This is a genomic window from Knoellia pratensis (assembly GCF_042666395.1).
Lineage (GTDB): Bacteria > Actinomycetota > Actinomycetes > Actinomycetales > Dermatophilaceae > Knoellia > Knoellia pratensis.
On sequence record NZ_JBHTDJ010000002.1, the window covers coordinates 1 to 56163 of the forward strand.

55 protein-coding genes (1 of these 55 only partly in view) are annotated in these 56163 nt (G+C 66.7%); 20 read left to right on the forward strand and 35 right to left on the reverse strand.

Annotated features, from left to right (window positions below; translation table 11 throughout):
* Positions 1–131: 131 nt before the first annotated feature.
* From ACFQRE_RS07115 to ACFQRE_RS07145, 7 genes are all read right to left on the reverse strand, one after another.
* Complete coding sequence (locus ACFQRE_RS07115; protein ID WP_380120496.1) at positions 132–1064, reverse strand: carbon-nitrogen hydrolase family protein; 933 nt, start codon at positions 1062–1064, stop codon at positions 132–134.
* Positions 1064–1708: an SRPBCC family protein gene (locus ACFQRE_RS07120; RefSeq protein WP_380120498.1), complete on the reverse strand. Its 645-nt coding sequence runs from the start codon at positions 1706–1708 to the stop codon at positions 1064–1066. The genes ACFQRE_RS07115 and ACFQRE_RS07120 overlap by 1 nt, the downstream gene beginning before the upstream one ends.
* The gene (gene cutA, locus ACFQRE_RS07125) at positions 1705–4122 is read right to left on the reverse strand and encodes an aerobic carbon-monoxide dehydrogenase large subunit (RefSeq protein WP_380120500.1); all 2418 of its coding nucleotides are present in this window, start codon (positions 4120–4122) and stop codon (positions 1705–1707) included. Before cutA ends, ACFQRE_RS07120 begins: the two co-directional genes overlap by 4 nt.
* Positions 4119–4670, reverse strand: coding sequence for a (2Fe-2S)-binding protein (locus ACFQRE_RS07130; RefSeq protein WP_380120502.1), 552 nt, complete (start codon positions 4668–4670; stop codon positions 4119–4121). The genes cutA and ACFQRE_RS07130 overlap by 4 nt, the downstream gene beginning before the upstream one ends.
* Positions 4667–5539 (reverse strand): FAD binding domain-containing protein, encoded by an 873-nt coding sequence (locus ACFQRE_RS07135; protein ID WP_380120504.1) that lies wholly within the window; start codon positions 5537–5539, stop codon positions 4667–4669. Before ACFQRE_RS07135 ends, ACFQRE_RS07130 begins: the two co-directional genes overlap by 4 nt.
* Before the next feature lie 17 nt (positions 5540–5556).
* The gene (locus ACFQRE_RS07140) at positions 5557–7023 is read right to left on the reverse strand and encodes a uracil-xanthine permease family protein (protein ID WP_380120506.1); all 1467 of its coding nucleotides are present in this window, start codon (positions 7021–7023) and stop codon (positions 5557–5559) included.
* A gap of 267 nt (positions 7024–7290) precedes the next feature.
* The gene (locus ACFQRE_RS07145) at positions 7291–8595 is read right to left on the reverse strand and encodes a PucR family transcriptional regulator (protein WP_380120508.1); all 1305 of its coding nucleotides are present in this window, start codon (positions 8593–8595) and stop codon (positions 7291–7293) included.
* Positions 8596–8673: 78 nt separating this feature from the next.
* Here ACFQRE_RS07145 and ACFQRE_RS07150 point away from each other — a divergent pair, with 78 nt between their 5' ends.
* The 5 genes from ACFQRE_RS07150 (at position 8674) to ACFQRE_RS07170 (ending at position 14532) form a co-directional block, all read left to right on the forward strand.
* Positions 8674–9381, forward strand: a complete 708-nt coding sequence (locus ACFQRE_RS07150) for an oxamate carbamoyltransferase subunit AllH family protein (RefSeq protein WP_380120510.1) — start codon at positions 8674–8676, stop codon at positions 9379–9381.
* Entirely contained in the window at positions 9378–10862 is a 1485-nt protein-coding gene (locus ACFQRE_RS07155) for an FdrA family protein (protein ID WP_380120512.1), read from the forward strand. The genes ACFQRE_RS07150 and ACFQRE_RS07155 overlap by 4 nt, the downstream gene beginning before the upstream one ends.
* Positions 10859–12289, forward strand: a complete 1431-nt coding sequence (locus tag ACFQRE_RS07160) for a YlbE family protein (protein WP_380120514.1) — start codon at positions 10859–10861, stop codon at positions 12287–12289. Before ACFQRE_RS07155 ends, ACFQRE_RS07160 begins: the two co-directional genes overlap by 4 nt.
* Positions 12290–12514: 225 nt before the next feature.
* Positions 12515–13405 carry a bifunctional methylenetetrahydrofolate dehydrogenase/methenyltetrahydrofolate cyclohydrolase gene (locus tag ACFQRE_RS07165; RefSeq protein ID WP_380120517.1) on the forward strand — a complete coding sequence of 297 codons (891 nt, stop codon included), beginning with the start codon at positions 12515–12517 and terminating at the stop codon, positions 13403–13405.
* The gene (locus ACFQRE_RS07170; protein ID WP_380120519.1) at positions 13405–14532 is read left to right on the forward strand and encodes a calcium:proton antiporter; all 1128 of its coding nucleotides are present in this window, start codon (positions 13405–13407) and stop codon (positions 14530–14532) included. The genes ACFQRE_RS07165 and ACFQRE_RS07170 overlap by 1 nt, the downstream gene beginning before the upstream one ends.
* On the opposite strand, the gene ACFQRE_RS07175 is transcribed toward ACFQRE_RS07170, so the two are convergent.
* The 6 genes from ACFQRE_RS07175 to ACFQRE_RS07200 all read right to left on the reverse strand — a co-directional run bounded on the left by ACFQRE_RS07175 (position 14533) and on the right by ACFQRE_RS07200 (position 19614).
* Complete coding sequence (locus tag ACFQRE_RS07175; protein ID WP_380120521.1) at positions 14533–14943, reverse strand: type II toxin-antitoxin system VapC family toxin; 411 nt, start codon at positions 14941–14943, stop codon at positions 14533–14535.
* Positions 14940–15188 carry a FitA-like ribbon-helix-helix domain-containing protein gene (locus tag ACFQRE_RS07180; protein ID WP_380120523.1) on the reverse strand — a complete coding sequence of 83 codons (249 nt, stop codon included), beginning with the start codon at positions 15186–15188 and terminating at the stop codon, positions 14940–14942. The genes ACFQRE_RS07175 and ACFQRE_RS07180 overlap by 4 nt, the downstream gene beginning before the upstream one ends.
* Before the next feature lie 221 nt (positions 15189–15409).
* Positions 15410–16456, reverse strand: a complete 1047-nt coding sequence (locus ACFQRE_RS07185; RefSeq protein WP_380120525.1) for a glutathione synthetase — start codon at positions 16454–16456, stop codon at positions 15410–15412.
* Entirely contained in the window at positions 16453–17622 is a 1170-nt protein-coding gene (locus tag ACFQRE_RS07190; RefSeq protein ID WP_380120527.1) for a flavohemoglobin expression-modulating QEGLA motif protein, read from the reverse strand. The genes ACFQRE_RS07185 and ACFQRE_RS07190 overlap by 4 nt, the downstream gene beginning before the upstream one ends.
* A complete protein-coding gene (locus tag ACFQRE_RS07195) occupies positions 17619–18446 on the reverse strand; it encodes an N-formylglutamate amidohydrolase (protein ID WP_380120529.1) in 828 nt (275 codons plus the stop codon). Before ACFQRE_RS07195 ends, ACFQRE_RS07190 begins: the two co-directional genes overlap by 4 nt.
* A gap of 178 nt (positions 18447–18624) precedes the next feature.
* Entirely contained in the window at positions 18625–19614 is a 990-nt protein-coding gene (locus ACFQRE_RS07200; RefSeq protein ID WP_380120531.1) for a malate dehydrogenase, read from the reverse strand.
* 95 nt (positions 19615–19709) lie between these two features.
* On the opposite strand from ACFQRE_RS07200, the gene galE reads away from it, so the two are divergent.
* A complete protein-coding gene (gene galE, locus ACFQRE_RS07205) occupies positions 19710–20723 on the forward strand; it encodes a UDP-glucose 4-epimerase GalE (protein WP_380120533.1) in 1014 nt (337 codons plus the stop codon).
* A gap of 74 nt (positions 20724–20797) precedes the next feature.
* Positions 20798–21235: a GNAT family N-acetyltransferase gene (locus ACFQRE_RS07210; RefSeq protein ID WP_380120536.1), complete on the forward strand. Its 438-nt coding sequence runs from the start codon at positions 20798–20800 to the stop codon at positions 21233–21235.
* Positions 21236–21245: 10 nt separating this feature from the next.
* On the opposite strand, the gene ACFQRE_RS07215 is transcribed toward ACFQRE_RS07210, so the two are convergent.
* From ACFQRE_RS07215 to aqpZ, 5 genes are all read right to left on the reverse strand, one after another.
* A complete protein-coding gene (locus ACFQRE_RS07215) occupies positions 21246–21656 on the reverse strand; it encodes a nitroreductase family deazaflavin-dependent oxidoreductase (RefSeq protein ID WP_380120538.1) in 411 nt (136 codons plus the stop codon).
* A gap of 251 nt (positions 21657–21907) precedes the next feature.
* A complete protein-coding gene (locus ACFQRE_RS07220) occupies positions 21908–24118 on the reverse strand; it encodes an NADP-dependent isocitrate dehydrogenase (protein ID WP_380120540.1) in 2211 nt (736 codons plus the stop codon).
* Positions 24119–24143: 25 nt separating this feature from the next.
* On the reverse strand, positions 24144–24371 hold the full coding sequence (locus tag ACFQRE_RS07225; RefSeq protein WP_380120542.1) for a hypothetical protein: 228 nt from the start codon (positions 24369–24371) through the stop codon (positions 24144–24146).
* A 49-nt stretch (positions 24372–24420) separates the two neighbouring features.
* Complete coding sequence (locus ACFQRE_RS07230; protein ID WP_380120544.1) at positions 24421–24642, reverse strand: type II toxin-antitoxin system Phd/YefM family antitoxin; 222 nt, start codon at positions 24640–24642, stop codon at positions 24421–24423.
* Positions 24643–24709: 67 nt separating this feature from the next.
* Positions 24710–25534, reverse strand: a complete 825-nt coding sequence (gene aqpZ, locus ACFQRE_RS07235; RefSeq protein ID WP_380120547.1) for an aquaporin Z — start codon at positions 25532–25534, stop codon at positions 24710–24712.
* Positions 25535–25604: 70 nt separating this feature from the next.
* Here aqpZ and ACFQRE_RS07240 point away from each other — a divergent pair, with 70 nt between their 5' ends.
* A complete protein-coding gene (locus ACFQRE_RS07240; RefSeq protein WP_380120549.1) occupies positions 25605–26771 on the forward strand; it encodes a nucleotide sugar dehydrogenase in 1167 nt (388 codons plus the stop codon).
* Positions 26772–27011: 240 nt separating this feature from the next.
* Here ACFQRE_RS07240 and ACFQRE_RS07245 read toward each other — a convergent pair whose 3' ends face one another.
* The 12 genes from ACFQRE_RS07245 to ACFQRE_RS07300 all read right to left on the reverse strand — a co-directional run bounded on the left by ACFQRE_RS07245 (position 27012) and on the right by ACFQRE_RS07300 (position 39540).
* Positions 27012–27215 (reverse strand): hypothetical protein, encoded by a 204-nt coding sequence (locus tag ACFQRE_RS07245; protein ID WP_380120551.1) that lies wholly within the window; start codon positions 27213–27215, stop codon positions 27012–27014.
* Between the two features lie 281 nt (positions 27216–27496).
* Entirely contained in the window at positions 27497–28930 is a 1434-nt protein-coding gene (locus ACFQRE_RS07250) for an O-antigen ligase family protein (RefSeq protein ID WP_380120553.1), read from the reverse strand.
* Positions 28927–30228 carry a lipopolysaccharide biosynthesis protein gene (locus ACFQRE_RS07255; protein WP_380120555.1) on the reverse strand — a complete coding sequence of 434 codons (1302 nt, stop codon included), beginning with the start codon at positions 30226–30228 and terminating at the stop codon, positions 28927–28929. Before ACFQRE_RS07255 ends, ACFQRE_RS07250 begins: the two co-directional genes overlap by 4 nt.
* Positions 30225–30914: a glycosyltransferase gene (locus ACFQRE_RS07260; protein WP_380120557.1), complete on the reverse strand. Its 690-nt coding sequence runs from the start codon at positions 30912–30914 to the stop codon at positions 30225–30227. The genes ACFQRE_RS07255 and ACFQRE_RS07260 overlap by 4 nt, the downstream gene beginning before the upstream one ends.
* A 23-nt stretch (positions 30915–30937) precedes the next feature.
* Positions 30938–32065, reverse strand: a complete 1128-nt coding sequence (wecB, locus tag ACFQRE_RS07265) for a non-hydrolyzing UDP-N-acetylglucosamine 2-epimerase (protein ID WP_380120559.1) — start codon at positions 32063–32065, stop codon at positions 30938–30940.
* Entirely contained in the window at positions 32062–33168 is a 1107-nt protein-coding gene (locus ACFQRE_RS07270; protein WP_380120561.1) for a polysaccharide biosynthesis C-terminal domain-containing protein, read from the reverse strand. Before ACFQRE_RS07270 ends, wecB (ACFQRE_RS07265) begins: the two co-directional genes overlap by 4 nt.
* Complete coding sequence (locus ACFQRE_RS07275; protein WP_380120563.1) at positions 33165–34193, reverse strand: polysaccharide biosynthesis protein; 1029 nt, start codon at positions 34191–34193, stop codon at positions 33165–33167. The genes ACFQRE_RS07270 and ACFQRE_RS07275 overlap by 4 nt, the downstream gene beginning before the upstream one ends.
* Positions 34190–35413: a glycosyltransferase family 4 protein gene (locus tag ACFQRE_RS07280; protein ID WP_380120565.1), complete on the reverse strand. Its 1224-nt coding sequence runs from the start codon at positions 35411–35413 to the stop codon at positions 34190–34192. Before ACFQRE_RS07280 ends, ACFQRE_RS07275 begins: the two co-directional genes overlap by 4 nt.
* Positions 35410–36048 carry an acetyltransferase gene (locus ACFQRE_RS07285; RefSeq protein WP_380120567.1) on the reverse strand — a complete coding sequence of 213 codons (639 nt, stop codon included), beginning with the start codon at positions 36046–36048 and terminating at the stop codon, positions 35410–35412. The genes ACFQRE_RS07280 and ACFQRE_RS07285 overlap by 4 nt, the downstream gene beginning before the upstream one ends.
* Complete coding sequence (locus ACFQRE_RS07290) at positions 36045–36662, reverse strand: sugar transferase (protein WP_380120569.1); 618 nt, start codon at positions 36660–36662, stop codon at positions 36045–36047. The genes ACFQRE_RS07285 and ACFQRE_RS07290 overlap by 4 nt, the downstream gene beginning before the upstream one ends.
* Positions 36659–37801, reverse strand: a complete 1143-nt coding sequence (locus tag ACFQRE_RS07295; RefSeq protein ID WP_380120571.1) for a DegT/DnrJ/EryC1/StrS family aminotransferase — start codon at positions 37799–37801, stop codon at positions 36659–36661. Before ACFQRE_RS07295 ends, ACFQRE_RS07290 begins: the two co-directional genes overlap by 4 nt.
* Positions 37798–39540, reverse strand: a complete 1743-nt coding sequence (locus ACFQRE_RS07300; protein WP_380120573.1) for a polysaccharide biosynthesis protein — start codon at positions 39538–39540, stop codon at positions 37798–37800. Before ACFQRE_RS07300 ends, ACFQRE_RS07295 begins: the two co-directional genes overlap by 4 nt.
* Positions 39541–39772: 232 nt before the next feature.
* On the opposite strand from ACFQRE_RS07300, the gene ACFQRE_RS07305 reads away from it, so the two are divergent.
* Positions 39773–41215 (forward strand): polysaccharide biosynthesis tyrosine autokinase, encoded by a 1443-nt coding sequence (locus ACFQRE_RS07305; RefSeq protein WP_380120575.1) that lies wholly within the window; start codon positions 39773–39775, stop codon positions 41213–41215.
* 7 nt (positions 41216–41222) lie between these two features.
* On the opposite strand, the gene ACFQRE_RS07310 is transcribed toward ACFQRE_RS07305, so the two are convergent.
* Positions 41223–41807: an arsenate reductase/protein-tyrosine-phosphatase family protein gene (locus tag ACFQRE_RS07310; protein WP_380120577.1), complete on the reverse strand. Its 585-nt coding sequence runs from the start codon at positions 41805–41807 to the stop codon at positions 41223–41225.
* A 96-nt stretch (positions 41808–41903) separates the two neighbouring features.
* On the opposite strand from ACFQRE_RS07310, the gene ACFQRE_RS07315 reads away from it, so the two are divergent.
* The 6 genes from ACFQRE_RS07315 to wecB (ACFQRE_RS07340) all read left to right on the forward strand — a co-directional run bounded on the left by ACFQRE_RS07315 (position 41904) and on the right by wecB (ACFQRE_RS07340) (position 47783).
* A complete protein-coding gene (locus tag ACFQRE_RS07315; protein ID WP_380120579.1) occupies positions 41904–42713 on the forward strand; it encodes an exodeoxyribonuclease III in 810 nt (269 codons plus the stop codon).
* Between the two features lie 852 nt (positions 42714–43565).
* A complete protein-coding gene (locus ACFQRE_RS07320; RefSeq protein WP_380120581.1) occupies positions 43566–43715 on the forward strand; it encodes a hypothetical protein in 150 nt (49 codons plus the stop codon).
* 7 nt (positions 43716–43722) lie between these two features.
* Entirely contained in the window at positions 43723–44292 is a 570-nt protein-coding gene (locus ACFQRE_RS07325) for a hypothetical protein (RefSeq protein WP_380120583.1), read from the forward strand.
* Complete coding sequence (locus tag ACFQRE_RS07330) at positions 44289–45680, forward strand: glycosyltransferase family 2 protein (protein ID WP_380120585.1); 1392 nt, start codon at positions 44289–44291, stop codon at positions 45678–45680. The genes ACFQRE_RS07325 and ACFQRE_RS07330 overlap by 4 nt, the downstream gene beginning before the upstream one ends.
* Before the next feature lie 69 nt (positions 45681–45749).
* Positions 45750–46499, forward strand: coding sequence for a choice-of-anchor P family protein (locus tag ACFQRE_RS07335; protein WP_380120587.1), 750 nt, complete (start codon positions 45750–45752; stop codon positions 46497–46499).
* Between the two features lie 147 nt (positions 46500–46646).
* Positions 46647–47783 carry a non-hydrolyzing UDP-N-acetylglucosamine 2-epimerase gene (wecB, locus tag ACFQRE_RS07340; protein ID WP_380121631.1) on the forward strand — a complete coding sequence of 379 codons (1137 nt, stop codon included), beginning with the start codon at positions 46647–46649 and terminating at the stop codon, positions 47781–47783.
* Positions 47784–47811: 28 nt separating this feature from the next.
* On the opposite strand, the gene galK is transcribed toward wecB (ACFQRE_RS07340), so the two are convergent.
* A complete protein-coding gene (gene galK, locus ACFQRE_RS07345; protein ID WP_380120589.1) occupies positions 47812–48966 on the reverse strand; it encodes a galactokinase in 1155 nt (384 codons plus the stop codon).
* 31 nt (positions 48967–48997) lie between these two features.
* On the opposite strand from galK, the gene trpS reads away from it, so the two are divergent.
* Genes trpS through ACFQRE_RS07360 form a run of 3 tightly spaced genes read left to right on the forward strand, consistent with a single transcriptional unit; the run spans position 48998 to position 51637 of the window.
* Positions 48998–50029, forward strand: coding sequence for a tryptophan--tRNA ligase (trpS, locus tag ACFQRE_RS07350; protein ID WP_380120591.1), 1032 nt, complete (start codon positions 48998–49000; stop codon positions 50027–50029).
* Positions 50030–50039: 10 nt separating this feature from the next.
* Positions 50040–50552 carry a 2'-5' RNA ligase family protein gene (locus ACFQRE_RS07355; protein WP_380120593.1) on the forward strand — a complete coding sequence of 171 codons (513 nt, stop codon included), beginning with the start codon at positions 50040–50042 and terminating at the stop codon, positions 50550–50552.
* Positions 50553–50554: 2 nt separating this feature from the next.
* Positions 50555–51637 carry a YihY/virulence factor BrkB family protein gene (locus ACFQRE_RS07360; RefSeq protein ID WP_380120595.1) on the forward strand — a complete coding sequence of 361 codons (1083 nt, stop codon included), beginning with the start codon at positions 50555–50557 and terminating at the stop codon, positions 51635–51637.
* Positions 51638–51639: 2 nt separating this feature from the next.
* Here ACFQRE_RS07360 and rfbD read toward each other — a convergent pair whose 3' ends face one another.
* Together rfbD and rfbB are read right to left on the reverse strand one after the other, a co-directional pair.
* Positions 51640–52494, reverse strand: a complete 855-nt coding sequence (rfbD, locus tag ACFQRE_RS07365) for a dTDP-4-dehydrorhamnose reductase (RefSeq protein WP_380120597.1) — start codon at positions 52492–52494, stop codon at positions 51640–51642.
* Positions 52494–53501 carry a dTDP-glucose 4,6-dehydratase gene (rfbB, locus tag ACFQRE_RS07370; protein ID WP_380120599.1) on the reverse strand — a complete coding sequence of 336 codons (1008 nt, stop codon included), beginning with the start codon at positions 53499–53501 and terminating at the stop codon, positions 52494–52496. Before rfbB ends, rfbD begins: the two co-directional genes overlap by 1 nt.
* A 68-nt stretch (positions 53502–53569) precedes the next feature.
* Here rfbB and rfbA point away from each other — a divergent pair, with 68 nt between their 5' ends.
* Positions 53570–54448 (forward strand): glucose-1-phosphate thymidylyltransferase RfbA, encoded by an 879-nt coding sequence (rfbA, locus tag ACFQRE_RS07375; RefSeq protein WP_380120601.1) that lies wholly within the window; start codon positions 53570–53572, stop codon positions 54446–54448.
* Positions 54448–55041, forward strand: a complete 594-nt coding sequence (locus tag ACFQRE_RS07380; RefSeq protein WP_380120604.1) for a dTDP-4-dehydrorhamnose 3,5-epimerase family protein — start codon at positions 54448–54450, stop codon at positions 55039–55041. Before rfbA ends, ACFQRE_RS07380 begins: the two co-directional genes overlap by 1 nt.
* Before the next feature lie 5 nt (positions 55042–55046).
* Here ACFQRE_RS07380 and ACFQRE_RS07385 read toward each other — a convergent pair whose 3' ends face one another.
* Positions 55047–56163 carry the 3' portion of a D-alanyl-D-alanine carboxypeptidase family protein gene (locus tag ACFQRE_RS07385; protein ID WP_380120606.1) on the reverse strand. It continues 149 nt past the right edge of the window, so 1117 of the gene's 1266 nt are visible here — the last part of the coding sequence; the start codon falls outside the window, past its right edge — the gene reads right to left on this strand; its stop codon occupies positions 55047–55049.

Consider the following 56163-nt stretch of genomic DNA (forward strand, 5'->3'; position numbering starts at 1 on the left):
CGCCTCCTGCCCGTGTAGGCCGACCCGTTTCCCGCCGCCCCCGGAAAACGGGTCCGGAGCAAGGGAACTGTTCCCTTGCTCCGGACCTGTTTCCCGCCGGCCCCGGAAAAGGTGTGGCGACGTGGGCGGGGTCAGTCGCCTTCGGGTTTGTGGTCGGGGCGAGGGGCGCCATGAGGGAAGGAGGTCTTGGCGGGTGACTCGAGCTCCTCGCGGTGGTTGCGGATGAGGTCGAGGTTGCGGTCGCGCAGGTGGTCGAAGCCCTGGCTGATGTTGGAGCCCGGCGTGAGCGACGACAGGGCTGTCGCCGGGTCGAGGCGGGCGGACACCCAGCCCTCGTGTGACGCGGCCTTGGCGATGATCGTGGCGTTCGGCGTGACGATGTGGCTGTTGCCGAAGTAGATGACGCCGGCGGGGTCGATGCCGGTCGCGTTGGCGCCGATGACGAACACGTGGTTGTCATAGGCGCGCGCCCGCGAGGTGAGTTCCCAGATGTCGGCCGAGCGCAGCAGGGCGGACGGGCGGCAGATGATCTCGGCACCCTGAACGGCCTGGATGCGCGACAGCTCAGGGTAGTCACCGTCGAAGCAGATGATCATGCCGATGCGACCGATCGCGGTGTCGCACACCGTGACCGTGTCGCCCGGGGTGACCCAGCCGCCACCGGAGACGGCCTCGGTGCAGAAGGGGTGCGTCTTGCGATAGACCCCAAGGAGTTCGCCGTCGGAGTTGATGAGAACGGACGCGTTGTAGATGACACCACGCTCTGGGCCGCGTTCATAGGTGCCGACGCACAGCACGATCCCGAGCTCGCGGGCCACGGCCTGGAACGGTTCGGTCATCGGCCCGGGCAGCTCGCTGACCAGGTCCCAGAGGTTCTCGACGGGGCAGTCAGGCGTGAACCCGGTCGTGGCGGACTCGGGCAGCACGACGAGTTCGGCGCCGGTCTCGGCGACGCAGCGTCGTACGAAGTCGACGCAGCGCGCGATGTTTGCCTCGACGACCTGCGGCGTCAGGGATCCCCGGACGGGTGCGACCTGGATGGCGGCGGCAGTGAGAGCACGCATCAGCGACCTCCGATGAGCCAGCCGACGATGACGCCGGCGAGGGCGACACCCGCTCCGAACAAGGCCCCTGGCACGAAGCCGGAGTGCCCGCCAACGGCAACGGTTGTCCCGACCGGGTTGAGCGGTCGAGCGCCGCGGTCGACTTCACCGGCGTTGACTCCTGCGGCAACGGCGCCGCCCTTGGCCTTCTTCTTCTCCCTGCGGACACCGGCGATGTCGTCGTCCAGTGCCTTGAACATCTGGCCGGCCATCTTGCGGGCGACGCCGGCGAGCATCCGCTGGCCAACTCCTCCGATGGGTCCGCCCACGAGGGCGTCGGCTTCATAGGTGATGGTCGTTCCGCCACCGTCCGCGGCCACCAGGGTCACGTCGACCGTCGTCGAGATCGTGCCGGGCGCACCGGCGCCGTCCGCCTTCATCGTGAAGCGGTCCGGCTCGTTGATGTCGGAGATCGCGACCTCACCGTCGTAGGAACCCTTGATCGCTGCGACCCCGGCCATGACCGTCATCGCGTAGCGACCGGGGGAGAGCTCACGCAGGCTCTCGCAGCCGGGGATGCTGCGCTCGAGAGCGGCCGGGTCGTGGACCGCCTGCCACACCTGCTCGGGGGAGGCCGCCATCGTCGCGGTTCCGGAAATCTTCATCGGTGCTCCTCGGTGGTGCTTGTCTGGAGGTGAAGTTCGCTCTGGCGGTGTTGGGCGCGCAGCTCCCACAGCTCGACCGGACTGATCGGCATTGAGCGGATGAAGAATCCCTCGGCATCCGAGATCGCGGACGCGATGACGGCCGTGACGGGGATGGTGCCCGCCTCGCCAGCGCCCTTGATCCCCAGCGGGTTCAGCGGTGACGGGGTCTCGAGGTGATCGGTCTCGATGTGTGGGACCTCGGACGCGTAGGGGATGAGGAAGTCCATGAACGACGCGTTGAGCAGCTGCCCACTCTCGTCATAGACCATCCGCTCATACAAGGCACCACCCACGCCCTGGGCGACGCCGCCATGGACCTGGCCCTCGACGATCATCGGGTTGACGACGACACCACAGTCGTGGATGACGCAGTAGCGCAGGATCGTGATCTCGGCCGTCACAGAGTCGGTCTCGACGATGGCTGCGTGCATGCCGTTGGCGAAGGTCGCCTGGGTGGGCGAGTAGAAGTCCTTGCCCTCGAGCCCGGGTTCGTCGTCGTCGGCGACCGGCGGCTTGTCGGGGTCGAAGGCTCCGGCGAACTGCGTTGCGGCCTTTGCCGACTCGTCGAAGGCATAGCGCAACGGGTTGGACATGACGGCCACGGTGGACAGGGCGATCGAGGCGTGGGGCGCACCCTTGACGCTGATGACGCCATCCTCGATCTGCAGGTCCTCCTCCGCGACCTCGAGGGCGTCGGCGGCAATCCGCAACGCCTTGGCTCGCACCGCGCGGGCCGCGAGGGCCACGGCATTGCCGCTCATGACGGCACCGCGCGACGCGAAGGTCCCCACGGCATACGGCATCCGTCTGGTGTCACCGGTGGTGACGTAGACGTCGTCGATGGGGACGCCGAGCTCGTCCGCGACGATCTGGGCGAGGATCGTCTGGTGCCCCTGCCCCTGGGTGGTGAGGCCAGTGGCGACGTTGACGCGCCCACTCGTCTCGACCTGCACGTGCCCACCCTCGTAGGGACCGACGCCCGTTCCTTCGACGTAGCAACCGATCCCGAGACCGACCTTGCGCCCCTGTGACTCGGCTTCTTGTCTGTATGCCGCGAAGTCGTCCCAGCCCACGAGCGCCTTGAGCTTGGCGAGGGAAGCCGGGAAGTCGCCGGAGTCGTACTTGAGCGGGCGCCCGTCCTGGAAGAGGAGCCCCTGGTCGTAGGGCATCTCCTCGGGCTGGATGAAGTTGCGGGAGCGGACCTCCGTGCGATCGATGCCGAGTTCGGCGGCGATGGCGTCCATGGTGCGCTCCATGGCGAAGCACCCCTGCGGGCGGCCAGCACCTCGATAGGGAGTCACGAGAACGGTGTTGGTGTAGAGGGACCAGAACTCGACGCGGTAGTTCTGCGGCTTGTAGGGGCCGAGCAGCTGGGTCGCCGTGATGATCGGGACGATGACGCCGTAGGGGAGGTAGGCGCCGTTGTCGTGCCAGAACTTCACGTCGAGGGCGAGCAGCCGCCCGTCGTCGTCGAAGCCGACGGTGACCTGCTGCAGCTGGCCGCGCTCGTGCGCGCTCGAGGTGAAGTGCTCACGCCGGTCCTCGGTCCACTTGACGTCGTGGTCGAGCTTGCGAGAGGCCCACGGCACCAGCACTTCCTCGGGCCAGGGGTGCATGATCTTGACGCCGAAGCCGCCACCGACGTCGGGGGCGATGCACTCGACCTGCGCGAGTGGCAGTGCGAGCTTGGCCGCGACCGCCGCGCGCACACCGGTCGAGGTCTGGGTCGACGAGTGGATGCGCATGCGCTGCTCGTCCGAGTCCCAGTGCGCGAGAACGCCTTTGCCCTCCATGGGCATGCAGGCGCTGCGCTCGATCTCGAGCTCGAGCGTGAGGGTGTGGGGCGCCGCAGCCATGGCGGGTTCGACGTTGCCGACTTCCTGGAGGAGGTGGGCGGCGACGTTGCCGGGCGCGTCGTCGTGCACGAGCCGGTCACCGTCGCGCGAGTTCGCGATGCCGACGACCGGCGGCAGGAACTCATAGGTCACCACGATGCGCTGGGCAGCGTCCTCGGCGAGGTAGCGGTCGCGCGCGATGACCATGACGATGGCCTCGCCCACGTGGTTGACCTCGTCCTTGGCGAGCGGGTAGCCGGTGCGCCCGGCCTCGATGGAGGGGTGGGGGATGAGGAGCGGCAACCGATCAGCAGCGGGCCCGTCGAGGTCCTCGTGCGTGTAGACCGCGATGACGCCATCGATCTCCACAGCCCCGTCGACGTCGATGTCCGTGATGCGCGCATGGGCGTGCGGGCTGCGAACGAACGCGACCTCGTAGGCGTCGTGGCCGAGATCGTCGAGGTAGCGGCCGTTGCCGGTGACGAGACGCGGGTCCTCCTTGCGCAGGACGGGCTGGCCGAACTGGCGGGTGCTCATGAGTCAGCCCCCGCAGACGTGTCGGACTTCGACCTCAGGTCGCGCTTGATCTCGGCGGCGCGCAGGACGGCCTTGCAGATGTTCTGGTAGCCCGTGCAACGACAGAGGTTGCCCGAGATCGCCTCGCGCGCCTCCTCGCTCGTCGGGTCGGGGTTCTCCTCGATGAAGGCCGTGATCGTCGTGACGAATCCCGGTGTGCAGAAGCCGCACTGGAGTCCGTGGCACTCGACGAACGCCTGCTGCACCGGACCCATCGCGTCCTGGGTGCCGAGGCCCTCGACGGTGGTGATCGTGTGCTCCTGGGCGGACACGGCAAACATGAGACAGGAGCGCATCGGCTCACCGTCGACGAGCACGGTGCACGCGCCGCAGACGCCGTGCTCACAGCCGACGTGGGTGCCGGTGAGTCGCAGGTCGTGGCGGATGAAGTCCGACAGGAGTCGCCGCGACTCGACTGAACGAGTGTGGGTGACCCCATTGATGTTGAGTGTCACAGGAACGTTGAGGGTCGCGTCCGTGGTGGGCGCGCTCTGGTCGATGTCGGTCATGCGTCCTCCTCGGTCGTGGCGATGGTCAGTGCGCGTCGCGTGAGCTCGGCGGCGAGCATGCGGCGGTACTCACTGGTGGCGTGGATGTCGGCCTCGGGTGCGATGCCGGCCTGGACGAGGTCGTCGATGCCGTCCCAGCTCGATGAGATCGACTGTCCCGCAACGGCTTCGGTGAGGTCGATGACCACGGGGATGTCCGTGACGGAGACGTATGCCGCTCGAGCAGTTCGGACGACCGCGTCCCGTCCCTGCCCGTCGAGATCGACTGCGACGCCGACGCCGGCCAACGCGTAGTCACCGTGCCGGCGGGCCGACTCGATGAACGTGGTGCGGGTCGTGGCGCCGAAGCGGCCGAAGCGCACCGCCTCGAGCAACTCATCGGCCTTGAGCATGGTCTGCAAGGGGCCTTCGAAGAAGTCACCGGCCGCCACCTCGCGGCGACCACCGGGACCGACGATCTCCATGACCGCCTCGGTCAGCACTGCGATCGAGGGCATCTCGCCGGCCGCGTCGGCGTGGGCGATGGAGCCCACGGTGGTGCCGCGGTTGCGGATGGCCGGGTGGGCCACGTTGCGGAGCGCCTGACGCAGAAGCGGCAGCACGGCATACGCCTCATCGTTCTTCTGAAGGACGGCGTGACGCACGGTCGCACCGACCCGGACGTGGGTGTCGGTGACGGTCACGGTGTCCAGCCCGGCGACCCGGTTGATGTCCACCAGGTGCGCCGGTTGGGCCAAACGCATGTTGAGCACCGGGATGAGGCTCTGCCCGCCGGCGAGGACCTTGCCGTCATGTCCGACGTCAGCGAGGGCCGTGATGGCCTCGTCGAGGGTGCGTGGGGCGTGGTGGACGAAGGGGGCAGGCTTCACGTCGGGGGGTCAGCTCCTCAGCGCTTGGACTGGTAGAGGTCGTCGATGCCGTCTTCGTCGCCGTAGACGCGGTCGCCGGTGGTGATCGCCGTGCCGCCGGGTCCGCTCTTGCCGTCGGCCCGGTTGCGGAGGTCGGCGGGGGCGAGTGTGCGGGCCAGGTGGAAGGCGCCGATGGCGACGATCGTGCCGAGGGCGATGCCGCTCAGCGTGAAGTCGTCACTGAACTTGAGCTTGACGTCGCCGATGCCGATGACGATGCCAGCGGCGACGGGAACGAGGTTGATCGGGTTGGCGAAGTCGACCCCGTTCTCCTTCCAGATCTTCGCGCCGAGCAGGCCGATCATCCCGTAGAGGACGACGGTGATGCCGCCGAGAACCCCACCGGGGACGGAGGCGACGAGTGCGCCGAACTTGGGGGAGAGGCCGAAGATGATCGCGACGATCGCGGCGACGTAGTAGGCGGCGGTCGAGTAGACGCGGGTGGCGGCCATGACACCGATGTTCTCGGCGTAGGTCGTGGTGGGCGAGCCACCGACGGACGAGGCGAGGACCGTGCCGAAACCATCGGCGGCGATGGCGCGTCCCATGTCCTTGTCGAGGTTGTGGCCGGTCATCTCGGCAACGGCCTTGACGTGGCCCGTGTTCTCGGCGATCAGGGCGATGACCGCCGGGAGGACGAGCAGGATGGCCGCGGTGGAGAAGCTCGGCGCGTGCCAGCCGGCCACCTCGGTGCCGTCAGCCTTGAAGATCGTCTTGGCCGGGAAGCCGAACCAGGACGCGTCGCCGATGCCAGAGGTGTTCCACCGAACGTGCTCTGTGGCCTCGGTCGCGCCGCCGAGCACGGAGGTGATGGGACCGGCGGTCTTGTCGAGGAGATACGACAGGACGGTGCCGAAGATGAGCGCGAGGAAGATCGCGATGCGGCTGATGAAGCCCTTGAAGGCGACCGCGCAGACGATCGTGAAGAGCATCGTCAGGAGCGCCACCCATTGGTCCTGGGGCCAGTAGATGTCGGCGACAACAGGTGCGAGGTTGAAGCCGATGAGCATGACGACGGCGCCGGTGACGACGGGCGGCAGCACCTTGTGCAGGACGCCCGAGCCGAGGAAGTGGATGGCCACGCCAATGAGGGCGAGGACGACACCGGAGACGAGGATCGCGCCGGTCACCTCGGACGAGTCGCCACCTTGCGCGCGGATTGCGGCGACACCACCGACGAAGGCGGCGGACGTGCCGAGATAGCTGGGCACCCGGCCCTGGACGATGAGCAGGAACGCGATGGTCGCGATGCCGCTCATCATGATGGCGAGCTGCGGGTTGAGACCCATGATCAGGGGGAAGACGAACGTTGCGCCGAACATGGCGACGACGTGCTGCGCGCCAAGACCGACGGTGCGACCCCAGTCGAGCCGCTCGTCGGGGGCGACGACGTCGTCGGGGCCGAGCGTGCCCTCCTTCAGCTTCCAACCAAGTCCAAGAGCCATGTGCGTGTGACCTTCCTCAGCGGAGGACGCGCGGGGAGTCGCGTCATCGGGATACGAGGACGCTAGTTGCCGCACCCTCAGGGTCATTCGTCAATCTGTGACAGCGGACTGCGGGCGGCCTTGGCAACTCGAAGTAGCCCGTGTCACACCGTTGTCACACGGTTCATCGTGGCACGGCGTTCGGCTCCGGGGACCACGTCAGCAGCAACTCGCCGAGGGCGGAGATCCGGGCGCCGACGAAGGCGCGTCAGGGGCCGTTCACCAGCGTCAGACGCCGCGCATCTGCCGGATCCGCAGGGCCAGCGACAGGGTGAGCCGCAACTGCGGGTCCGACGTGAACGGTCCGAGCATCTGCTCGAGCTTGGTGATCCGGTAGCGCAGCGTGTTGTAGTGGAAGAAGAGGATCCGGGCCGTCTCGGCGACATTGAGGTTGGTGTCGAGCAGCACCTGCAGGGTCTGGCGCAGGTCGGCGTACGACGGCTGGGCATCGGTCGCCAGATCCCCCAGGGCCTCGTCGACGAACGCCCGCAGGTCGGCGTTGTCAGGGATGAGCGAGAGCAGTCGATAGATCCCGAGCCCGTCGAAGTGCATGACCGCCGACTCGCCCTGCATCTGCCGACCGACCGCCACAGCCCGCAGGGCCTCGGCATAGGCGCGGGGGATGTCGTCGACCGAGTCCACGGGTCGTGACACGCCCGTCGAGAACGTGCGCCGTCCACCGCCGCCGTCGCCGCGCACGATCTTGACCATCTCGCCGATCGAGCGCATCACGGTCTGCTGCTCGCCCTCTCCACTGCACGGAGCGGGCAGCAGCGCCACGACCTCCTGGGAGAAGCCAGCGACGGGCGCCATGGGCTCCCGGGTCCGCACGGCCTGCACCCAGGCGCGCACGAATCGCTCCTGGAGAGAACGCAGCTCGTCTCCGTCACGGCTGGTGCGTGAGTCGTCCTCGTCGGTCTCGGCGACGACGACGACCATCCGTCGATCCAGGTTCCACCCCAACGAGGCGGCGTGCGCTATGGCCTCCTCGGGCGCGCCCCCACGGCCGACGAGGGTGTCGCGCAGGAACTCCGCGCGGTACTTCCCCTCGACCGCAGACACGGCCTGTTCCTTCGTGATGGCCAGTGCGGCCACGGCGGCGGCGCGCTCCAACCCGTGCACGTCCGTGGTCGTGAGGACCCGACCCGGTGTGAAGACCGCCAGCAGCCCGTGGTCCGACGTGCCCGCGACGATCCGGACCATGGTGCGTTCGGACTTCACCGGTCCCGCAGCGCGAACCCCGACCGGCTCCTCCTCGACGATGAGGCGGCCGGTGCGGTCGAAGCAGTCGAGCGCCATCACCGTCGCGACGTCCTCCTCGGACCCGGCCGTGGCGACGAGGCGCCCGTCGGTGGTCGTCACGAGCGTCACGCCCGGGAACAGGCCGACGAGGGCCTGGCCCAGGTCGGCGAGGGAACCGCCGGTGAGCACCGTCTGCACGAGGATCCGGTTGACTTCGTCCTCGCGGCGCAACAGCTCAGCCTGATGGTCGACGACGCGTCGCAGGGAGGCGATCATCTCCTCGGCTGGCAAGTGCTGAGGCTCAGGGCCAAGATCGTTGGCAACATTTACCATCAGGCCACTGTAGTCACGCTGGCTAGCGTTCCGAGTGTGCATCCGAGATATCCCGCTGCGGCCTCCCCGCTCACTCGGATCCTCGTCGCGGGCCAACGCCGCCCCGCCGTCGTGCTCGCCGCGTTCCCCACCGCGCTCTACCTCGCGCTCTCCGACGACGACTCCGGCCACGCCGACGTCCTTCCCGTCGTCACGAGCGACGCGCTCATGCTGCCCACGGCTGTCCGCGTCGCGCAGCCCGGTCCCCGCGACTGGGGAGTGGCGCCGGGCGACGTCGTGACGCTCGGTGGTGACGAGATCGCTCTGCCGAGCCACGGCATACGCCTCGTTCGTTCGTGGCGGCCACGACGGGTTTCGACCGGCGCCGCACACCCAACCGACTTCGACTGGGAGCCGCTCCTCGCCGAGCTCGGACGCGGCGAGGGCCTCACCCCTCGCGCCGACGACGTCCTCTGCGGCGCCCTGCTCGCCGCCCGCGCCCTCGGGATCGCGGTCCCGGACGCGATCCCCGTGGACCGCACCACGAGCCTGTCGGCGTCCCTCGTCGTCGCTGCGCAAGCCGGGTATGCCGTGTCCTCCGTCGTCGACCACGTCACCAACGCGGTGGCTGGGTCGCCCGACGCCGACCGCACCCGCGAACTCGTCCTGGCCATCGGCCACACCTCGGGAGCAGGCCTCCTCGAAGGCATCGAACTCATGCAACACATCGCCAACTGCCCTCTGCCGGAAGGAATCCCGTCGTGAGTATCACCCACGTCGACGTGCGCCGAGGCGCCTACCACGACTCCGTGACCCTGCTCCAGGTCTCACGCACGGTCGCCGATGTCGAGGGGGTCGAAGCCGCTCAGGTGGCGATGACGACCGAGCTCAACGTCGAGGTGCTCACCGGAATGGGGTTCGAGATCCCTGAGGGCGCTGGCCCCAACGACCTCGTCGTCGCCGTCCGAGCCGTTGACGAGGTCGCCGTCGCGGCAGGCCTTGCCACGGCCGCCGCCGCCCTGAGTGCGAAGGCTGCGCCCAGCGGTGGCTTCGGCGACGCGCCTGCACCCCGCACCACCAGTGGGGCCATCCGGGTCGGGGGAGCGGAACTCGCGCTCATCTCGGTCCCGGGCCGTTACGCAACAGCCGAGGCGCTCGACGCCATCAGTGCCGGCGCCTCCGTGATGCTGTTCTCGGACAACGTCCCCGTCGAGGACGAGGTCCGGCTCAAGGATGCTGCGGCCGCGGCCGACGTGCTGGTGATGGGTCCGGACTGTGGCACGGCCGTCGTCGGGGGTGTCGCCCTCGGGTTCGCCAACGTGGTCGAGGCGGGCCCGATCGGCATGGTCGCCGCCTCGGGCACCGGCGCGCAGCAGATCATGTGCCTCCTCGACGCGGCGGGGGTCGGCATCTCGCACTGCCTCGGCGTCGGTGGCCGTGATCTCAAGGCCGCAGTCGGGGGACGTTCCACCCGTCAGGCACTCGCCGCGCTCGCCGCCGATCCGGCCACGACCTCGATCGTCGTCGTCTCGAAGCCGCCGGACGAGGAGGTCCTCACGGACCTCGAGGCGTACGCCGCCGGACTGGGCCTCCCTGTCCGCTGGGCGACGCTCGGGGCCGGTCGGCCCGACCTCACCACCGCCTTGGAGGCCGTCCTCGAGGCCGAAGGGCGCGACGTTCCGCAGTGGCCGAAGTGGTTGTCCGACAACGATCCTGAGCCGGGCTCGGTCGACGGAAGCCTGCGCGGGCTGTTCTGCGGCGGCACCCTGGCCGACGAGGCGATGCTCATCGCGGCCGAGTCGCTCGGCGACATCCGGTCCAACATCCCCCTGCGCGACGATCTCGCCCTCGGCTCCGACCTCAAGGACGCCGGGCACCTCGTCATCGACTTCGGTGACGACGGTCTGACCCAGGGTCGAGCCCACCCGATGATCGACCCGACGCTACGGATGGAGCGCATCGCGGCCGAGGCGCAGGACCCCACGTGTGGAGTGCTGTTGCTCGACCTCGTCCTCGGCTTCGGCGCCCACCAGGACCCTGCCGCCGATCTCGCCGACGCGATCCGTGCCGCGAAGCAGTCTGCCGCTCGTGAGCTTCCCGTCGTCGTCGCCGTGATCGGCACCGACGGTGACCCGCAGGGCCTGACCCGGACCTGCGAGACCCTCGCAGCGGCGGGCGCCTCCGTCTTCCTCTCCAACCGTGATGCCACCCGGCACGCCCTCACCTTCCTCGGAGGCCAGCGATGACTCAGCCACCCGCCACCACCGGTCCGTTGCGTGGTCTGCTCTCGGTCGAGTCGCCCTCGGTCGCGACGGCCGGTGTCCAGCTGTTCGCCGATGCTCTGCGCGGCCAGGCGGTCTCCGTCGTCGAGGCGGACTGGCAGCCGCCCATGGCCGGGACCGAGGCCGACCTGGCGACGGTGATGGCCGACGCGCGGCGAGCGGAAGCCAACGCCACGGCATACGCACGTCTGACCGCAGCGGGTGCCGAGCTGGTCGACGTCAAGACGGCCAAGGATGCGCTGGGTCTCGACCGCGGCACCTTCTTGCACGCCGGTCCGCCGATCGACTGGGAGCGAGCGTCGGGTCCACTGCGGGGCGCCTTCATCGGCGCGGTGCTCTTCGAGGGGCTGGCAGACAACGCCGAGGAGGCCGAGAAGGCCCTCGCCGCAGGCAAGTTCACGTTCGAGCCGTGTCACCACCGCGACGCCGTCGGCCCCATGGCTGGTGTCGTGTCGCCCTCGATGTGGATGTATGGCCTGCGCGACGAGGTCCACGACGCGTGGTCCTGGTGCTCGCTCAACGAGGGCCTCGGCAAGGTGCTGCGCTATGGCGCGTACGGCCCCGAGGTCATCGATCGCCTGCACTGGATGAACAACGTCCTCGGCCCGATCCTGCAACAGTCAGTGCGCAAGACCGGTCCGTTCGACATCAAGTCGATCCTCGCCCAGATGCTGCAGATGGGCGACGAGGGCCACAACCGCAACCGCGCGGGCTCCCTCATGCTCCTGCGCGAGCTCCTGCCCGGCATGATCACGGCCGACGCGAGCTCGACCGACATCGCCGAGGCCGTCCGCTTCTCCGGCGCGAACGAGCACTTCTTCCTCAATCTCGGTATGCCGGCCTGCAAGCTCGCGACGATGGCGGCACACGGCATACCCGGTTCGTCCCTTGTGACGACGATGGCGCGCAACGGCACCGACTTCGGGATCCGGGTCTCCGGGACGGGCGACGAGTGGTTCACCGGACCGGCGAACACGCCACAGGGGCTCTTCCTCGGTGACTACGGACCCGACGACGCCAACCCCGACATCGGCGACTCGGCAATCACCGAGACCGGCGGCATCGGTGGGTTCGCCATGGCAGCGGCGCCGGCGATCGTGAAGTTCGTCGGCGGTGACGTGGCCTTCGCGCTGCGGGCGACGCAGACGATGTACGAGATCACGCAGGGGGAGCACCCCATGTTCCAGGTGCCGATCCTCGACTTCCGTGGCACGCCCACGGGCATCGACGTCATGTCGGTCGTGCGCACCGGGATCCTGCCGCAGATCAACACGGGCATGGCCGGTCGCGTCGCTGGCACGGGACAGGTCGGCGCGGGCTTGGTGACGCCGCCCGCCGAGTGCTTCCCGGCCGCCCTGGCCGCACTGGCCGCGGCAACCCCGACCCGGTAGTTCCCACCGCGCACCACCGGGCCGGCCTCCCCACAAGCACCGCGAAACGGAGTGCCTTTGCTCCCGATGGCGATGCAAAGACACCCCCATTCGCTCCAGCAGGTGAAGCAAATGGGGGTGTCTTTGCATCGCGGGGTGAAGCAAAGACACGTCCTGGGCGGGGGAGGTGTGAGCGGGCGCCGGTCGAGTGGTCAGCCGGATCTGTGGGTCTGGGAGAATTGCCGTGTGACTGCTCAGACACTTGACGGCAAGGCCATCCTCTCGACGATCAAGGAGGAGCTGCGCGGCCGCGTCGCCGCGCTGGCCGAACTCGGGGTCACACCCGGGCTCGGCACCGTCCTCGTGGGCGACGACCCCGGCAGCAGCTGGTACGTCAACGCCAAGCACAAGGACTGCGCGGAGATCGGTATCTCGAGCATCCGGCGCGACCTGCCCGCCGACTCCAGCCTCGACGACGTCCTCGCGGTCGTGCGTGAACTCAACGAGGACCCCGCCTGCACCGGCTTCCTCGTGCAGCAGCCCACCGGCCTTGACGAGAACCAGATCCTCGCGGCCGTCGACCCCGCCAAGGACGTCGACGGGCTCCACCCGACCAACCTCGGCTGGCTCGTCCTCGGACAGGAAGCACCCCTTCCCTGCACGCCCGTGGGCTGCATCGAGCTGCTCCGCCGCTACGACGTGCCGATTGCCGGCGCCCGCGTGGTCGTCGTCGGTCGAGGTATCACCGTGGGCCGTCCGCTCTCGCTCATCCTGACCCGCCGCTCCGAGAACGCGACCGTCGTCCAGTGCCACACCGGCACCGTCGACCTCGCCGCCGAGGTTCGTCGCGCCGACATCGTCATCGCCGCAGCAGGCGTCCCCGGACTCATCACGGGCAACATGATCAAGCCCGGCGCAGCGGTGCTCGACGTGGGCGTGAGCCGCGTTGTCGAGGACGGTCGCTCCGTCATCGCCGGTGACGTCGCCGCCGATGTCGCGGACGTCGCCGGTTGGGTCAGCCCCAACCCCGGCGGGGTCGGCCCCATGACCCGCGCGATGCTCCTGAGCAACGTCGTCGCGATCGCCGAGAAGCAGGCCGCCCAGCACCTCGCTTCGGCCGAGCATGGTGCTGGTTGATGCCCGAGACCTGGAATGACACATCTCCCACGACCGCCACCAACACGCACCTGTTCCACTGGACCACGGTTGCTCCCCTTCTTGCCCTGATCGCTCTCGCGGTCACGTGGGGTCGTGACATCAACGGGGTCGTCGTCGGTGTCGTCGCCGTCCTGCTGGGTGGCGCTGTGCTTGCCGCCGTGCATCACGCGGAGGTCGTTGCCCACCGCGTCGGAGAGCCGTTCGGTTCGCTCGTGCTCGCCGTCGCCGTCACGGTCATCGAGGTCTCGCTGATCGTCACGCTGATGCTCAGCGGCGGCGAGGGCACGTCGACCCTGGCTCGTGACACGGTCTTTGCCGCCGTGATGATCACCGTCAACGGCATCCTGGGTTTGTCGCTCCTGGTGGGCTCACGACGTTTTGGCACCGTCCGGTTCAACGCCGAGGGCACCGGTGGTGCGCTCGCCACCGTGGCCACGCTCGCGGTGGTCTGCCTCGTCCTCCCGACGTTCACCACGGGTGAAGTGGGACCGAGGTTCACCGGGAGCCAGCTCGCGTTTGCCGCCCTGGCCTCACTCAGCCTGTATGCCGCCTTTGTTCTCACCCAGACCGTGCGCCACCGCGACTTCTTCCTCCCCGTCGGGTCCAAGGGCAAGCCGTTGCCCGAGGACGAGCACGCCACCCCGCCCACCAACGCAGAGACGTGGACCTCCGTCGGCTTCCTGTTCCTGTCGCTCATCGCTGTCGTCGGCCTCGCCAAGGTCGAGTCCAAGTCTATCGAAGAGGCTGTTGCCGCTGCAGGTCTGCCGCACTCGTTCGTCGGTGTCGTCATTGCCCTGCTGGTGCTGCTGCCAGAGACCCTCGCCGCCGTCAACGCCGCCCGCCGGGAACGTGTCCAGACGAGCATCAACCTCGCCCTCGGCTCCGCCATGGCGAGCATCGGACTGACGATCCCGGTCCTGGCCATCGCGACGATCTGGATCGACACGCCCCTCCACCTCGGGCTCGACGCCACCCAGATCACCCTGCTCGCCATCACCATCGTGACCGGCGTGCTCACGGTCGTCCCGGGACGCGCCACGCGTCTGCAGGCGAGCGTCCACCTCACCCTCTGCGCGGCCTACCTGTTCCTCGCCGCGGTCCCCTGATCATTCCCACGGGTTGATCAAGGGAAGGCCGAGATCGGCGAAGTCTGCGACATCGCGCGTGGCAACCGTCGCCCCAGCCACGGTGGCAATCGCGGCAACCAGCGCATCCATCGCTCCGACCGGGTGCCCGGCACCTTGCCGTTCAGCGACGATTCGCGCGTAGGCGGAGGCTGCTTCGGGCATCACCGGCAGACAGACGCCCAAGCCATCGAAGGCGTCATGTGCTGCTGCTTCCAGCAGGTCACGCCGTTGGCCACTGGGGAGGACGGCAATGCCCGCCAGGATCTCCGCACGGTTGATCACGGTCGTGACAGGAATGGTGTCCAGAGAGCGCACCCATGCGAGCACTCGCCGGTCGGCCCGTGGGCCGCGCATGACTTCCGAGATGACATTGGTGTCGAGGAGGATCACCGCTCGTCGAACTCCGCGACCGTGGCGGCTTCGTCAGGAATGAACTGGAGGTCGACGCCGCCCACGGTGTCCCCGGCCGCTATGAGTTTCTCGATCCAGCTGAGATCGCTCGCGGCGGAGCGGTCGAGGGCGTTGACCAGGATGCTGCGTGCTTCTGCCTCCATGGAGCGCCCATGCCCAGCGGCCCGCATGCGAAGTTTCTCCTTCGCGTCGTCGGGCAACTTCCGGATGGTGATGGCGGCCATGCGGCAATGATATCAATGCAACACCCTCCGGGTTGGGTGGCGACAACACCAAGGCCCGCACCCCCCAGGGAGGGGGCACGGGCCTTGTGCCTGACGGGTCAGGCGGTCATGCGGTCAGGGCGTTCGTCACGATCGCGGCCCCACGGTGCACCCTGCCAGCGCCCACCCGTGGCGTCCAGAGTTCTCCACACAATTTTGTGCAATCCATACCTTCGGCCGATTCAGAGCGTGGCAAGCCGCAGGTTGCTCATCTCCGAGCCGTAGTGCGTCTTGATCTCGATCTTGCGCTCGAGGTCACGAATGATGGCTTTGGCGAAGTCGTGCCCATACAGCATCTGACAGGACCCCAGGCCGCCGGGACTGAAGACATTGACCTCCATGAGCTTGTTTCCCACGATGTCGAGCCCCACGAGATACATGCCGTCGGCCACGAGCTTGGGCTTCACGGTCTCGACGAGCGCGAGCATCTCGTCGGACACCGCCACCTTGTGCGCCTTGCCCCCGGCCGACATGTTGCTGCGCAGGTCATCTCCACCGCTCTTGCGCCGGAAGGCGGCGATCTGCCCCTGCACCTCGAGCGGACGCCCGTTCATGACGAACATCCGCACATCACCGTTGGTGGCGGCAGGGAGGTACTCCTGGGCGACGACGTAGCCGTCGCGCGCGATGGCCTCGATGATCTGGCTGAGGTTGGGCGACTCGGCACTGTTGACGAGGAAGACCCCACTGCCACCGGAACCCTGCAGTGGCTTGAGCACCGCTCGACCACCGAGGTCGGCAATGAAGGCAGCGATCTGGTCCTCGTCGCGGGAGATGAGCGTCTGGGGTCGCACGATCTCGGGGAAGTGCTGGAAGTAGGCCTTCGACAGGGCGTCGGCGAGCCGGTTGGGGTCGTTGACGACGAGCACTCCGGCGGCCGCGAAGAGCTGACCGAATGCCACGGCCGCGTTGTTCGCCCACGGGCGACCCTCAGCATCCTCGGCCGGGTCGTTGCGCAGCATGACGACGTCGAACTCACCGACCGGCACCTGCACCTCGACGTCCGGCGTCTGCACGTCGTCGAGATAGCGCTCGAGGGACCGGTACTTCTTGCCCTTTCCGCCACCACGCACCCGTGCGGTCAGCGAGCCGTCCGGCTCATAGGCGAAGTCGCCGATGCCCATGAGGAACGCATTGTGCCCCAGTTGCTCGGCGGCCATGGCCAGCCGGATCGTGGTGTAGACGGGCTTCTCTCTCATGACGTCATTGACGACGAATCCGATCTTCATGCTGCTCCTTCGATGAGTTGCGCGACGTCATCGGCGTGGTCGGCCGCGGCGTCGAGCCGTTCGGTTGCTCTCGCGTCCTCGAGGTAGCGAGGCACGAGACGGGGAGGACGGAGGACGCCGCGCCGGTCGAGCTCGCGGATGAGAGGCAGGTCCTCCAGCGAGAACTTGCCGAGCCACAGAAGGTCCAGGCCTCCGCCACGGCGCAGGTGGCGGAGGAGCTCGACGAGCCCGCGCAGGTAGATCGCGTCCTTGCTGAGCCCACCGGAGCGGTAGGCGCGCATCGTGGTCGTGAAGGCGCTGCTCTTGGGGAAGCCGTCGTCGACGAGGGCCCGCCAGGCCTCGACGAAATCTGCGCCTACGTGCATTCGGTGCACGGTCAGGACGCGGGCGGCCAGCTGCCGCAGGCGGAACGGCGTCAGCTCGCCGCACCCGATCTCTGCGAGTATGGCCAGCCCTTCCTGGGTCCTGTCGTAGCCGGCGAGCCCCGTGCCCAGGACCTGCACGGGCTGGGCGGCACCGTTGACCTGGGTGACGAGGTGCGTGCCGACCTCGTGCTGGATGAGCGCGTTGGCACGCGCCCGCTGGACCACGACATCCCTGTCGATGAGCAGGGTGTTGCCGCTGACCATGACCCCGTTGACGTCGTCGCGCATCTCGGCGTGGATGTCGATCTCGGGGTCGACCTCGCGATAGAAGTCGATCTCACTGTGCGCGAGCTCGAGGAACTCGGGTGCGGTGAGACTGTCTCCAGCGTCTTCGGAACGGTGCACGCGAGCCAGGATGTTGTCTGCCTGTCTGCGCAGTTCGGGGGTGGCGCCGCCGTAGAGCTCGATGCTGAGCGCGCTGAAGTCGTCGGTGTCGCGTGCCCTGAGCATCTCGATCTGGAGCCCGAGCTCACGATGCTTGGCCCGCAGCAGGTGGCCGAGGGTTGCGTCCTCGACGTCGGCAACGTCGATGTTCTCGAGCGCCTTGGCCAGGACCTCGGGCGACGTCTCCAGGGGTCGATAGTGGAACGACGGCTGGGCGACGGTGCCATGGGCGAAGTCGTGCCTCACCTTGTCGGCATTGACGGGGGTGACGTCGAGCAGGAACTGCATGCTGCGAGCCGTCTGGGCCAGCGCATGGTCGATCGCGAGGTCCGCGACGGAGAGGGTCTGGGCGCTCACCGCTCGACACCTGTTGCCGCGCCGCCCGAGACGGATCGGAGTGCCTGAAGCACCGGTTCGACGGTCTCGCCCAAGGCCTGTGACAGCGTGTCGATGCGCTGCTGGTCCGGCTCGCCGGTCCACTCGTCCATGTAGGTCTTCTTGAACTCCAGGGCGAGGGCGACGCCACGATCCGGGTAGCGCTCGTGGACCCACCGCGTGAGGTGGGCGCCCTTGAAGCGGACGTTCTCGCGCACATCGATCTCGCCGCCAGCGGTGGCGGGTCCGGAGAGTGCGTCCATGAACGCGTCGACCACGCCGCCCCAGCGGTCGCGGTCGAGGGAGCCCGTGCCGACGTTGACCTCGGGATTGTCCTCGAAGGGCGCCTCTGGTCCGTCGTCCCCGTCGCGTCGGTGGTTGTAGGAGTGCACGTCATAGACCACGAACGGTCCCCGTGCAGCGACCTCGTCGAGTCGCGCACCGAGCTCGGCATAGAACGCGTCGTGGATCTGCGCGCTGCGTTCACTCAGGTGGTCAGGGAGCGGGCTCTCGCGCCACACATCGAGATCCCAGGCATCCTCGGGACGCCGATAGACGGACCCGTCGCGGTCACGGTTGAGGTCGACCTCGAAGCGTGATCGGTGGACCACGACCTGGGCCGGGCACTGCGACCCGATGGCGTCGGTGAACGGGTCTTCTTCGCGCAGTCGCGTCGCTTCGTCGAGGAGCATCGCGTCGCGGATCTCCGCGCGCAGGTCGTGGCCGGTGTGGATGGCGGTGGCGACGAGTTGGCCGCCCCAGTCGCCGGCGACCGCGAATGCGGGGGCTTCGGGGTTGTCAGGCATACCCTCCTGTCTACCTGAAGCCAAGCCGCCACAGTCCGCAAGCGTGGATGTTTCTGCAGGTCAGAGGCTCGCGGCCGCCGTGCAGCGCAACGCAAGCACGCGGCATACCCCGAAAGAATCCGGTGTATGCCGCGTGCTCGCGTTGCGCTGTCGCCTTCGGCGTCAGGGCCAGATCAGGCTAGATCAATCCGAGGCCCTTGACCGCGTCGCGCTCCTCGGCGAGCTCGGCCGCCGTGGCGTCGATCTTGCCGCGGGAGAACTCGTTGATGTCGAGCCCCTGGACGATGCTCCACTGGCCGTCCTTGACGGTGACGGGGAAGGAGGAGATGAGTCCCTCTTCGACGCCGTAGGAGCCGTCGGAGCGCACGGCCATGGAGGTCCAGTCGCCCTCGGCGGTGCCCTCGACCCAGGTGCGGGCGTGGTCGATGGTGGCCGAAGCGGCGGAGGCGGCCGAGGACGCACCGCGCGCCTCGATGATCGCCGCGCCGCGCTTGGCGACGGTGGGGATAAAGGTGTCCGCGAGCCACGCCTGGTCGTTGACCGTCTCGGCGGCGTTCTTGCCGGAGACCTCGGCGTGGAAGAGGTCGGGGTACTGGGTCGCGGAGTGGTTGCCCCAGATCGTCATCTTCTTGATCTCGGTGACCGGGACGCCGAGCTTGGCCCCGAGCTGGCTGATCGCGCGGTTGTGGTCGAGGCGCGTCAGGGCCGAGAACTGCGAGGTGGGGATGTCGGGGGCGTTGCTCATCGCGATGAGGGCGTTGGTGTTGGCCGGGTTGCCCGTGACCGTGATGTGCACGTCGTCGGCCGCGACCTTGTTGAGGGCCTTGCCCTGAGGGGCGAAGATGCCGCCGTTGGCCGAGAGCAGGTCACCGCGCTCCATGCCCGGGCCACGCGGACGGGCACCGACGAGGAGGGCGTGGTTGACGCCGTCGAAGATCTTCTCGGCGTCGTCGCCGATCTGGACCCCGGAGAGCGTCGGGAAGGCGCAGTCGTCGAGCTCCATGACGACACCCTCGAGGGCCTTGAGCGCCGGGGTGATCTCGAGCAGTCGCAGCTCGACGGGGACGTCGGGGCCGAGGAGGGCACCCGACGCGATGCGGAACAGCAGGCTGTAGCCGATCTGACCGGCAGCGCCGGTCACGGCCACCTTGACGGGGGTCTGGCTCACGATGAGTACCTCTTCGTACGGGGCAGATGTGGTCGTTGTCGACGCTATCAGCGCCCGCACAGCCTGGGGACAGAGCCCGGCCCTAGGGTGGAGCCATGCGCGTTCTCGTCTCAGGTGGTGCCGGCTACATCGGTTCGCACACAGTCGTCCAGCTCGTCGCCGCGGGGCACGACGTCACCGTCGTCGACTCCTTCGCCAACGCGAAGCCGTCCGTGGTGGGTCGGGTGGAGGCACTGACGGGTCTGCCGTTGGACGTGCGGTCCTTCGACCTCACCGACCACGACAAGACCGAGCACCTCTTCGCCGACGAGCAGATCGATGCGGTCATCCACTTCGCCGGGTTCAAGGCGGTGGGGGAGAGCGTGACCAAGCCACTCGAGTACTACGAGAACAACCTCGTCTCGACGTTCTCGCTCGTGCGAGCGATGCGCCGCCACAACGTCCGCAAGCTTGTCTTCTCGAGCTCTGCCACGGTCTACGGGGCCGAGGCCGAAGTGCCGATGCGTGAGGAAGCGCCGACATCGGCGACCAACCCCTACGGCTGGACCAAGGTCATGATCGAGCAGGTACTGCGCGATGTGGGTGCAGCCGATCCGTCGTGGCGGGTGGCGCTGCTGCGCTACTTCAACCCCGTGGGTGCGCACCCGAGCGGCACGATCGGCGAGGACCCGAGCGACATCCCCAACAACCTCATGCCCTTCCTCGCCCAGGTCGCCGTCGGCCGTCGCGAGAAGTTGTCGATCTTCGGTGGGGACTACCCCACGCCGGACGGCACGGGCGTGCGCGACTACATCCACGTCGAGGACCTCGCGGCCGGGCACATCGCCGCCCTCAACAAGCTGGCCACCGCCGAGGAGCCGGTGAGCACGTGGAACCTCGGCACCGGTCACGGCACGTCGGTCCTCGAGATGCTCCACGCTTTCGAGCGGGCGGTCGGCCACGAGCTGCCTCACGAGATCGTCGACCGGCGCCCGGGCGACATCGCCGCGTCCTACGCCGACCCGACCAGGGCCGAGGCCGAACTGGGGTGGAAGGCCACCCGCACCGTCGACGACATGTGCGTCGACACGTGGCGGTGGCAGAGCGAGAACCCGCAGGGCTACCCGTGAGCGGCGCCGACAAGCCCGCTGCGTCTGCGCATCTGGTCGCTAGAGCCACCGCATCCGCAGACGCAAGGGCAGTGGTGCGGCGGGCGACGCGCGATGACGTGCCGGCGATCGTCGCTCTGCTCGTGGACGACCCACTCGGGGCGACCCGAGAAGTCGAAGGTGAGCTGGCGGCATACCTGACGGCTTTTGAGGCGATCGATGCCGATCCGGCGCACGAGCTCGTCGTCCTTGAGGACAACGGCGAGGTCATCGGCACGCTGCAACTCACGATCCTGCCGGGGCTCTCGCGCGGTGGCGCCCTGCGCGCCCAGATCGAGGCCGTCCGCATCGCCTCGAGCCGACGCGGTCAGGGCCTCGGCGAGGAGCTGTTCCGGTGGGCGATCGACGAGTCCCGCCGACGCGGCGCCGTGATCGTGCAGCTGACGACCGATGCGAGCCGTGAGGGCGCGCAGCGGTTCTATGAACGGCTCGGGTTCGTGGCCTCGCACGTCGGCATGAAGCTGCCGCTCTGACCCCTGAGGGTCAGGCGGCGCGGCGCAGGCGCACGACCGGGATGATCCGGTCGGTCTTCTTCTCGTAGTCCCCGAACCCCGGGGCCTTCTCGACGAGGCTGGGCCAGAGGGCATCGCGCTCTTCACGCGGCAGCACCTCGGCCTCGACGGGGAAGGTTTCGGTGCCGACCTCGACGTCGAAGCGCGGGTTGGCCCTCACGTTGTGGAACCAGTCGGGGTTGTCGGGGGCCCCTGCCTTGGACGCGATGATGATCAGGGAGTCGTCGTCCTGGGGGAAATACATCAGTGGGGTGACGCGCTCGGTGCCGGTCTTCGCACCGATGTGGTGGATGAGGATCATCGGCGCACCCTCGAACGGGCCACCGACCTTGCCCTCGTTGGCCCTGAACTCCTCGATGATTCCCGCGTTCCAGTCGCTCATGGATGTGACGTTACGCCCTGGTGCCGAACGCGCGTATGCCGTGTGGTCACCGATCGGTGACCACACGGGTTCTTCATCGTCTTTGTGCCCCGCACGGACAACTCGCTGGCGCTCGCCCAGACTTCTTCAATCGTCTTTGTGCCCGCACGGACAACTCGCTGGCGCTCGCCCAGACTTCTTCAATCGTCTTTGTGCCCCGCACGGACAACTCGCTGGCGCTCGCTGTCCGTGCGGGGCACAAAGACGATGTGTCAGCTCAGGCTGGCGAGGGCCTCGTTGAAGGTTGCGGACGGCCGCATCACGGCGCTCACCTTGGCCTCGTCGAGGCGGTAGTAGCCACCGATGTCGGCGGGGGAGCCCTGAACGGCGAGCAACTCGTCGTTGATCTTCTGCTCGTCGGCGGTGAGCGTCTCGGCGACGCTCGAGAAGGCCGCCGCGAGGTCGGTGTCCTCGGTCTGCTTGGCCAGCTCCTGCGCCCAGTAGAGCGCGAGGTAGAAGTGGCTGCCGCGGTTGTCGATCTGGCCGACCTTGCGCGCCGGGCCCTTGTTCTCCTGGAGGAGGGTCTCGGTGGCGCGGTCGAGGGTGTCGGCCAGGACGCGGGCCTTGGCGTTGTCCTCGGTGTCGGCGAGGTGGCGGAACGACTCGGCCAGGGCCATGAACTCGCCGAGGCTGTCCCAGCGCAGGTAGTTCTCCTGCACGAGCTGCTGCACGTGCTTGGGCGCGGAGCCGCCGGCGCCGGTCTCGAAGAGGCCGCCACCGTTCATGAGCGGCACGACCGAGAGCATCTTGGCGCTGGTGCCGAGCTCGAGGATGGGGAAGAGGTCGGTGTTGTAGTCACGCAGCACGTTGCCGGTGACCGAGATGGTGTCCTCGCCGCGGCGGATGCGCTCGATGGAGACCTTGGTGGCCTCGACCGGGCTGAGGATCTGGATGTCCAGACCGTCCGTGTCCTGTTCCGCGAGGTAGGTCTTGACCTTGGCGATGAGGTTGGCGTCGTGGGCGCGCGTCTCGTCGAGCCAGAAGATCGCCGGTGTCTGCGAGGCGCGGGCACGGGTCACGGCGAGCTTGACCCAGTCGCGGATCGGCGCGTCCTTGGTCTGGCACGCGCGCCAGATGTCGCCGGGGTGGACGTCGTGCTCGATGAGCACGTCGCCGGCGGAGTTGACGACCTGGACCTTGCCGGCCTGCGAGATCTCGAAGGTCTTGTCGTGGGAGCCGTACTCCTCGGCCTTCTGGGCCATGAGCCCGACGTTGGGGACGGAGCCCATCGTCGTGACGTCGAAGGCGCCGTGGGCGCGGCAGTCGTCGAGGACGACCTGGTAGACGCCGGCATACGAGCTGTCGGGGACGACGGCGAGGGTGTCGGCCTCGTCGCCGCTCGGGCCCCACATGTGGCCGGACGTGCGGATCATCGCGGGCATCGATGCGTCGATGATGACGTCGCTGGGGACGTGGAGGTTGGTGATGCCCTTGTCTGAGTTGACCATCGCGAGCTGGGGTCCGGCGGCGAGCCCGGCCTCGATGTCTGCCTTGATCTCGTCACCGTTGGGGAGGGCGGACAGGCCGTCGAGGATGGCGCCGAGGCCGTTGTTGGCGGACAGTCCGGCGGCGGCCAGCGCCTCTCCGTGCTTCGCGAAGACTTCGGGCAGGAACGCGCGCACGACGTGGCCGAAGATGATCGGGTCGGAGACCTTCATCATCGTGGCCTTGAGGTGGACCGAGAAGAGGACGTCGTCGGCCTTGGCCTTGGCGATCTGCTCGGTGAGGAACGCGTCCAGGGCGGCCGCGCGCATGACCGTGCCGTCGACGACCTCGCCCTCGAGGACCTTGAGGCCGTCCTTGAGCACGGTGGTGCCCTCGTCCGTGACGAGCTGGATGGTCAGGGTGTCGGCAGCCGGGAGGACGACCGACTTCTCGTTGCTCGCGAAGTCGTCGTGGCCCATCGTCGCGACGTTGGTCTTGCTGTCCGCGCTCCAGGCACCCATCGAGTGCGGGTGGGCCTTGGCGTAGTTCTTGACGGCGGCGGGGGCACGACGGTCGGAGTTGCCCTCGCGCAGGACGGGGTTGACCGCGCTGCCCATGACCTTGCCGTAGCGGGCGTTGGCGTCCTTCTGCTCGTCCGTGGTCGGCTCGTCGCAGTAGGCAGGGAGGTCGAAGCCCTGCGACTGCAGCTCCTTGATCGCGGCCTTGAGCTGCGGCACGGAGGCGCTGATGTTGGGCAGCTTGATGATGTTGGCCTCGGGCGTCGTGGCGAGCTCACCGAGCTCGGCGAGGGCGTCCGCGACCTTCTGGTCTTCGGGGAGCTGGTCGGCGAAGGCCGACAGGATGCGCGCCGCGACGGAGATGTCGCGCGTCTCGACGTCGACGCCCGCGGTGGAGGCGAAGGCCTCGATCACCGGGAGGAAGGAGTAGGTCGCGAGAAGGGGTGCTTCGTCGGTGAGGGTGTAAATGATCTTCGCCATGAGGCGAATCTATCCAACGCCGACTTCAGTCGTGTATGCCGTCCCCCTCGCGTTGACGAGGAAGCGCCACAACCTCCAAGCCAGTCACGCCAACGAGGTCCTGGGCGTTGAAGTTGTGGAGGGGTAGCTCGGCTGCCTTGGCCGTCGCTGCGATGAGAGCATCGAAGGCGCGAGCCTTGGGCTTGCGGCCGGCCCTGCGAATGTCAGAGGCAACCTGCGCGAAGGTGCGGGCCGCCTCGGCTGTGAAGGGCACTGGATCTCCGAAGTCGGTCTCGGCGCGCTGGACCTGGGCGAAACGTGCGTCACAGCGACTGGTCCAGGACCGCGTCGATGTCCTGGCGCAGTCGCTGCGGATCCACCTTGGGCGTTCGCTTCGCCCGCGCGATCAACTCACCCGCCGAAAGGCTGCGTCGAGGAATGGGGCGCAACTCGGCGACGGGGTTTCCGTCCTTGGTGACGGTCAGTGACTCGCCGCGTTCGACTCGATCAAGAACCCGCCCACCATGGTTGCGAAGCTCTCGCATGGTGACCTCATGTGGCACGTGTGCACTCATGCCCCACCGTATCCCCTGAGAGAGACGGCTTCAGGGCTCAGAGGGCACGGGGTGCGTCGGGGTCGACGCCGTCCGCGACGAGCTCGTCCTCGACTCGAACCTGGCCGGAGATGTCGCGGTCACGACGGTCGACACCCGTGATGAGGTGGAAGGTCGCGCCGGCGATGGCTGCTCCGAGCAGGGGCGCGAGCCAGAACAACCAGAGCTGGCCCGGTGCGCCGTCGCCGTTGAAGAACGCGACCGCCGTCGAACGCGCCGGGTTGACCGACGTGTTGGAGATCGGGATGGAGATGAGGTGGATGAGGGTGAGGCACAGGCCGATGGCCAGCGGTGCGAAACCGGTCGGGGCGCTCTCGCGGGTCACGCCGAGGATGACGTAGACGAAGAACATGGTGAGCAGCACCTCGGTGCACAGGACCGCCATGAGGGAGTAGCCGCCGGGGGAGTGCTCCGCGTAGCCGTTGGCGGCGAGGTTGCCGGTCGCGTCAAAGACGTCGCGGCCACTGGCGATGGCCCACAGCGCCCCACCGGCGGCGAGACCACCGAGGACCTGGACGGCGACGTAGCCGGGGACGTCCTTCCACTCAAAACGCTTGGCGATCGTCAGACCCAGCGTCACCGCAGGGTTGAAGTGAGCACCGGAAACGTGCCCCACGGCATACGCCATCGTCACGACCGACAGGCCGAAGGCGAAAGCGACACCCAGGAAGCCGATGCCCAGGTGCACGGGAGCGCCCGAACCGAGCGTGGGAGTGGACAGGAACCCGGCGGCGAAGATCGCAGACCCACACCCCCCGAAGACGAGCCAGAACGTGCCGACGAACTCCGCGAGGAGGCGCTTGGACATCTGAGGGGTCTGCATGACGCCCATTGTGGCCCACGGGTGGGGCGTGGTGGGTGCTGCGACACAGCCGACGGGTAGCGTGAGCGCCGTGAAGATTTCCGTGGTTGGTCTGGGCTATGTCGGTCTGTCCAACGCCGTCGTCCTCGCGCAACGACACGACGTCGTGGCCGTGGATCTCAACGCCGAACGCGTCGACCAGGTCAACCGGCGCGAGTCGCCGCTGGTCGATCCCGAGCTCGAGGACTACCTCGCTCACCACGAGCTGTCGTTGACGGCCACCACCTCGGCTGCGGATGCCCTGCCCGGGTCGGACTTCGTCATCGTCGCGACGCCCACCGACTACGACCCGGTGCGCGACTTCTTCAACACCTCGTCGGTGGAGTCGGTCATCGCTTCTGTCGCCGATTTGGCGCCAGCGGCGACGGTCGTCGTGAAGTCGACGGTCCCCGTGGGTTTCACCGAGCGGATGCGGACCGCCCACCCCGAACTCGATGTCGTCTTCTCGCCAGAGTTCCTGCGCGAGGGGCAGGCCCTGCACGACAACCTCCACCCGAGCCGGGTCGTCATCGGTGGGTACAGCGACGGTGCGCGCCAGTTCGGACAGCTGCTCGTCGAAGGGGCGCTGGACTCCGACGTGCCCCTCCTGCACACCAATCCGACCGAGGCGGAGGCGATCAAGCTCTTCGCGAACACGTTCCTCGCGATGCGGGTCGCCTACTTCAACGAACTTGACACGTATGCCGTGTCGCACGGACTCGACACCCGCTCGATCATCGACGGGGTCGGGTTGGACCCGCGGATCGGCTCGCACTACAACAACCCGTCGTTCGGCTACGGCGGCTACTGCCTGCCCAAGGACACCAAGCAGCTCCTCGCCAACTACAGCGACGTCCCCCAGAACCTCATCCGGGCCATCGTCGACTCCAACACGACGCGCAAGGACTTCATCGCCACCGACATCCTGCGACGACAGCCCCAGGTCGTCGGGATGTATCGGCTCATCATGAAGGCCGGATCCGACAACTTCAGGGTGTCGAGCATCCAGGGGATCATGAAGCGGATCAAGGCCAAGGGCATCGAGGTCGTGCTCTATGAGCCGGCCCTCGAGGAGGACCGGTTCTACAACTCCGAGGTGATCAGTGACCTCGCGGAGTTCAAGCGCCGCTCGGACGTCATCGTCGCCAACCGGGTGAGCGACTCGTTGGACGACGTGGCCGACAAGGTCTACACCCGCGACCTCTTCGGCCGCGACTGACCGGTCAGGAGAAGCGTCGTGACGCAAGTCGCCCGCTGGGGGTGCGGGGAAGTGCGGCGTCGGTTTGAGCGAGGCGATCTCGGGCTGCAACCGGCCCCGCCGACGTAGTCCAATTCTGGGTGTCGACACCCTGAGGTCCTCGCGGCTGATTAACCACCTCCGCCCGAAGGATGGCGACCTCCGAGGCGGCTTGAAGATCACAGGGTCGTCAAGCTCCGTGGCAAGGGCCGCCAAGGCGTCTCATTGACGCTCGACGGGAAGGCACTTCTCCTCGGTCAGGGCTTTTGCATCGCGCTTGCCTTGGCCGAGGGCAACCGTTGGTATGTCAACGTCGTCCGCGCGTACACCCGCGGCCAAGAACTGCTTTCGAGCCTGCGCGCAGATGGGCTGCTCGGTGTCGGTGGTAGGCGCGATTCGTCGCCATTCGCAGATCTTGACAATCACGACTCAGAACGCCTCGCCGAGACCAAACGCCTCCGCACCTCGGTCTTTCACGCCGGGGATACCGGAGCAGCGGCACCGATTCTGCCACCGGCGAGTGGGTCGAACACAACAACGTCCGCCTGCACAGTAGCCTCGACTATCTGGCCCGGCTCATGCCGAGGCCGTCCGCTAGCGCCCTCAGCCGAGGGCCGCAACCTGTAGAGCGGCGGAGAACTTGGGGCGCTTGAGGAGGTCGAGGCCGGGTATTAACGCCTCAGGTGGAATACTTTCATTTCGGCCCACTATGAGTGGTGCGATTTTACAGCCCGCACGTGCCCCTGAGTGCGGGTCCTCTTGATGGCTCGCTCGCGCTCGGGTGCCAATGCCATATTCCGGTTCTTGCTGTCACGTCGCCCTCGCAGGGCGTGCCTCCTGCGGGGGTTCGGTGGGCTGAAGGGAACTTCTGAGGAGGCGGACAGAAGGACAACCATCCATCCGATCAGCGCAACTGAGTTTCCAAACCCGGTCAAAGACGACTCAGTGAGTTCAATTAGACCAACGCATACCACTCCCGCCGCAAGTGGAGCGGTTGCTCCTTCGCGAGCACGGTTTCGCCAGGCTAGAATGAAGATTGTAGCGACTAGCCCAACTCCAACTGGACCAGTCTCGACCAAGAACTGCAAAAACACGTTGTGGGCGGCGAAACCCGATTCGCCCGTGAATAGCTCCGTCGTGCGATACCCGGTCCCCAAAAGCCAGTTATCACGCCAAACTCCAATGAGGCTGAGCCACAGCGAAAGCCGACCGGATGTGAAGTCGAAACCTGACTCGTTGCGCGACAACAGTCCGAGGATTGCGTCGAGCCCGTTTGGGAATACGGTAAGGGCAACGGTGACTGTCGCCGGGATTCCCAGTGTCGCCGCAGGCCGAAGGCGGCGCCCTGGGCGGCTCATTAAGAGGATTGTTGAGCCGACGACAACTCCGGCCAATGCACCACGCGAGCCTGTCCACAGGATTGCAGCAAAAAGGGCCAGTTGGGCGGGCGCCACGAAGGGTAGATTGCGCTTCCGAGCCAAATACAGGCCAATAGTAAATGCCGCAGCGGCTAGTATGCCCGTATAATTGGGGTTTATGAGTAGCCCTTGGAAACGTGCGCCGTAAAGGAATGCCCATTCTTGCCCAATCACACCACCGACAAGGCCGATAATTGTGATGAGCACAATAACTACATAGAACATTGCCAGATCGCCGTAGACAACACTCTGCGTTTGCCATCGGTCCACCACTGTCCGAAACAAGAAGATCGCGACTAGAACAAACAAACTCGCCTGTGTTGCGCTCTCACGCGGCGCAATGCTCCACATGGCAGACAACAGCGACCAAGCGGCGAGTGCGACGAGCACTCGTGCGGGTGCGCGTGCTGAGTTGTGGGCGTCGCACCTCCGTGTGCGGGTTAGCAATAAAAGAAGAGTCGACAGTGCTAGGGGTGCAAACTGCGCGAACAGTAGAAGAGTCTCAGGCATAGCGATGGCTGTTAGTGACCGTGCCCGAATTAGGGACGCGCAGAAGGCGACCAGAGTCATTGCTCGCCAGCCGTCGACTGCAGACGACCAAGGTAGAAGGGCCGCCAAAAGAGCCAAACCCAAGCCCGCCACGGGTGAGATGGCAATTGTCAGGTACGTCATCGCCGCTAGAAGCAACGATATGAAACTGAGAACGACCGAACGCCGCATCATGACGCGGACTTACTCCACCCGGGGACCAACACGGAGGAGGTGATCCCTTGGCGCCACAAGAACCACGACCCTATGATGGCGAAGACGATCTGCGTGATCCCGGCGACTAGGGAGACTCCGACCGCGCCGTACATTTGGCCAGCGACGACCAGGAGTGGACTCGCGAGCAAGAGGCACACCATGGCGCTGCGCGTAGCCGAGCGCTCGAGGCCGACCACCGTCATCACCGCGCTCACCGGGCCCAAGGCGATAGCGGTTGCCTGCAACGGTCCCAGAACTCGTAGCGAACTGGCGGCAGGGCTGAAGGATTCGCCGAAAATAGCCATGAGGGCCTCCGGGTAGAACGCAGACATTGCGGCCACCGGGAAGCAGAGAGCTAGGGCGGCCATGCTGAGTCGGCGCATCAGTGAACTCGCACTTGCGACATCGCCTCTCTTAACCCAAGCAGCGATCGTGGGAAGAGCGGCCGTCAGTTGGAGCGTCGGGATGAGGTTCATCACTGTCGTAATTCGAGCCGTGGCAGCGAAGTACCCTGCGTCAGCGTCGGTGCCGACGAGCCACAGCGCTACCAGCGGTGCCCAAGTCAGGCCGTAGAAGAGCACTGACGACGACGCCATGTGGTTCATCTCTGCGTTCGCCCCCGGAAATCTTGCGGCCTCATATGGCTCTGAGGCGTCGCGACGGTAGGTGTGGGTCAGGAGCAGCGCGTAAACAAGAGTGATTAGGGCGGCTCCGAGGTAGACCCAGCTCAACGATGTGGTGGTGGCGGCGCCGAGGGTCGCCAAGAGGACGACGCAAGGCACGGCAACGATCTGTGTCAGCCCGATCTCGGCGAACGTCCCTGCCGCGGCCCTGGCGTTGGCGCGCAGGACCGCAGACAGGAAGATGGCCAACCCCGTGGCGGGAACGGAGAGGGCTAAGGGAATCAACATGCCGACCGCGTCGCCGCGCCCAGTCCTCGCCATGACCACGGCGGTCAGGACGAAGAAACACGCAGCTGCGACGGCCGTGCCTTGAAGGGTGCGGATCGTCAGCCAAGCGAAGGGGAACCGGTCTCCAATAGTGATCCCGGCGGCGTGCTTCAGGGCGAATAAGTCGGTGCCGCGTCGCCCGATCATGCCAGCGAGCGCGGTGAGGGTCAGGCAGCTGAGGACAAGTCCGGCCGAGGCAGCTCCCAGTGCCCGCCCAACGACGATTGTGAAGAGGAACGAGGCTGCGATTGTGACGGCTCTGGCTAGGGTAGGCAACCCACGTCGCGGACTCTTAATCGGCCCAACGAGGGCGGATTTGATGCTCATCGGGCGACAGCGGTGAGCATCATCCGCGCCTGGATGCCCCGAGTTTTGAGAACTGCGGACCATGAGCGCCGGGCGGCTGGGGTGAGGTTGGCGCCGTGCAGACGCCGCAATGTCACGACTTCATCCGTGTGGCGAACCGCCCCCCGGACGTTGGCGACGACGCCGATCCACTGGTCGTGCGCTTCGACCCACGGCGGGATCGGCAGAACTCGCTCCAGGAGTGTGCGCCGCAGCATCATGGCCGAACCGAAGTACGACAAGCGGCCCAGCCCGAGCTTGGCGAGGTTTCGAGGGCTTCCTGACGCGAACATCTCGTTAACGAGCGGATGAATCGCGGCTCGTTCGTCGGCGCCGAAAGTCCGGTAGTTTCCAACCGCAAGGTCGACATCCTCGAGCAGCGTCGCTAGGGCGGCGGTGCGCCCTAGCGGCCACAAATCGTCCTGGTCGGCCAACGCAATCAGTTCACCGCGGGCACTTTGAAGGGTTTGCTCGAACGCTCTAACGTGGCCGACGTTGACTGCCCCTACCTGGACCCGCACTCTCGGGTCCGACACCAACCGTAGGAGATCAACGGTCCCGTCCGTGGACCGGTCGTCGTAGATAACGAGCTCATCACAGGGGTTCAAATCGTCGAGGATGCTAGCAATTTGCGCCTCGACGTGAGCCTCTCCGTTGTAGGTGGCCATGCAGACGGAGATCCGAGGTGGAGTCATGCGCGGATGCCTGCCCACGCGTGGTGGCGGTGGGCGGTCGAGAGGATGAAGTTGACCGTGCGCTCGCTCGTGTTGTCGATGAGGTAGTCCTCGGGCGTGAGGTGGCTGACGCCATCGCGACCGCGAGCTGTGGCCATCGCGGCCCTGACGCCCGCGACGACGTCCTCGGCGTGCAGCCCCGTCATGATGATGCCGCCGGTGTCGAGAGCCTCGGGGCGCTCGATCGAGTCGCGCAGCGTCACGGCAGGGAACCCCAGCAGGGTGGACTCTTCGGCGATCGTCCCGGAGTCCGAAAGGCAGCATGCCGCGGACAGCTGGAGCTTGTTGTAGTCGTGGAAACCGAGCGGGTCGCTAAACGTGATGCCATCGGGCGCGCTCCAATCGTCAAGGGCTTCGAGGCGCTTGCGGGTGCGGGGATGGGTCGAGACGAAGACCGGCAGGCCGAGTTCTGCGTGGACGGTGGTGAGGCATTCCAGGAGTGCACGAAGTCGCGTAGGCGAGTCGACGTTCTCCTCGCGGTGGGCGCTGACGAGGAAGTAACCCCCCTCGTCCAGCCGGAACCGGTCGAGCACATCGGACGCGAGGATCTCGTCACGGTAGGCATCGAGGACCTCTCGCATCGGCGAGCCGGTCTTGAGAATGCGACGCGGGTGCAGGCCCTCAGCCAGGAGGTTGCGGCGGCCATGCTCGGTGTAGACGAGGTTGAAGTCCGCGACGTGGTCGACGAGGCGTCGGTTCGTCTCTTCGGGGACGTTCTCGTCGAAACAGCGGTTTCCGGCTTCCATGTGATAGGTCGGGATGCGCAGCCGCTTGGCCATGACAGCCGCGATGCACGAATTCGTGTCGCCCAGCACCAGGACGGCGTCGGGCGCCTCCGCCAGCATGACCTTCTCGGCCGCGATGAGGGTGCCGCCCAGGACGGCTCCCAAACTCGAGGTGTCCACGCCGAGCAGATGGTCGGGCTTGCGGATGCCGAGATCGCTGAAGAACACCTCGTTGAGGGCGTAGTCGTAGTTCTGTCCCGTGTGCACGAGCACGTGGTCGACGGTTTCGTCGAGCCGGTGGATGACCCGTGAGAGGCGAATGAGCTCGGGACGGGTCCCGACGATCGTCATGACCTTCATGCAGACACTCCCTGCGGGCGAACGGACTCGTAGTAGGTATCGGGGTCCTCGGGGCGGTGCAACTCATGCGACCAGAACTGGGTGATGAGTGTGTCGCTGCCCGTGTTGGTGATGTTGTGGACCCAACCCACCGGCATGTCGACGGCGCACGGCGCATCACCGGACACCGCGAAGTCGATGACCTCGTCAGTGAACATCTTGCGCAAAGAGATTCTTGCGGTTCCGGAGAGGACAGCAAATCGCTCGACCTTGCGGAGGTGGAAGTGCTCCCCGCGGGTGATGCCCGGAACGGTCGTTGAGAAAGACGACTGGCCGCCGCCGCGACGAACCCTCACGAGCTCCACGTAGGTGCCTCGTGGGTCGGTGTGTGGTGTCAGCGCGACCGGCGAGTGCTCGGGAAACAGTGATGCTCGGTATGTGTTGAACAGGTCGACCCGGAAGGGGGTGGTGAGATCGGGGATCTCTCCCGTGTCGTAGGACTCTTTGAACTCCTGCAGAAGGTCAAGCACCTCCTGGACGCCCACCGACGTACTCTCCGGGTCGATCCGCCTCACTTCGCCGTCGAGGGCATCGATCAGTGCCGCTGCCGCTCGTTGGGCGTGGAGTAGTCCGACCTGTCGGTCAGTCACCTGCGGAGGCTGGCCGTCGCGGACGGCATGAACGAACGTTGCAACAAACGAGTTGTATGCCGGGCGGCCGTGTTCGCCGAAAAGGTTTGGCAGGCGCACGTCGACAAAGGAACCACCGGTCGCGTCTGCGGCATGGCCGAGGATCTCGCGTGCGTTGCCCTTGCCGGCACCGTACGCAGTGCCGTTTCCGTCCTGGATCGAGTTGGCGAAGACGACCCGTGTCGGGCGCCCCGACGAGGCGAGCGCCGCGGCCAGGTCCGTGGCGAGACCTTCGTTGCCTTCTTGGACGGCCGCGTCTTCACCGCGGTTGACGCCAGCGATGTGGATGACGGCGTCCGCGTCCGACAGCAAGTGGGGAAGGTCCGCCCACTGATCGCGGGCGACCGGGACGACCTCGTGATCGGTCAGGGCCTGGAGGCGAAGGCGTGTGTGCCAGCCGAGGAATCCGGCCGATCCCGTGACGACGACCTTCACTTCTTCGACTCCCCAGCAAGTTCCTGAATCTCAGGAAGGGTGCGCAGGAGATCACAGGTCTGCTCGACGCTCATCTGCTCCGTGGTGTTGGAGTCATAGTCCACGACGTCCAAGGTCCCGGTCTCGCCCTGGTCGACGAAGAGCTCGTACTCGAGCGAGCGTGCATCCAGCGGAGCGCGGAAATAGTCTCCCTGGTCCTCGGACTTGAGCAGCTCCTCCCGGGTGAGGAGGGTCTCGAACATCTTCTCTCCGTGCCGCATGCCGATCCGGCGCACCTCGGGGTCTCCCTGCCCCAGGACGATGGACACGGCTCTGGCAAGCGTCTCGACCGTGCAAGCGGGCGCCTTCTTGACGAACAGGTCGCCGGGGGCGGCGTGGAGAAAGGCGTGCTCGACCAGATCGACAGACTCCTGGAGGGACATGAGATAGCGCGTCATCGTCGGTTCGGTGACCGTGAGCGGTTTGCCCTCCTTCAGCTGCCGGACGAACAGCGGGATGACAGAGCCGCGCGAGTACATGACGTTGCCGTACCGCGTGACCGAAACCGTCGTCGGCGAGTTGGGGTGGTTGCGGGCAAACGCCTGTGCCGTCTTCTCCATGAGGGCCTTGCTCATGCCCATGGCGTTGACGGGATACACGGCTTTGTCGGTGCTGAGGCACACAACCGACCGCACACCTGAGCGGTGTGAGGCCTTGATGACGTTGTCGCTGCCGACGACGTTGGTCTTCACTGCCTGGTCGGGGAAGAACTCGCACGACGGCACCTGCTTGAGGGCCGCAGCGTGGAACACGAAGTCGGCGCCGGTGACGGAGTCCTCAACGCTGGAGTAGTCGCGGACATCGCCGACGAAGAACTTGACCCTGGAGTCGCCCAGTCGCTGACGCATCTCGTCCTGCTTGGCCTCGTCGCGGCTGAGGATGTTGATCCTCCCGACCCCGCGACTCAACAGTGAGTGGACCATCGTCGAGCCGAACGATCCGGTCCCTCCGGTGATGGTCACGGTGGCGCCGGTCATCTGGCTCATTGCTGCCCTCTCTTCGCGGCCTCGAGAAGCATGCTCTCGAGACGCGTAATGCCCACATCCGGGGCGAAATGGTCTTCGTAGTGCTGACGTGCTGCGACGCCTGCATCGGCCCATTCGTCTGGCTGATTCGCCAGCTCACGGATGCCGTCGGCGACCTCGCCATGGTTTCCGGGGCGAACCGCCACACCGGCGCCAGCGTCAGTGACGACATCGGCGACGTCTCCTGCTCCATGGACAAGGATGGGTTTGCCGGCGGCCATCGACGACTGCACCTTGCTCGGCATCGTGGCTCGCAACAAGGGCGAATCCTTGAGTGAAACGACAAGAACGTCGGCAGCGGCGAGGTGGTGCGGCACGACGTCGGCAGGGACGCTGTTTCGTACGTGGACGTTGCCTGCTGGCGCGTCCGCAGCGGCGGCCGAAAGCTCGTCTTTCTCCACACCGTCGCCCATGAGAACCAGTTGGGCCTCTGGAACATCGGCAAACGCATTGACCAGCGGCAGGAGCCCCTGCAACTTCCCGAGGTTCCCCGCGTAGAGGAACAGTGGGCCGCTGGGGAGGCCGAGTGAACGACGCTCGGCGGCGTTGTCCGGAGCCTTCGCGTTGTCGCTCCAGTTGGGAACCCATCGGATCTTGTCGGCGGGCACGCCGCGCTGAACCAGGATGTCCTTCATGCTCGGGGAGATGACTCCGATCCGCTCAGCGGCACGGTATGACGCGTTCGTAAAAGCGTGGAGCGCACGATCCATCATTCTGAGAGCGCGCCCGTGCACGAAGTCACTGCCCGTCACGCTGTCGGGCCAAAGGTCCTGAATGTGCAGGCAGATGGGTGCTCGGCGACCCCGACGAGCAAGGAGCGCTGGGACTGCAGCGGTCGCCGGCGACGAGTAGACCAGCCATACATCCGGCCGCGGCACCCGCAAGTTCGCGGTCGCCGTGGCCGACGCAGCGAAACTCAGGTAGTTGGCCATGCGATGAGTCGGGCTTGAGTCGTGACTCGGGTACAGCGGACTGCGGTGGAGGGTGACTCCCGGCGAATACTCCTCCCGCAGGTAGAACCGCTGAGCCCACCCCTCCATGAGGCGTCCCGACGGGTAGTTGGGGAAGCCCGTCACGACATCGACTTGGTGACCTCGCTCGGCCAAGCCGGTGGCAATGCCGGCGGCGACATGAGTGCCGGGCTCGGGAGGGAACCACTGCGTGATGAAACCGATTCTCATCGGGCGGGAACTCCCTTGACGGTGATGCCGTTTGACACGTCTCGCACGACAACTGCACCGGCGCCCACGGTGCTTTCGGAGCCGATGGTCAAGCCTTGAAGAATCGTCGCGTTGGCGCCGACGAGGGCATGCTCACCGACCGTGACCGCTCCCGAGACACAGGCCTGTGGGTTGAGTCTGGAGAACGCGCCGATGGTGCTGTCGTGGCCGACGGTGACGTTCTGGTCCACGTGGACGTGCTTGCCCACGCGGATGTTGGTGCTCAGGCGTGCGCCCGCAGCAATCACGGCGCCGTCGGCCAGGGTGACGTCGGGGCCGACTGTGGCGTCGGGGTGGACGAGGACCGCCCACTCGACATCGGGGTTCGCGCTGGCGATGGTGTGGCGCACGGAGGAATCGCCGATGGCGACGACCGCTGCGGCGCCACCACCAGCAGCGGCGACGGCGGTCAGGTCGGCAATTGCACCGAGGTGGGCCACGCCGAGTTCATTGAGATGGGCCAATGCAAGAGGCGTGGGGGCATCATCGAGAACTCCGATGAGCTCCCACGTCGGGGTGCCAGCGTTGATGGCCGCGACGATCTGGAGGACCTCACGCCCGAATCCGCCGGAGCCGCACACTGCGAGGCGCTTCAACGCTCGCTCCCGGGCACCGTCTCGTTGCCACGGAACTCCGGCATGGTGACGTCACCGTCGGCAGCGATGCCGTCGCGCCGCAGGACTGCGGCCACGGTGCGCACGATGATGGTGAGGTCGTCGCGAAGGGTGTGAGTGTCGACGTATTCGACGTCCAACGCCAGCCGCTGTTCCCAGGTCAGGGCATTGCGGCCCGACACCTGAGCCAGGCCGGTGAGACCGGGACGAACCTCGTGACGTCGCGCCTGCTCAGGGGAGTAGCGGTCGAGGTAGCGGACGAGGAGGGGACGTGGTCCGACCACCGACATGTCGCCGCGCACGATGTTCCACAACGTTGGAAGCTCGTCGAGGCTCGTCGAGCGAAGAAAGGCGCCGAAGGGCGTGATTCGGTCGGCATCGGACACCAGCCCTTTGCCTGGGTCAGGCTCGAGCATCGTGCGGAACTTGCGCATGACAAAGATGCGACCGCCGAGTCCGGGGCGTTCCTGGGTGAAGAGCACCGGTGACCCGAGCTTGGTGCGGACAGCCGCGGCCACCACGGCCTGCACCGGCAATGACAGGATCAGGGCCGGGACCGAGACCGCGATGTCGAACGCCCTTTTGCGGTCAGTCACGCCGCTGGTTCCTGCAGCCGAGGAACGAGCACGGCGAGGACGCGATCGATCTGTGCGTCCGTGAGTTCGGAGCCGGACGGCAGCGTCAAGCCGGTGCGGAACAGTGCCTCGGCCCTTCCATTGATGGCGGCACGCGCCGTCGCATGTATCGGCTGCAAGTGCATGGGCTTCCAGAGGTGGCGGGCCTCGATGCCTGCAGCGTCGAGTTCTTGCATGACCGTGGTGGGGTCGGCTGCTATGACCGCAGGGTCGATCGTGATGCAGGTGAGCCAGTGGTTGTCCTCGGCATCCCCGACCTGGTCCCGACCGAGGAAGGTGACGCCTTCGACGTCGGCCAGCGCCGCGGCATACAGGTCACGGATCTCGCGACGGCGCGCGATCATCGAGTCGAGTCGTTCGAGTTGCCCGATACCCAGCGCCGCAAGGATGTTGGACATCCGGTAGTTGTAGCCGATCTCGGTGTGCTCGTACCAAGGCGCTGGCTGTCGTGCTTGGGTCGAGAGGTAGCGCGCCCGGTCGAGCATGTCCTTGTCGTTGCTGAGGAGCATGCCTCCTCCGGACGTCGTCATGATCTTGTTGCCGTTGAACGACAGGGCAGCCGCTCGGCCGAAACTACCGGCGGGTCGTTCGTGGTGGGTTGCGCCCAGAGCCTCAGCAGCGTCCTCGATAAGGGGGACCCCGAGTTCGTCGAGCCGCGAGCCGAGAGCCGTGTAGTCGCAGCACCGTCCAAAAAGATCCACGGTCATGACGGCTGCCACGGTCTGACCCTCGGACTGCAGCGTCATCACGGTCTCGACGAGCAGATCGATATCGACATTGGCGTCGTCGGCGGAGTCGACGAATACAGGGTTGGCCCCCGTGTAGGCCACGGCGTTCGCGGACGCTGCGAACGTCATGGTTGGAAGAACGACCGCGGTGCCGGGACCGGCGCCGGCATCGAGCAGTGCCAAGTGCAGGGCGGCGGTGCCCGACGACAGGGCAAGCGCTCCGTCCACGCCGCAGCGTTCTGCGATCTCGCGCTCGAAGCGGTCGACCATCGGACCAAGGGGCGCGACCCAACCCGAGCGCAGCGCTTCGAGGACGTACTTCTCCTCGACGTCGGTCACGTGGGCACGGGACATAAAGATGCGCTCGGTCATGTGAGAACCCTGCCCGTCGTCGACTGGTGGAGCATCCACTCGCGGGCGGACTCGGGCTGATCGATGTCAGAGTCGACGATCTGCTGCAGCGAGATCTTCGGCACCGCGACCTTGTTGATGAGCGAGTGGCCCGCCGAGGAGATGGCCTCGCCGGACGCGAAGAGCTCCTCCGAGAGTTTCTCGCCCGGCCTCATGCCGGTGAAGACGACCTCGATGTCGGACTTCTCCGACAGGTCGATGAGAGTCCGGGCCACGTCCAGAATCTTGACAGGTGTGCCCATGTCAAGCACCATCACGTCCCCGTTGGCTCCGATCGCGGCCGCCTGAAGGACGAGTTGGCTGGCTTCGGGGATGAGCATGAAATAGCGCTCGACGTCGGGGTGGGTCACCGTGACCGGTCCGCCTCGCTCGATCTGGGCTGTGAAGGCCGTGATGACCGACCCACGCGAGCCCAGGACGTTCCCGAAGCGCACGCTCACGTAGGTGCCACGATGGTGCTCGGCGAACTCGGCAGTGAGCCGCTCGGCAAGACGCTTGCTGTAGCCCAGGACGCAGGTGGGGCTCGCAGCCTTGTCTGTCGAGATGTTGACGAACGTGTCGACATCGACGGACTCGGCGGCCGCGAGGACGTTGCCGGTGCCGAGGACGTTGGTCTGCCAGGCTTCGAGGGGAAACTGCTCGAGGAGAGTGAGGTGCTTGAGCGCGGCTGCGTGGAAGACGACTTCGGGGCGTTCGTTCTGGAACACCCGCTGAAGCGCCGCGGGGTCTCGGATATCGCAGAGCGCGAGTGTTCCGTCGTCGAGGAGGGCGCGCCCGGTCAGGCTCATCTGGGTGCCGTGGAGCGCCGACTCGTCACGGTCGAGCAGGACAAGCTTGGCGGGACTGAACTTGGCGATCTGACGCGCGAGCTCGGACCCTATCGACCCACCCGCGCCGGTGACGAGCACGCGCTTACCGGTGATCGACGCCGAGATCGATGAGGCGTCCATGGAGATCTGCTGGCGCCCCAGCAGGTCCTCGAGGTTGAGGTGGCGGAGGTCCGCGCCGCTAGCGGGACCGAGCAGACGCCCCACGGGGGGGAGCACGAGCAGGTCGAGCCCGAGCCGGCGAGCCAGATCGCGGATCTCGCGCAGGCGCTCAGCGGACAGGGACGGCATTGCCACTGCCAGCGTCGTCGCCTCGGTCCGATCGAGGACCTCCGACAGACGGTCGGCGCCACCGGCCACGCGATGTCCTTCGATGAGCATCCGACGCTTGCGTGGATCGTCGTCGACGACCGCGACCGGTATGAACCTGCCATCGGTGGAGGTATCTCGTGACAGTGCCCGCAGCAGTTGCCGCCCGCCCTCGCCCGCGCCGTAGACCACGACCGGAATGTCGTTGTCGCCAAGGTCAGGGCGTCCCCATCGATAGGAGCGCACGATGAAGCGCAGGGCAAACATCCCGACGAGGGCGAAGACCGGGACGATGAAAGGCAGGCTCCGTGGGATCGTGAACCAGTCCGTGGAGAACCTCACCACGATGAGGGCAAGTCCCACGATCAGGGCCGTGCGGGCGACTTGTGACGTTTCCTCGAAGGAGCCACGACGGTGGGGGTGGTGCACGAGTCCGAGTGCGATTCCGGTGGCGAGTTGAAGCGCCGCAGCCGCCGCCACAAAACTCAGAACGTCTGGCCGCGTTGCGTGTCGTGCATCCATGTCGAACCGCAGCCACGCAGCCGCCAGAACCGCTGAGGCCACGATGAGAGCGTCAACGAACGTCCACCCAACGCGGACTGCGAGGTCGCGGCGTGCAACGGATGTGGACATGGCTGAGGAGTCACTCCATGAGGGCATGAGAGGGGACGGACGCACCAAAGGATGGGCTCACCCCGATGCCGCATCCAACGATAGTCCACGGTGGCCGGTACTGTGGCACAGCCGCCAACCGGACAGGCGGCCTAAACCATTGTGAGGAAATCCGTTGGACCTGATGAGTTACGTGCAGATCCTGCGACGTCGCTGGCGCACGATGATGGCGGTCGCGCTGGCCGTCACGGCACTTGCCTCAGTTTTGACGCTGCTCGCGACACCGCAATACACCTCGAGCACGCAGTTCTTCGTGTCGACTTCGGGTTCGCAGGACAGCAGTCAACTCGCCCAAGGAGGCACATTCACCCAGCAGCGGGTCAAGTCCTACAGTGAGCTTCTCAAGGCGCCCAAGCTGCTCGACCCGGTCATCGAGAAGGCGGGCATCGACGACCAGGTCAGCACGCTGGCGGCCAAGATCACGGCCACCACGCCCCCAGACACGGTGCTCATCGACGTCAGCGTGACGGATCCGAGCCCGACCAAGGCTCGTGACATCGCGCAGGCGATCGCCGAGACGTTCCCGACGGTGGTGTCGGACCTCGAGCGGGTGAATGCCGACACCGCCAGCCCGGTCAAGGTGACGCTTTTGCGTGAGCCCACCGAGTCGGAGAGTCCAGTGAGCCCCCGCCCCCTGCGCAACATCGTCCTCGGGGTCGTGCTGGGTCTCCTCCTCGGTTTCGCCGCCGCGGTGCTCAAGCAGCTCCTCGACAACAAGCTGCGCACCAAGGAGGACGTCGAGGGCCTCACCGAGACCGTGGTCCTCGGCGGCATCCCCTTCGACGCCGACGCAGCCAAGCACCCCCTGATCATCCAAGCGGACCCGCTCGCCGGTCGGGCCGAGGCCTTCCGGAGCCTGCGCACCAACCTGCAGTTCGTCGACGCGACGAACCACCCGCGGGTCATCGTCATTACGTCGTCCATTGCCGGTGAGGGCAAGTCGAGCACGACGGCCAATCTCGCCCTCGCCATGGCTGAGTCCGGCGCCAGCGTGTGCGTCGTCGAGGGCGACCTGCGTCGTCCCCGCTTGCTCACCTATCTCGGTCTCGAGGGTTCAGTGGGTCTCACCGATGTCCTGATCGGTCGCTACGAGCTCGACGACGTGCTCCAGCCGTTCGGTGCGCACTCGCTCACGGTCCTCGGAGCGGGGGCGTCGCCGCCCAACCCGAGCGAGCTGTTGGGCTCGACGGCGATGCGCACCGTTCTCGACGACCTTCGTCGACGCTTCGACTACGTGCTCATCGACGGGGCACCCGTCCTCCCCGTCACCGACTCGACGGTGCTCACCCGCTTGGCGGACGGCGCGATCATCGTGGCCGGCAGCGGCATCGTCAGCAAGGACCAGTTCGACCACGCACTCGAGACGTTCGAGACGGTCAACGGCACGGTCCTCGGCATTGTCATCAACCGCATCCCGCGTCAGGCCCGCGGCGCCTATGACTACCGCTACGAGTACCGTCCCGACGCTCTTCCGGCACCTGAGGGACGAAGCAGCAGCAATCGCCGTCGTCGTCGCAAGCCCAGTGATGACACGACGCGACCGCGCAAGGACCTCGTCGGCAGCTGAGCGAGGGTCAGTCGCGCAGGGCCTTGACCACGGCCGGCAGGGAAGCCGAGATCTCGTCGACCATCTGGTCGAAGACCTGCGACGGCTGGCGATAGGGGTCCACGATCCCGGACTCACCCGGCAGGCGCGGGTTGACGACACCCCGCTTCGCGATGGCGGCGGCCGCTACCTTGGCCACTTGGTTCTGACCTGGAGCCGCAGCGATTTCCTCGGGCGTCACGGCTGCCAGCAAGTCGCCGAGATCGTGCAGCGCGAAGCCATAGCGCAGGGCGCGAGGGTGCAGGGGCACGACTTGCGAAAGGTGGTCACGCGTCGCCGTGATGATGAGGTCAGCGCCCGCGACGATCTCGCGAGTGATCTGTCGCGCGGCATACCCGTCAGCGTTTGCTCCGACCGCGACCAGGCGTCTCGCGGACTCGGGGTCGATCGGGGCGCCGACGAGCGCACCCGTCCCAGCGCTGGACACCGTGAGTCCGGTGCCGGCGAGCTCGTGTGCCAGCACGCGCTCGATGTAGGGCGAGCGGCAGATGTTGCCGGTGCACACCACCAGAATGTGGCCATTGGCGGCTGGGGGATCGACGTTCGTGGCCATGAGCCCACCCTATGTGGGCTCGTCCCCTGGGGGCGAACCAATCCCATGGAACAGGGGCTGTGACCTGCGCATTCTCGGATTCGTTAGGCTCGTCCGGTGCGTCTCGTCTCAGCCAATGTCAACGGTATTCGCGCTGCAGCCCGGCGAGGTGGACTCGATTGGCTCGCCGCCCAGCATGCCGACGTCATCGCGCTCCAGGAGGTTCGGGCCACCGACGACCAGCTCCGAGAGGTTCTCGCCAGTGACGGTCAGGACCTGTGGCACGTCAGCTCGGTGGAGGGGCGCGCCAAGGGTCACGCCGGTGTCGCCGTCCTGACCCGCCAACCACCGTTGCGCGTGAGCAGCGATATCGGACCAGAGGAGTTCGCCGACGCCGGGCGCTGGCTCGAGGTCGACGTCCGCGGACCCGACGGCCCGGTCACCGTGATCTCGGCCTACGTCCACACCGGTGAGGCGCTCACGCCGAAGCAGGACGAGAAACTTCGCTTCCTTGACGCTGTCGGCGCGCGTCTCGCGGACCTTGCCAAACATGACGGGTATGCCGTCCTCACCGGTGATCTCAACGTCTGCCACTCCGCAGACGACCTGAAGAACTGGAAGGGCAACCTCGGCAAAGCCGGGTTCCTCCCGCAGGAGCAGGCGCACCTGGACCGATGGGTGGGCGATCTCGCCTACTCCGATGTGCACCGAACGCTCCACGGTCCCGGACCCGGCCCCTACACATGGTGGTCCTGGCGGGGCAAGGCGTTCGACAACGACGCAGGATGGCGCATCGACTACCAGTTCGCGAGCGCGGCCCTCGCGAAGCTGGCGACGCGAGCGGACGTCGGCCGCGCGGCGGCATACGCCGATCGGTGGAGCGATCACGCGCCCCTGACGATCGACTACGACCTCACGCTGGACTGACGTCCCGCCCAGCCGCTCGAGTATCGACGGGGTCGGTTTGGACCCACGGATCGGCTCGCCCTACAACTGGGTGACCGGCTGCCACGAGCGTGAACCACGCCGGCGAATACCATTGTCTCGCAGGAGTTTCGCGCCCGTTCGTCGTTGACAACCTGCCCGGTCTCACACAGGTCCGGAGCATCCGCGGAGCGCAGTACGCCGTCGGACGCCTCGTGGGCGACCTTGATCGTGACTGTCAGGTCAGCCAGCCGGGCCGCCCGCGGTCCTGGCTCGTCATCACGGCAGGCCACCCAGGCGTTGTCGGTGCCTCCCTGCTCAAAGATCCTGACGGTCGTAAATTTGACGTATTCCGGTGCAGGACAGGCAAATTGGTGTCTGCGGACACCGTGTCAGATCACGACACGTGAAGGATCGAGGCTAGCCATCGCCCTCCTCTGATCATTTAACTAGTCAGAGGGGCAAGTGACGGACTTACACCACCATTCACCGCGCAATAAGAAGTCTCCGCCTGATCGTTTAACTAGTCTTCTCCTGATCATTTAACTAGTCCCCTCCTGATCATTTAACTAGTCTTCCTTATGATTACTTAACTAGTCACAGGGGTAAGCGATGCACTTAACCACCTATCCGCGCGCCACTAAGAAGCGGGCATTTAAACCTCGGGGGAGTTCACCATGTCGCTTACCGATGAGAGTCATTTTTGGTGGGTTGTCAAAAACACAATAGTCCTTTTTGGGGGTTTTCAAATACGCAGTCGGGAGTAGCGTGCGGCGTGTAGGGGAGGGTTTCTTGTTGCGACTGAACTCCACCATTGGGACCCCCGGGACTTCGTTTACTTAGAGAGGCGCGTCCATGTACGTAAAGCCCATTGCTCCGGTGGCTGGCGGCGCTCTTGCCGCGACTGGCGTCTACGCCGGCACCACCGTCGTGGCCGGGATCATCCTTTTGATCGTCGGCCTGGTCTTCATCCGATTGGCCTATTTCCGTCGGCAACAGTCGTGAGTAGGCCGTGAGCAACCTGTCGGTCCCGTTGCCCCCGGTTGCCCGGCGGTCTGGCGCGGACATCTGGCGCTGGGGGGTTATGGCCCTCCTTCTGAGCAGCGCGGCGGCTCTGATTGCCTTTCAGCAGTCTTTCCGCCACATGGAGGCTGTCCTCGCCTCCCACTTGTTTGATCGGGGCGGTGTCTCGACCTTTGCCGGCACCGACGACGTGGTCGTCTTTCTCCTCCCAGATTCGCGGGTCTTTGCCCTCGAGGTCACTCCGGAATGCACGGCGGCCTTTCTCATAGCCCCGTTTGCGCTCATCGGTGCCGGGATGCTCGTGCGACGCCGACTGGACCCGGCCCGCGTCCTGCTCGGCGTCTCCCTCGCCGCGGTGCTGCTTCTGCTGGCCAATCAGCTGCGCCTTGGGGTCATCGCCGGAATGGTCACCGACCTGGGTCTGGACCGGGGATACCAGTGGGGCCACCTCTTCGTCGGCTCGTTCATCAGTGTCGTGTTGGTCGCCGTCAGCGCGGCAGTCGCCCTGCTCGTGATCGGTTCCGGCTACCGCGGCTTTCACGAGGTTTCCGGCCCATGACCGAAAAGACCTTCATCGGCCTTGGCCTCGCACAAGCCTTCTCGCTGTTCATGAGCGTGGGGTTCCTGTGCTACGTCGCGACGATCGTGATCCCGTACCTCCGGTACCGGCCGCTTGGCACCGGTGACCCGACGCCGTATGAGTGGCATTTCTTCATCCCCGCCAGGGACGAGGCCGTGGTGATCCACAACACCGTCGACAAGCTGCGACTCCGCTTCCCCTCGGCACATGTGTGGGTCGTCGACGACGCGAGTCTCGACGCCACCGGGGCCATCGTGGCCGACATGGCGGCGGGAGACGATCACGTGCACTTGGTCCGTCGACACCTGCCCGATGCGCGAACTGGCAAGGGTGACGCGCTCAACAGTTGCTACGACGCACTCAATGTCCACCTCGCCCAACGTGGCGCAGTGGGTGCAGTGCTTGACCGAGCCCATGTCATCGTCGGGGTCATCGATGCGGACGGCATGCCTGCCGACAACTGCCTCGAGGTCATCTCGGCTGACCATCTCTTCGGGCGACCCGAGGTCGGCGCCGTGCAGATCAGCGTTCGCATGGTCAACCGCAACGAGCTGCGGCCGTTTGCGGATGCGGGCCCGGTGGCCAACCTGTGGGGAAGGCTCTTGGTTCGCATGCAGGACCTGGAGTTCCGTGGGCCCATTGCTGCAGTCCAGATGGTGCGTCAGCGCACCCGCTCCGTGGGGCTTGGCGGCAACGGCCAGTTCTCTCGCCTGTCAGCTCTCGACGCCGTTGCGGGCACCGAGGACCGGCCATGGCATGGCTCACTCCTGGAGGATTACGAACTCGGCCTGCATTTGATCATGGCTGGGTATCGGAACGAGTTCACGACTGACACCCTGGTCGACCAGGAAGGTTTGCCGAACCTGCGCCGTTTGCTCACCCAGCGCACCCGATGGGGACAGGGCACCATGCAATGTGGCAGCTATCTTCCGGCGATTTGGTCCTCCCGTCACTTCACGACGTACGGGGCGTTGGAGGCCAGCTATTACCTCATTCAGCCCTGGCTGCAACTCGCCGCAACCCTGATCTACCCGCTGCCACTCGTCGTCCTGGCACACAACATCCACGCCGATCCGGCCGGAATGGGCAATTTCTTCCTGCACGGTGGATGGCTTCTCGCCGCCATCTACTTGGTTCTTGGTGTCGCCCCCTTTGTTTTGTGGGGGCCCCTTTACGCCCGGCGCTGTGAACCCAGCGTCGGACGGCTACGGGCGATCGGTTTCGGCCTCGCCTTCTCGCTGTTCATCATCACCTTCTACATCACCACTTGGCGGGCCCTCTTCCGCATTCTGGGCGGTCGTCGCGGATGGGCCAAAACCCGTCGTAATACCGACGTCCAACCTGGACGCGTCGCACTCGACGCGTAACGACGCGCACTCAACTCATCCACCATCACCACACAAGATTGGGAAAGGACGCACATGTTCACTACACCCATGAAGGCCACGAGGGCCGCGAGACGGCGGGGGCGTCTCGCCGTCGTCGCGCTGGGGTTGGCCGCCGCCGCATCAATCGCGGTCGCGCCGACCGCATCTGCGGTCCCCGGGCAGACCAGTTCGACAGGGCTGCGTTGTGGAGGGCTCATCAGTTGCGGCCCGTTCGCGCAAAGCAACTTCCCTGCGGGTCCGGCAACCAACACCCTCGCCAGCGCCAACGTCGCCGGCCTGGTCACGACCGGCGTCATCAACACGACCGCGAACGCCGGTGGTGCCACGGCAAGTGTCGCCAACGTCAATGCCACCCTCAGCGGCCTCAGCACGCTGACCGCAACCGCGGTCAGTTCGGAGTGCACCGTCAACTCGACCACCGGGGCTGTGACGGGAAGCTCGTCCATCGCCGGCGGATCCATCGCCGTTCTCGGTGGCTCACCCATCACGCTCGCCACGGCACCGGCTCCGAACACCAATGTGACGGTCGTCGACCCGGCTGTCGCGTCCGTCGTGTTGAACCGTCAGACCACTGCGGCGGACGGCACGCTCACCGTCGACGCGATCTTCATCACGCTGTTGAACTCGCAAACCATCACCATCGCCACGTCGACCTGCGGACCGGCGCTGCTTCCGATCCCGGTGGTCGCCCCGGCCGTGGCGATCGGCGGGGGTCTCGCCCTTGCCATCGCAGCACCCGTCATGGGTGCAATCTGGTACCGCCGTCGGCAGGTGACTGCCGCAGGCGCGAACGCCTGACTCACCCACCCATCACCACGGGTCCAGAGGCCGCGCAGGAGATCCCTTCCTGCGCGGCTTCTGGCGTGGGACCATCGCCAACCATTGCCCGACACTTGCTGCAGTCCACGATCGTCCAAAGGGAGTCTTCGCACCGTGAAGCGCATCATGACCATCTATGGCACCCGACCGGAGGCCATCAAGATGGCGCCGCTCGTCAAGGCCCTAGAGGCGAGTGACACCCTCGAGCCGATCGTGGCCGTGACAGGACAGCATCGCGAGATGCTCGACCAGGTCAACTCGCTCTTCTCGATCACGCCCGCCCACGACCTGGACCTCATGCGTCCGGGGGCGTCGCTGACCGAGATCACCACGAACACGCTCATGGCGACCTCGCAGCTCATCGAGCAGACGATGCCGGACGCCGTCGTGGTGCAGGGAGACACGACGAGCGCCTTCACGGGTGCGCTTGCCGCGCTCTACCACCAGGTCCCGGTGGTGCACCTGGAGGCAGGACTGCGGACGGGCAACATCTATTCACCGTTCCCGGAGGAGGTGAACCGGCGCCTCACGGCGCCGATCACGAGGCTTCACCTCGCGCCGACCTCGACCTCTCGGGCCAACCTCGAGCGCGAAGGCATTGACCCGGCCACGATCACGGTGACGGGCAACACGGTCATTGACGCTCTGCTCACGTCCACGACCGTTGCGCCCACTTTCGAGGACCCGCGAGTGCCCGAGCTGCTCGCATCGGGCGCCCCGATCCTGCTCGTCACCACGCATCGGCGCGAATCCTGGGGTGCGCCGATGGAGGCGACCATGGCCGCCGTGCGAGAAGTGGCCGAACGCCACCCCGAGATCAAGGTGCTCCTGCCCATGCACCGCAACCCCGTGGTTCGCGATGTCGTCGAGGGCGCTCTCGGCGGCCTCGACAACGTGCTCCTGACGGCGCCGTTGAGCTATCACGAGTTCGCACACGCCCTCAAGGCCGCAAAGGTCGTGCTGACCGACTCCGGCGGTGTTCAGGAGGAAGCGCCCAGCCTCGGCAAACCGGTCCTGGTCATGCGCGACACCACCGAACGCCCCGAGGCCGTCGAGGCCGGGACAGTTCGCCTCGTGGGAACTGATCGTGAGGCGGTCCGCGACGCCACACTCGAACTCCTGGAGGACGAGGACGCCTGGACAGCCATGTCGACCGCAGTCAATCCCTACGGCGACGGACACGCCGCCGGGCGCAGCGTCGCCGCGATCGAGGAGCTGTTCGGCCTCGGCCGCCGGCTTCCGGAGTTCAACCCAGTGGACTGAGGGGCTCACCCTGACGCTGGGCTGGGCCTCAGTCTCGGGCGGCGGGGCCAGCAGCGGTGACGGAGAACGACTGTGGCGCTGTGAGCTGCGCCTCCGCGAAAGCCGCCGCGATTGCCGCCGAGACCTGCTCAACACAAGCAACGGGCACCAGGGCGATGGCCGATCCGCCGAATCCTCCACCAGTCATCCGCGCGCCCAACGCGCCCTCGGCGACGGCCGTGTCGACGACGAGATCGAGTTCGGTGCACGACACCTCGTAGTCGTCACGCAGCGACTCGTGCGAGGCGGTAAACAGGCGCCCGACCTCGGCGAGGTCACCCTGGCGCAGCGCCTCGACGACCTCGTCGACGCGGGCGATCTCCGTGACGACGTGTCGGATGCGACGACGCAGCACGTCGTCGGGCAGCTTGGCGAGGGCCTCGTCGAGGGCCGACACGTCGATCTCGCGGAGGTACTCGACGCCGAGGAGGTCGGCGGCCGTCTCGCAGGAGTCGCGACGGGCGCCGTACTGGCCGTCGGCGAGGGCATGGCTCGCGCGGGTGTCCGTCACGAGCAGGACGAGGTCGTGCGCCGAGAGGTCGAACGGCACCTGGGACGTGGAGCCGTCGCGGCAGTCGAGGCGGAGCGCGTGGTTCTCGGTCGCGTGCATGGCGGCCGCCTGGTCCATGCCCCCGGTGGGCGCCCCCGCGATGTCGTTCTCGGCGCGCTGACATGCCGCCGCCAGCACTGAGCGCCCTTCAGCTGTCTCGATCAGCCCCAGTCCGAAGAGGTCCGAGGCGGCCGCGGCCACCGAGCACTCCAGCGCCGCGGAGCTGGACAGGCCCGCCCCGAGGGGCACCTGGCCGTCGACGACGACGTCCAGTCCGCGGACGGCATACCCCGCTTGTCGCAGGGACCACAGGACACCGGCGACGTATGCCGTCCAGCCAGCCGGGTGCCCGGCCGTCACCTCGTCGATGCGGACCTCGACGAAGGAGTCCTCCTGGAGGGAGTGGATCCGGAGCAGGTCGTCGTCGCGTGCCGCCGCCGCGCAGTGGGTGCGATGGGGGAGGGCGATGGGGAGTGCGAGGCCACCGTTGTAGTCGGTGTGCTCGCCAATGAGGTTCACCCGCCCGGGGGCGGACCACACGCCGTCAGGGGCGTGACCGAAGCGGGCAGCGAACGTCTCCGTGAGGCTTGGCACGCTGCGAGTCTAGGTGCGTGCACCTGACACAATGACGCGCATGTCCGCACCCGACGCACCCACGGCGGCTCCCCGGATCCTGTCCGGGATGCAGCCCACCAGCGACTCTCTCCACCTCGGCAACTACCTCGGAGCGCTGGTCCAGTGGGTCAAGCTGCAGGACGAGTTCGACGCCTACTACTTCGTCGCTGACCTGCACGCGCTCACGGTGCCGACCGACCCTGCGGTGCTGCGCGAGCGGACCCGCAAGACTGCGGCCCAGTTCCTCGCCGGTGGGGTCGATCCCGAACGCTCCGCGGTGTTCTGCCAGAGCCACGTCAGCGAGCACGCCGAGCTCGGCTGGGTCATGAACTGCCTCACCGCTGATGGCGAGGCGCGGCGGATGACGCAGTTCAAGGACAAGACCGCCAAGGGTCAGAACGCCAACGTCGGGCTGCTGACCTATCCGATGCTCATGGCCGCCGACATCCTCATGTACGACGCGGCGTTCGTGCCCGTCGGCGAGGACCAGCGCCAGCACCTCGAGATCACCCGCGACCTCGCCGGGCGCTTCAACACCCGGTTCGGTGAGGCCCTCGTCGTCCCGGAGCCCTACATCGTCAAGGGAGCGGCCAAGATCATGGACCTGCAGGAACCGACGTCCAAGATGAGCAAGACGGGTTCCTCGCCGAAGGGCCTCATTGACCTCATGCAGGAGCCGGCCAGGATCGCCAAGAACATCCGGTCCGCCGTGACCGACACCGACGGGGAGATCCGGTTCGACCCCGAGACCAAGGCGGGCATCTCCAACCTGCTCGTCATCCACTCGACCCTGTCCGGCACGTCGATCGAGGACTTGGAAGCGTCCTTCGCGGGCCGGGGTTATGGCGACCTCAAGAAGGAGGTCGCCGACGTCGTCGTCGCTGCCGTGGAGCCGTTCCAGGCGCGGATGGCCGAACTCCTTGACGATCCCGCCGAACTCGACCGGATCCTCGCGTCCGGTGCCGAGCGTGCGCGTGTCGTGGCGCAGGCGACCATGATCCGCGTGCGTGAGCGCGTCGGCCTCCTGCCCGCAGCCCGATAGGGTCGAGCGCATGCCCACCCACGGCGTGGCGATCACGGTTCCCGAACCCCACGGGGCCGCGCTCCAGGAAGCCCGCGAACGCTTCGGCGACCCATTGGCCCGTTTCATCCCGCCACACGTGACCCTGTTGCCGCCCACCGAGATCGACGCTCCGTCGCTCGAGGCCTTCGAGAAGCACCTTCAGGTCGTGGCGCGCGAGCATGCACCCTTCCGGATGACACTGGCGGGGACGGGCACCTTCCGGCCCCTGTCACCCGTCGTCTTCGTCCAGGTGTCCTCGGGCATCTCCCAGTGCGAACTCCTCGAGACCGCAGTGCGCAACGGCCCGGTGGTGCGACGACTCGACTTCAACTACCACCCGCACGTCACCATCGCCCACAACCTGGTCGAGGAGCAGCTCGACGCCGCGTTCGACGGGTTGGTCGACTTCCGCTGCACCATCGATGTCGTGGCGTTCGAGCTCTATCACCAGACCGACGACGGCGTCTGGCGCCCCCTGTCCTCGTTCACGCTGGAGGGCTGAGCATGGATCGGGTCAAGGGCCTGTGGGCTGCCCTTCAGCGGACCCGACTCTGGTCGGCCTGGAAGCGCTACGGCGACGCCCGGGGCAACCTGCTCGCCGGCGGTGTCACGTACTTCGCGTTCTTCTCGATCTTCCCCGCGGTGGCTCTGGCCTTCACCGTCTTCGGGGTCCTGCTGCAGGGCAACCCGCAGTGGCTCGACGAGATCAAGGACTACCTGAATCAGACTCTTCCCGGCTTCATCCAGGACGGTGGCACCGAGGGACTCATCCCCCTGACCATTCCCTCCGGTGACACGCTGACCGTCACGGGTGTCATCGGTCTGGCCGGACTGCTGTGGGCGGGGCTCGGCTGGCTGGGCGCCCTGCGTGACGGCATCCGCGCGATCTTCGGCGCCGAGGGAGCGCCCGGCAACTTCGTCACCGCCAAGCTGCGGGACCTCGGTGTGCTCGTCATCCTCGGGCTCGCGATCGTGCTGTCGGCGGCTGTCACCGGCATCGCCGGCGTGGCCACGTCGTGGATAGCGGGGCAGCTCGGGCTCGGCGGTCAGGCGTGGCTGCTCAGCGTCATCGCCTTCGTCGTCGGTGCCGTCCTCGACGGACTGGTCGTGCTCGTCATGCTGCGGCTGCTCTCAGGAGTGGACGTGCCTCGCCGTGGTCTGATCGGTGGCGCGGTCATCGGCGGTGCCGGCCTCACCCTCCTGAAGGTGCTCGGTGCCACCCTCATCGCCGGAACGACGAGCAATCCCCTCTTCGCGTCGATCGCCCTCGTCGTCGGTCTGCTCGCGTGGCTCAACTTCATGTCCCGCGTCGTGCTGCTCGCTGCGGCGTGGAGCGCCAACTCGCTCGTGCCCGAGGCGGTTGCGGAACTCACCGAAGGGCAGCTCAGCAAGCTGGTCGAGGGGCCGGAGCCTGCCCAGTCCATCGCACAGCCTGCCCTGCGGCATACCGACCGGGTTGTTGCGCCCACCTCGAAGCGCGCGGAAGACCGGCTCAACCTCGCGTTGGGCGCAGCACTGGGCGCGTCGGTCGTTGCTGGACTCGGGCTGGCCCGTGGGCTCGTGCGCCGGGTCGCCCGGCGCCGCTGACCTCAGCTGGTGCTGAGCACCGTCGGGGCTGCCCGATGGAGCGCGTCGCGCCAGTCGGGGAGCGGGTCCAGACCAGCGGCCGCCCACATCTCGTGGGAGAGAACGCTGTATCCCGGTCGCGTCGCCGGCGTCGGAAACTCGCTCGACGGGATCGGTTGCACGCGCGCCGGGTCGAGCCCCAACTCCTCGAAGACAGCCTGCGCCAAACCGTGCCACGACGTCTGGCCGGATCCGGTGCCGTGCCAGATCCCGAACGGCGCACCCGCCTCGACGAGGCGCACGATCCCGTCGGCGAGGTCCACGGTCCAGGTGGGTTGCCCGATCTGGTCGGCCACGACGGTCAGGGTCTCGCGCTCGCCAGCAAGTCGCTGCATCGTCGCCGGGAAGTTCTTGCCACCAGCGCCATAGAGCCAGGCCGTGCGCACCACCCACGACTGCGGGCACTCAGCCCGCACCGCGAACTCTCCCGCCGCTTTGGTCCGGCCGTAGGCAGACAACGGCGCAACCGGGGCGTCCACGGCATACGCCTCATCCCCGGCACCGGCGACGACGTAGTCCGTCGAGAGGTGCACGAGCGACGCTCCGTGACGCGTGGCCGCGCGCGCGAGATTGGCTGCACCCAACGCGTTGACGGCAAAGGCCGCCGCCTCGTCACTCTCGGCTCGGTCAACAGCTGTGTATGCCGCGCAGTTGACGACGATGTCGTGGCCAGACACAGCGGCCTCACACGCAGCCGGGTCGGTCACGTCGAGGTCAGCGCGCCCCAGTGCGGTCACTTGGTGGCCCGACTGCTCCACTCGCGGAAGGAGGTCGTGAGCGAGCATGCCGCCCGCACCGGTGACGAGCCAGCGGGCCATCAGTGGTGGACGACGCTCTGGGTGGTGGCGTACTTGGCCTCGGTGGCGTCCTTCATCGGGCGCCACCACGCCTCGTTGTCGCGGTACCACTCCACGGTCGCTGCAAGGCCCTCGCGGAAACTGGGGTACTCAGGGGACCATCCGAGCTCGGTGCGCAGTCTGGTCGAGTCGATCGCGTAACGCCGGTCGTGACCGGGGCGGTCGGTGACGTGGTCGAAGTCGTCAGCGTCCCTGCCCATGAGATCGAGGATGTCGCGCACGACCGTCTTGTTGTCGACTTCGCCATCTGCGCCGATGAGATAGGTCTCGCCGATCTCGCCGCGGTCGATGATCGCCCAGACGGCCCGGTTGTGGTCGTCGACGTGGATCCAGTCGCGAACGTTGAGTCCGTCGCCGTAGAGCTTGGGGCGGATGTCGTCGATGAGGTTGGTGATCTGGCGTGGGATGAACTTCTCGACGTGCTGGCGTGGTCCGTAGTTGTTGGAACAGTTCGAGATCGTGGCCTTGACGCCGAAGGACCGCACCCAGGCACGCACCAGCAGGTCGCTGGCGCCCTTGGTCGAGGAGTAGGGGCTCGAGGGGTTGTAGGGCGTGGCTTCGGTGAAGCGCGCGGGGTCGTCCAACTCGAGGTCGCCGTACACCTCGTCGGTGGAGATGTGGTGAAAGCGCACGTCATGGCGCCGCACGGCCTCGAGCAGTGTGAAGGTGCCGACCACATTGGTGTTCACGAACGGCCATGGGTCCGACAGGGAGTTGTCGTTGTGTGACTCGGCAGCGAAGTGCACCACGAGGTCGTGCTGGGCCACGAGGCGATCGACCAGGGCGGCATCGGTGACGTCACCTTCCACCACAGTCACGCGTTCGTCGAGCCCGTCCAACGACGCCTGCGAACCGGCATACGTCATGGCGTCCAACACGGTGAGGGTGACCTCGTGTCGTGTGGCAAGCGTCAGGTGGACGAAGTTTGATCCGATGAAGCCGGCTCCGCCGGTGACGAGTATGCGCACGCAAGAGATCGTAACGGTGTCGGGGGAGGCGTCCTCGGACCCGGGGACGGCTCAGTAGGGTGGCGCCCATGAAGGGCATTGTTTTGGCTGGGGGATCTGGCACGCGACTACATCCCATCACCCGCGGCATCAGCAAGCAGTTGATGCCGATCTATGACAAACCGATGGTCTACTACCCGCTGGCCACCCTGATGATGGCCGGGATCCGCGAGATCCTGGTCATCACGACACCCCAGGACCGCGAACAGTTCGTGCGGCTTCTCGGCGACGGCCACGAATGGGGCATCGAGATCTCGTACGCCGAGCAGCCGAGTCCGGACGGACTGGCCCAGGCCTTCATCATCGGTGCCGAGTTCATCGGCGACGACTCGGTCGCCCTCGTGCTCGGCGACAACATCTTCCACGGCGCGGGCCTGGGGACGTCCTTGCGCACGTTGACCGACGTGAGCGGCGGACATGTCTTCGCCCACCACGTGAGTGAGCCCACCGCGTACGGAGTCGTGGAGTTCGACGAGAACGGCAAGGTGCTCTCGATCGAGGAGAAGCCCTCCGAACCCAAGTCCAGCTTCGCCGTTCCCGGACTGTATTTCTACGACAACGACGTCATCCAGATCGCCCGTGACCTGAAGCCCAGCGCCCGTGGTGAGCTGGAGATCACCGGGATCAACGACACCTACCTCCGACGCGGTGACCTCACGGTCACTGTTCTGCCGCGAGGCACGGCGTGGTTCGACACGGGGACGTTCGAGGGCCTCATGGACGCCAGCCAGTTCGTCCACCTCATCGAGGCACGACAGGGCACGAAGATCGGGTGCGTCGAGGAGATCGCCTGGCGCGCCGGATGGATCGACGACACAGCGCTCTCGGCACTGGGGGACGCCATGGTCAAGAGCGGCTATGGCGGCTACCTCCATGCATGTCTGGCTGAGGGACGAAGGACTTTTTGATGCAGATCGAACCCCTTCCCATCGAGGGCGCCTTCGTGATCATCCCCCGTCAGTTTCCGGACGACCGTGGCGTTTTCCTCGAGTCCTTCCGTGGGGACACGCTCTCCGCGCATCTCGGCCACCGCCCCGACATCGTTCAAACCAACGTGTCGGTCTCCTCGCGTGGCACCGTGCGCGGGATCCATTTCGCCGACATCCCACCGGGACAGGGCAAATACATCACCGCTGTGAGCGGATCCCTGATCGACTACATCGTCGACCTGCGCGAAGGCTCGCCGACATTCGGGATGGTCGAACACGTTCTCCTCGACACCGTCGACCGCCGAGCGGTCTATCTCACCGAGGGTCTGGGCCACGCCTTCTGCTCCCTCGAGGACGACACCACCGCCATGTACCTGTGTACGGCTGCCTACAACCCGACCGGTGAACACGGCATACACCCCCTCGATCCGGACATCGGACTCGAGATTCCGGCGGGCCTGAACGTCACGCTCTCACCCAAGGACGACGCGGCGCCCAGCCTCGCCGAGGCGCGCACCGCTGGGCTGCTCCCGACCTACGCCGACTGGCAGGCGCACGTCGCCCAGAAGTAGGCCGCTCAGTGCCGGTGTCGCGCGGAAGATGCCGGCTCAGGTCGTCGGCGCCGCCTCATGCGCGTCGCCAGAACCAGGGCGAGGAGAGCCGCTCCGCCGACGAGCGGCAGCAACGAGGACGTCACGTTCCCGGTGGGTGGCGTCCGTGCCGCTGCGGCGGCTGGCAGGCCCGCAGGTTCCGCAGCCGGTGCCTTCGCGGCAGCTGCCGTGGGCGGCTCCGTGACCTCGCCGCGCTCGACGAGCCGACCCACGGGCTTCGCGACTGACCCGTGGGCGAAGGCCCAGTCGAGCAACGACGCGGCGGGGCGCCAACTGCTGCCGGTGCCGTACATCTCCGTGACGATGTAGGTCTTGCCGCCGCGGGTGGCAGCTCCGATGAAGGTGCGGTGTGCCGCCTTGGTGAAGCCGTTCTTGACGCCGATCGTGCCCGGGTAGTTCCACAGGAGCCGGTTGTGGTTGCCGATGGCATAGCTCGACCGACGGCGTGAGGCCTGGGTCGCCACCGATGGGAACGTCGCCGTCTTGGTCGAGGCGAGCTTGAGGTAGGCCGGGTTGGCGATGGCCGCCCGGCCGAAGAGGGCGAGGTCGTAGGCGCTGCTGTGCTGACCGGGCGCGTCGAGACCGCTGGGGTCCGAGATGACGGTGTCATGCGCCCCCAGCTCGGCGGCGAGGTCGTTGAGTTCTTTGACCGTCTTGGCGAGCCCGCCGTTGAGTTCGGCGAGCCCGTAGGCCGCGTCGTTCCCGGACGACATGACGAGGGCCTGGAAGAGCTGCGCCGCCGTGTAGGTCCCACCGGCGACCATGCCGACCCGGGTGCCCTCGGCGTTCGACTCGAGGGTCGTGGCCCTGCGGACGGTCGTGGGCCTGATGCGGGGGAGAAGGTGGATGGCGGTGAGGGTCTTGAGGGTGCTTGCCGGCAGGAGGTGGGCGTGGGGGTTCTTGGCGGCAATGATCTCGCCGGTGTCGGCGTCGGCGATGAGCCACGCGACGTCACTCACGAGGGGCGGTGCCGGGACGCCGGCTGGAGTGTCGACGATGACCGAGTTCATCTGGGCCAGCCGTGGACCGCCGACGCTGAGCTCGGGGTCGAGCGTGTCAGGGACACGGGGCAGGGCCGGACTG

What these genes read in the sequence shown, in the direction of transcription:
- ACFQRE_RS07140 (WP_380120506.1), bottom strand. Translation starts at nt 7,023, where the DNA reads ATGGCTCTTGGACTTGGTTGGAAGCTGAAGGAGGGCACGCTCGGCCCC.
- ACFQRE_RS07230 (WP_380120544.1), bottom strand. Translation starts at nt 24,642, where the DNA reads ATGCGAGAGCTTCGCAACCATGGTGGGCGGGTTCTTGATCGAGTCGAA.
- rfbA (WP_380120601.1), top strand. Translation starts at nt 53,570, where the DNA reads ATGAAGGGCATTGTTTTGGCTGGGGGATCTGGCACGCGACTACATCCC.
- ACFQRE_RS07255 (WP_380120555.1), bottom strand. Translation starts at nt 30,228, where the DNA reads ATGAGCATCAAATCCGCCCTCGTTGGGCCGATTAAGAGTCCGCGACGT.
- ACFQRE_RS07160 (WP_380120514.1), top strand. Translation starts at nt 10,859, where the DNA reads ATGACTCAGCCACCCGCCACCACCGGTCCGTTGCGTGGTCTGCTCTCG.
- ACFQRE_RS07360 (WP_380120595.1), top strand. Translation starts at nt 50,555, where the DNA reads ATGGATCGGGTCAAGGGCCTGTGGGCTGCCCTTCAGCGGACCCGACTC.
- ACFQRE_RS07330 (WP_380120585.1), top strand. Translation starts at nt 44,289, where the DNA reads ATGACCGAAAAGACCTTCATCGGCCTTGGCCTCGCACAAGCCTTCTCG.
- ACFQRE_RS07310 (WP_380120577.1), bottom strand. Translation starts at nt 41,807, where the DNA reads ATGGCCACGAACGTCGATCCCCCAGCCGCCAATGGCCACATTCTGGTG.
- wecB (WP_380121631.1), top strand. Translation starts at nt 46,647, where the DNA reads ATGACCATCTATGGCACCCGACCGGAGGCCATCAAGATGGCGCCGCTC.
- ACFQRE_RS07260 (WP_380120557.1), bottom strand. Translation starts at nt 30,914, where the DNA reads ATGGCCACCTACAACGGAGAGGCTCACGTCGAGGCGCAAATTGCTAGC.
- galE (WP_380120533.1), top strand. Translation starts at nt 19,710, where the DNA reads ATGCGCGTTCTCGTCTCAGGTGGTGCCGGCTACATCGGTTCGCACACA.
- ACFQRE_RS07380 (WP_380120604.1), top strand. Translation starts at nt 54,448, where the DNA reads ATGCAGATCGAACCCCTTCCCATCGAGGGCGCCTTCGTGATCATCCCC.
- ACFQRE_RS07280 (WP_380120565.1), bottom strand. Translation starts at nt 35,413, where the DNA reads ATGAGAATCGGTTTCATCACGCAGTGGTTCCCTCCCGAGCCCGGCACT.
- ACFQRE_RS07335 (WP_380120587.1), top strand. Translation starts at nt 45,750, where the DNA reads ATGAAGGCCACGAGGGCCGCGAGACGGCGGGGGCGTCTCGCCGTCGTC.
- rfbD (WP_380120597.1), bottom strand. Translation starts at nt 52,494, where the DNA reads ATGGCCCGCTGGCTCGTCACCGGTGCGGGCGGCATGCTCGCTCACGAC.
- ACFQRE_RS07215 (WP_380120538.1), bottom strand. Translation starts at nt 21,656, where the DNA reads ATGAGCGACTGGAACGCGGGAATCATCGAGGAGTTCAGGGCCAACGAG.
- cutA (WP_380120500.1), bottom strand. Translation starts at nt 4,122, where the DNA reads ATGAGCACCCGCCAGTTCGGCCAGCCCGTCCTGCGCAAGGAGGACCCG.
- ACFQRE_RS07185 (WP_380120525.1), bottom strand. Translation starts at nt 16,456, where the DNA reads ATGAAGATCGGATTCGTCGTCAATGACGTCATGAGAGAGAAGCCCGTC.
- ACFQRE_RS07180 (WP_380120523.1), bottom strand. Translation starts at nt 15,188, where the DNA reads ATGGCCGCCATCACCATCCGGAAGTTGCCCGACGACGCGAAGGAGAAA.
- ACFQRE_RS07320 (WP_380120581.1), top strand. Translation starts at nt 43,566, where the DNA reads ATGTACGTAAAGCCCATTGCTCCGGTGGCTGGCGGCGCTCTTGCCGCG.
- ACFQRE_RS07220 (WP_380120540.1), bottom strand. Translation starts at nt 24,118, where the DNA reads ATGGCGAAGATCATTTACACCCTCACCGACGAAGCACCCCTTCTCGCG.
- ACFQRE_RS07295 (WP_380120571.1), bottom strand. Translation starts at nt 37,801, where the DNA reads ATGACCGAGCGCATCTTTATGTCCCGTGCCCACGTGACCGACGTCGAG.
- ACFQRE_RS07170 (WP_380120519.1), top strand. Translation starts at nt 13,405, where the DNA reads ATGCCCGAGACCTGGAATGACACATCTCCCACGACCGCCACCAACACG.
- ACFQRE_RS07275 (WP_380120563.1), bottom strand. Translation starts at nt 34,193, where the DNA reads ATGAGCCAGATGACCGGCGCCACCGTGACCATCACCGGAGGGACCGGA.
- ACFQRE_RS07305 (WP_380120575.1), top strand. Translation starts at nt 39,773, where the DNA reads ATGAGTTACGTGCAGATCCTGCGACGTCGCTGGCGCACGATGATGGCG.
- aqpZ (WP_380120547.1), bottom strand. Translation starts at nt 25,534, where the DNA reads ATGCAGACCCCTCAGATGTCCAAGCGCCTCCTCGCGGAGTTCGTCGGC.
- ACFQRE_RS07195 (WP_380120529.1), bottom strand. Translation starts at nt 18,446, where the DNA reads ATGCCTGACAACCCCGAAGCCCCCGCATTCGCGGTCGCCGGCGACTGG.
- ACFQRE_RS07130 (WP_380120502.1), bottom strand. Translation starts at nt 4,670, where the DNA reads ATGACCGACATCGACCAGAGCGCGCCCACCACGGACGCGACCCTCAAC.
- wecB (WP_380120559.1), bottom strand. Translation starts at nt 32,065, where the DNA reads ATGAAGGTCATGACGATCGTCGGGACCCGTCCCGAGCTCATTCGCCTC.
- ACFQRE_RS07120 (WP_380120498.1), bottom strand. Translation starts at nt 1,708, where the DNA reads ATGAAGATTTCCGGAACCGCGACGATGGCGGCCTCCCCCGAGCAGGTG.
- trpS (WP_380120591.1), top strand. Translation starts at nt 48,998, where the DNA reads ATGACGCGCATGTCCGCACCCGACGCACCCACGGCGGCTCCCCGGATC.
- ACFQRE_RS07355 (WP_380120593.1), top strand. Translation starts at nt 50,040, where the DNA reads ATGCCCACCCACGGCGTGGCGATCACGGTTCCCGAACCCCACGGGGCC.
- ACFQRE_RS07250 (WP_380120553.1), bottom strand. Translation starts at nt 28,930, where the DNA reads ATGATGCGGCGTTCGGTCGTTCTCAGTTTCATATCGTTGCTTCTAGCG.
- ACFQRE_RS07115 (WP_380120496.1), bottom strand. Translation starts at nt 1,064, where the DNA reads ATGCGTGCTCTCACTGCCGCCGCCATCCAGGTCGCACCCGTCCGGGGA.